Raw genomic sequence first — 57,671 nt, forward strand, 5'->3', positions numbered from 1 at the left:
ATAGCAAAACCGCTTCTAGCGGTTCAAGCGCAGCGTTTCAAACCTCCACCTCTGGTGGAGGTCATGACTTAGCGAACGCGGTAGGAAGTCCCGGCCCTCGCACGATAATCGGCAATATCTGAACGGCATGTTGCATGTTCTTCGGGTTGGCTGCCCCTAGCGCGACATGGATGAGCGATACGGAAAGTGGAATTCCGTTTGGCAGGCCACGCGCAGCAAATAGGCGGCGGAATGGATCGTGTCCCAGGACGTGGTGTAGCTTAGACGGCCACGGCTCATCCCAGAGGGCCGGATGAGTTTCAGCTTGCCGCTGGCAGGCTGATGAGCGGATCATCGCTCATCGTAGCGATTGTCTCAAGGGTCATATAGCGAGAGCGGTGGAAGACACCGTCTCGCCGGGTTCGAAACTCTGCTCAATGATTGTCAGCTTTTGCCCGGTTGTCCACCGCCTGCGACGAACATCACCCGTCAGCAATTCAACGTGTCGATACGCGTTGGACATAAGCCTGTCCTCAAGACTGTTCTTGAGCCTTTCTGCTTATGCCGACTGTCCGGTCGAAATGGCGGGCAGTTCAGAAACCGGCAGCAGGCCAGTCTGCACTTAGGAGCTATTGTTCGCTTCTACTCCTCACTATCTAAGAAGCTATCTGTCTGGACACGGCCCCTTGCGGAAAGTATTTCCGCTTTGCGTGCTCATTTGAGACGTTCAGCTTACAAAAAAATTGCTCAGAAGCAGCCGTTCGCCGCATGACTGTTCCAGTGCTAAACTTCTCAGATTTCCTGTTTAGGCTATTGCTGGTGAAACAATCTGTTACCTTCTCGACACAAACTGGTGCCAGCCGTCTGCTATATGACGGGGCTTCGCTAGCATCGGACATGCGGAGACAACAGCCTTGGATGCCTTACCCGAAATCCTGATCGTCGATGATGACGGTCAGATCCTGATCCTGGTTGCGAAGTTCCTGCGGACGAACGGGTTTCGGGTCCATACCGCACGAAATGGCGCCGAGATGGCTGAGACACTGAAACGGGCTGCGGTTGATCTGATTGTGCTGGATCTCATGCTTCCGGGAAAGAACGGTTTGGAGATCTGTCGCGACCTGCGACGCAGCTCGTCGGTCCCGATCATCATGCTGACTGCCAAGGGCGACGAGACGGATCGCATCATCGGTCTTGAGGTTGGTGCAGACGACTATCTGCCCAAACCGTTCAATCCGCGAGAACTGCTGGCGCGGATTGGTGCGGTGTTGCGGCGTAGCCGTGGTCTGGGCAGTCCGTCCACAGAGCGCACCGGGCGAAGCTTCCTCTTCGCTGGCTGGACGCTCGATACCCTGAAGCGCGAACTCACTGCGCCAAGCGGTGTCGTCGTGGACCTGTCGACGGGGGAATATGATTTGCTGCTGGCCTTCCTCGAGGCGCCGCAGCGGGTTCTGACCCGTGAATTCCTCCTGGACGCCGCCCGTAATCGTGCCATCGAAGGCTATGATCGATCGATCGACGTGCAGGTGAGCCGTTTGCGTCGGAAGCTTGATGGTCGTGAAGACCTGATCAAGACGGTAAGAGGTGCCGGATATCTGTTTGCGACGGATGTAACCCGTGCCTGAGATCCGTATCCGGCACTGGTGGCGATCAATCGATAGCCTGCGGTTGCGGACGGCACTCGTTGTGCTGTTCGGCATCTCGCTGGTGCATTTCGGCAGCCTGTTCACCTATCACAGGAGTCTGGAACAGGAACTGGACCTCGCAAACGAAGCCCGGCTAGCCGACCAGCTTCTGACCATCAAGCGATCAGTCATGCGTGCGCCGGTCGATGAACGCGAGGATGTGGCCCATGATTTCTCAGGCGGCTCCATCGATGCTCACTGGGGTGCAACGCCCTATGCCATTGCCGGCGGGACTGGCGGTGAGAGCTGGGAGCCGCTCAGGCGAAATCTTCGGACGCTCGCACCTGAGATTGCGGAGGACGGCCTGATCATCGGGCCCGACAACCACTCAAGTGACGATCCCCATCTGGCGGTTGTCTCGATCAAGCTTCCAGATGCGACCTGGATCAACGTCAATCTCGTCGCATGGGACCGCAAGGCCCCACCTCCAGGGAGTATGCTGGTTTCGACGACATTGATGGCCGTCGGGGCGATCATTGTATCCATGCTTCTGGTGCGCTGGTTCACCCGCCCGCTGACTGCGGTCGCTGCCGCCGCGAAGGATTTCTACCGGGGCAAGACGGTCACTGCCGTTCCGGAAACAGGGCCGCGAGAGGTGGTCGAGCTGGCGGTTGCCTTCAACGACATGCAGCGCCGCATCGAACGCCTGATCGAAGATCGGACCCAGGCACTTGCGGCCGTTTCCCATGACCTCAAGACACCGATCACTCGCTTGCGGTTCAGGGCCGAGGATTTGGCCGATGGAGCGGTGCGCAAGGCGATGGCGGAAGACTTGACGGAGATGGAGCGGATGCTCGATCAGACCCTGTCTTTCCTGCGCGGCGACCGCCGTGACGAGGAGCTGAAGTCGATCGACATCGTCGCGATTCTTGAGACCCTGATTGATGACGCCGTCGACCGGGGCGCCTTGGTCGAACTCACCGGCAGCGCCCATGCCATTGTCACGGGACGACGCCTTGCCTTGAAGCGCGCCTTTGCCAACCTCGTCGAGAATGCCGTCAAATATGGCGGGCATGCGCGTGTCGAGGTAACCGACCGCGATGCCGAGGTTGTCGTGAAGATCAGTGATACCGGCCCCGGCATTGCTGCAGAGGACATCGAGCGGGCTCTGTCACCCTTTGTTCGGCTTGAGCCATCGCGAAACCTGGAGACGGGGGGCTTCGGTCTGGGACTGCCGATCGCTCAGGCCATTATAAACGGCCATTCCGGGTCCCTGCGCCTTGAAAACGCCGACACGGGCGGGCTGATTGTCCGTGTCATCCTTCCCAAGGACAGCTCAAAACTGTCCTGAAACATTCTGTAACAATCTGGACATCGCTGGACACAGAGGCGGAGCTACACCGAAGCAAATCAACTCGTGCTCAGGTTTGCGATGGTCCATCGATTCGCCTCTGTTCTCACTGGCTTTACTCTCCTTATGATCGGGCTGGCCGTATCGCCTGCCTTCGCCCATGAGGGACATGATCATGGCGCGCCGCCTCCGCCGGTCTCAGCGACGATCGCGCCACGTGCCGATGCGTCGACAGTCGATATCGAACTGGTGGCCGTGGCGCGCGGCGAGCGGCTGGAGATCTTCCTCGACAGCTTCAAGGGCAATAAACCGGTCGAGGGTGCGATGCTCGAAATCGACGGCCCTTCGGGAACGCTGACGGCCGAAGCTTCGGGCGAGGGAACCTACGTGGCGACGGCACCATGGCTAACAAAGCCCGGTTCATACGATCTTGCCATCACGGTGATGGCCGGAGACCTGTTCGACGTCCTGACAGTCACAATGGTGATCCCCGAGATGGCTGCCAGCGCGGAGCCGGTGGCGGCGACGGATGGCTTTCTGGTCAGAACGGCGTGGGCGCAAGGTGTCGGGGCACGGCTGCAGCGACCTGACCTGACGCTGCTGGCCGTCGGTGGCGGCGGAGTGGTGCTCGGCCTTCTGATCGCCTTGCTGTTTCGTCGTCGCAAATCCACCGCTACGGTCGCAGCCATCGCGGCAATCCTGTTTTTCGCGGGAGGGCCCGAATCGCAGGCTGCCGGACCTGCACTATCCGGCATGCAGGCCGCTGAGCGGGACGTCGCCCAGCGGTTTGCGGATGGCTCGATCTTCGTGCCGAAGACCACGCAGCGCATCCTGGCGATCCGCACGATCTTCACGGAACAGGCCACACATGCGGGGACCGTGGAGTTGCCGGCGCGGATCATTCCCGATCCCACGACATCAGGCTATGTCCAGGCATCCGTGTCGGGAAGGCTTCTGCCGCCCTCCGGCGGTTTCCCCCAACTGGGCGCGCGGGTGTCTGCCGGAGACGTGCTGGCGCTCGTACAGCCCTCCGTCGGAGCCGCCGACCTGACAAGCCAACAGCAGCAGGCCCGCGAACTCGACCAGGACATCATGCTGGTCGAGCGCAAGCTGCAGCGTTTCGAGCGGCTGCAGTCGGTGGTGGCGCGTGCGGAGATCGAGGATGCGACGCTTGAACTTCAGGGTCTCAAGGCACGGCGCGCCAATCTGGAACAGGCACCGACGGCGGCAGAAAAACTGACCGCACCCGTATCCGGCGTTATCGCTGCGGCCCAGGCGGTCGCGGGTCAGATCGCCGAGCCCAATATAATCATCTTCCAGATCATCGACCCAAGCCGCTACTGGGTGGAGGCGCTGAGTTTCGATGCCCATTCCGTGACGGGGACGGCGCGAGGAAAATTCATGGATGGCAGGACCGCGACGCTCAGCTATCGCGGCAGCGGTCTGGCCGATCGCAATCAGGCGATCCCGATCCACTTCAGCGTCGATGAGAACCCCGAGGGTATCCGCGCCGGGCAATTGCTGACCGTGCTCTCCTCGACCATGGATAAACGAACAGGCATTGCTGTCCCGCGCACCAGTGTCCTGCGCGGCTCGAACGGCCAGTCCCTCGTCTACGAGCACACGAATGCGGAGCGTTTCGTCCCGAGGGAAGTCCGCACCGAGCCCCTGGACGGCGATCGCCTGCTGGTTGTCTCGGGTATCGAAGCCGGCAAGCGCATCGTCACACAGGGTGCCGAACTCCTGAACCAGATCCGCTGAGGCAGCTATGTTCAACTTTCTCGTCACCCAGTCGCTCAGGAACCGGCTTTTCGTCCTGGCGATCGCCGCCGTGCTGATGATCTATGGGGCGTTTACGGTCACCCGTTTGCCTGTCGACGTGTTCCCGGATCTCAACCGACCGACCGTCACCATCATGACGGAAGCCGAGGGGCTTGCGCCGGAGGAGGTCGAACAGCTCGTCACCTATCCGCTCGAGTCCCAGATGAACGGGCTTCCAGGGGTAAGCCGTGTGCGCTCCACGTCCGGCGTGGGTCTTTCGATCATCTATGTCGAATTCGACTGGGATACGGATATCTACCGCAATCGGCAACAGATTGCAGAGCGCCTGTCGCTGGTGCAGCCGCAACTGCCGGCCAGTGTCGTGCCACAGATGGGGCCGATCAATTCGATCATGGGGCAGGTGATGCTGATTGCCGTGACCGGGCCGGACAACGTCTCGGCTATGGAGTTGCGAGAACTGGCCGATTTCACCGTCCGTCCGCGTATCCTGAGTATTCCCGGTGTGGCCCAGGTCATTCCGATCGGCGGCGAGGTCAGGCAGTATCGCGTATCGCCGAATTCGGCTGCCATGCGGGCGCTCGGCGTGTCCTTCGAGCAGATCGAACAGGCGCTGGCACAGTTCGGTTCCAACACCGGTGGCGGCTTCACGGACCAATACAGCCGCGAATTCCTGATCCGCAATGTCGGCCGAACACAGAAGATCGAGGATCTGGCAAGCGTCGTGGTGGCCAGCGTGGACGGGCAGCCTGTCCTGCTGCGACAGGTAGCAGACGTGGCCTTTGCATCGCGCCAGAAGCGAGGGGATGCAGGCTATCAGGGGCAGTCTGCTGTCATCGTCTCGGTGGAAAAGCAGCCGGATATCGATACGGTGAAGTTGACGCGCGAGGTCGAGGCAGCACTCAGCGAGATCGGTGCCACGTTGCCGGCAGGTGTGAAAGCCGATCAGGTTCTCTTCCGGCAGGCCAATTTCATCGAGACCTCGATTGGCAACGTTCAGAAGGTTCTGGTTGAGGCCATCGTCGTCGTTGCCATCATTCTGTTCGTGTTCCTCCTGAATACCAGGACGACCGCGATCTCGCTGACGGCGATCCCCGTTTCCATCCTGGTGACCGCGATCGTTTTCCATGTGCTGGGGTTGTCGATCAACACCATGACGCTTGGGGGGCTGGCGATTGCCATCGGCGAACTGGTCGACGATGCGGTCGTGGATGTCGAGAACATTTTCCGACGGCTGCGTGAGAACCGGGAGAAGGGCAATCCAAGGTTGATCTTTGACGTCGTCGTTTCCGCGAGCCAGGAAGTCCGCTCCGGCATCGTCTATGCCACGATGATCATCGTGCTCGTTTTCGTGCCGCTGTTTGCCCTCTCAGGTATCGAGGGGCGGCTCTTCGCGCCGCTTGGCCAGGCCTATATCATCTCCATCCTCGCCTCGCTCGTGGTGTCGATCACGCTGACCCCGGTAATGGCCTATTACATGCTGCCCGGCCTCAAGCGTCTGGACGAGCATGAGGGCGTGGTCGTGCGGGTCCTGAAACGGGCAAACCGCCGTTTTCTCGATTGGTCCTTCGGCCATCCGAAGATCCTGATGACGACGGTCCTTGCTGGCGTCTTGGCGGCAGGCCTGTTTGCCATGCAACTGCCAAGGTCCTTCCTGCCGCCGTTCAACGAGGGCACATTGACGATCAACATGCTGTTCAACCCTGGCATCTCGCTTGCCGAGAGCCACCGGGTCGGCTTGATCGCCGAACGGTTGATCATGGAGGTTCCCGAGGTCGAGCAGGTCGGTCGCCGCACCGGACGCGCCGAGCTCGACGAACATGCAGAGGGTGTCCACTCTTCAGAAATAGAAGTGGCGCTTGCTACGGAAGGTCGGTCCAAGGACGACATCATTGCCGATATTCGTTCGCGACTGTCGGTTCTGCCTGTCGCCACCAATGTCGGCCAGCCGATTTCTCACCGGCTCGATCATATGCTGTCTGGCGTGCGCGCCCAGATCGCGCTGAAGATCTTCGGCGAGGATCTCGACAGCATTCGTGGCTTTGCCGAAGAGTTTCGCGGCAAGCTGGCTGAGATCCCGGGGATCGTCGACCTGCAGGTCGAAAAACAGGTCCGCATTCCGCATCTCGAGGTCATCGTCGATTACCGCCGGGCTGCCCTTTACGGCATCCAGCCGGCGGCCGTCACCGAGCAGCTCGAACGTCTGTCGAATGGGACGATCGTCTCCCGCATCGTCGACGGCAACAAGCGGTTCGACGTCGTGTTGCGTCTCGAGGACGAGACACGCAGCACCAAGGGGCTATCGGATCTCCTCATTGAAACGCCTGCAGGCTGGATCCCGGTTAGCCAGATCGCAGAGGTCCGTGAGACGGATGGGCCCAACCAGATCCTGCGTGAAAACGGCAAGCGTCGCGTCGTCGTTCTCGCCAATACCGACGGCGAAGCTGATATGGCCAGGGTCATTGCCGACATCCGGCAGGTGATTGCGACTTCTGCCCTGCCTCCCGGCTTCTTCGTCAGCCTGGAAGGCACCTTCCAGGCGCAGGAAGAGTCGATGAGAACCATTGGCATCTTGTCGATCATCTCGCTGGCGATGGTGTTTGCGATCCTCTATTCGCGTTATCGCTCCGTGCTCTTCGTCTCGATCATCATGGCGAGCGTGCCCCTGGCCTTGATCGGCTCGGTAACCGCCCTCTGGATTGCCGGTCAGCCGCTCTCGGTGGCCTCGATGATCGGCTTCATCACGCTGACCGGCATTTCGACCCGAAACGGCATCCTGAAGATAAGCCACTACATCAATCTGGCAATCCAGGAGGAGCAGCCGTTCGGCAGGGATCTCGTGGTGCGGGGCTCGCTCGAACGTTTGACACCCGTCTTGATGACGGCCCTGTCGGCGGGCGTCGCCCTCATTCCGCTGATGATCGACGCGACTGCACCGGGCAAGGAGATCCTCCATCCGGTTGCCATCACCATCTTCGGTGGCCTGGTCACGGCAACCCTGCTCGATACGCTTCTGACACCGACGCTGTTCCTGCGCTATGGTCGTAAGCCTCTGGAGCGCCTCGTCGGGCAGGCTCGCAGTCAGGCGAGCGGCGCGCAGCCAACAACCGGAGCACCCACCCGTACCATCGAAGCCTTTTAGCCCTGCCAGGAGATATCCATGCATCGCGCTCTACTTGCCCTGTCCATCGCCGTCATGGCCGCCTTTCCAGCCTACGCCCATGCACCCCGTCCCGGTCCGAATGGTGGACTGAAGGTTGACGCAGGCGCAAACCACCATGTCGAACTGGTGGTGTCAGGCACCACCGAGGTCACCGTTTATCTGTACGATGCTGCGGATCAGCCGGTTCCGGCGGCTGGATGTAAGGGTAACGCGATCCTGTTGGTGGATGGCGCGACGCAACGCTTCACTTTGTCTGCTGCCGATGGCAACCGCCTCACGGGGACTTCACCCGTTCCGGTTAATCCGGGCGTCAAGGGTGCGATACAGGTGATCACCCCGGACGGGACCACCGCGCAGGGCAAGTTCTAATCGTTGGGAACAACGATACGGTGCTTAAGGTGCCCAGCACCGACAAGTAAGGCACCCGACTAACCGGTGCCGCATTCGTTTCATCGCCGAAAACGCCTGTCGCTCCCTCAGGGAGCTGGTCTTTCCATTGTTTGATCTGGTTGGCATGCACATCGAACTGCTGGGACAATTCCACCAGCGCCTGCTCGCCTCTGATCGCAGCGAGCGCCACCTTTGCCTTGAAAGCCGGGCTGTGGCGCCTAGCGCGGTCGTCTCGTCATAATATCTCCTGTTCCCGGCATCTAAACCGAAGTCAGGCAGAAATTCCACTTATCCCCCCTGTCCAGATTTCCCGAGCCACCAGTGTTTTATGAAACTCGTTCGGCGCGCCGCCAAGCGGCGGGCGTTTGGCCTGTGATGCGACGGAATACGCGGCATAGATGCGACTGGTCGGCTAAGCCACAATCAAGCGCAATTTCGCAAAGTGGCGTGTCGGTGGTCAGCATCAACTGCTTGGCGTGATCGATGCGCCGCCGGCAGATATAGTCGTGCGGGGATGTCCCGAAGCTGGCGCGAAATGCGGCAGAAAAATAGCTTGTACTCAGGCGCGTGATCAGAGCCAGATCATCGATGTTGATGCGTCCGGCAAGCTCTTTCTCGATATGTCGCTTAATGCGGCTCACCTGCCAGGGAGCCAATCCCCCACGCGTCGAGGGCGAAGGGCTCTCGGATATCTCAGTGTTGCCGACAAGTTCAGACGCTTTCCGGATGAGCTCCATCGCGCCTTCCTCGTTTTGCTCGACAAGGGACATGGCATGGACAAGCAGGCGGGTGAGCTGGTGGTGTTGCAACGCGAGCGAAACCGCGCCAGCGGGAGCTCGGTGAAGCCTGCCGTCGATCCAAAAAAGAAGTGCTGACATGACGATCCCCGTTGGTTCTGATGTATGCGGAGATCTTCGTGCGAATGGCAATTCAAGGAAATTGTACGGGGATTGATCGGCATCAGACTGCAGTGCTAGCCTCGCATACCCACGTATAGTTGCCGAAGGGTCGATGCGGGTTCTAAACAAGCTGAACACTCATAAGCCTGGAAGTCGTAGGATGTCCCTGAGTCCCCTCGTTCTGGTCGTCGATGACGAGCAAATTGTTCGCAGTTCTGTCGACAGCCTGCTGCGCTCGGTGGGCTACCGGGTAAAAGGTTATGCCGCCCCGCTCGACCTATGCCGCGACGTGCAAAGCCTGGAGGAGGCCGATTGCCTTATCCTGGATGTGCGGCTTCCCTTCACCAGTGGTCTCGATTTCCAGCAGAAGCTTTCTGAAATGGGCGTCGAGATACCGATCGTTTTCGTGACGGGCCATGGCGACATACCGATGTCGGTGAGGGCCATGAAGGCGGGAGCCGCGGACTTTCTGCCAAAACCATTCCGAGATCAGGACATGCTCGACGCTGTCGCAGCCGCCTGCCAGACGCGGGCTGCAGCCAAGGGCGAGATCAGGCTTGGGGCAGAGTTGAAGGAGCGCTTCTCTTCGCTCACGCCGCGCGAGCGCCAGATCATGGAAATGGCGACAAGCGGCCTGATGAACAAGCAGATTGCCGGCGAACTGGATCTGAGCGAGATCACTGTCAAGATTCATCGCGGCAAGATCATGCGCAAGATGATGGCCAAAACCTTTGCCGATCTGGTGAAGATGTCGGAGGCCATCGCACGAAACCAGACTACCCCTGCCGGGCGATAAACTCAGGTATAGTCGATCAAATCATGAATTACGGCTATTAAGGCATGCGAGGTAAACCCGGCCCCGACCGGAGATTGGCAGATCAAGGTGCATGCTCCGAGGCTGATTTCAGTGATCGACGACGAGGTCGAAGTCCTTCGTGCCACGAGCAGCCTCTTGCGATCCTGCGGTTTCGACGTTGCGACCTTTTCTTCCGCTGAAGATTTCCTCCATTCGCCCAGCAATGGGCGTTCTGTCTGTCTTATTTCGGATGTCCAGATGCCGGGCATGAGCGGGATTGAACTCTTCGCAGTGCTAAGGCAACGCCAGGACTCTGTCCCGGTCATATTTATCACCGCCTTTGCCGAAGCCCCCGTGCGTCAGCAGATCGAGGCCCATGTCTGCGTGCTTCAAAAGCCCTATCAGGCAGAAGCCCTGATCGCCTGCATCGAGCGGGCGATCAGCGCCCAGCCGCAAACCTGACGAGGCGCCGGAGCGCCCTGCCTTGGGCATCCTAAGTTCTCGACGGAATAGCGATGAGGTGCCGCACAGTTGGTCGCTCCTCGCCTTGATGATAGCCGATGAGCTGGCCGTGGGTCTTAGCGTCTGCGTGCGTCGCGCGTTCATGTTGTCGCAAATGTTCAGCCCAGGATTCGATGAAGAACCATTCAACGATCTGCTCGGGCCTGGCCGCATCCTCGCTCACTCCCCAGATGTAAGCGCCATCTCTTCGTCGTGCTTCGGCATGGAGGTTGAGCGCCCTCAGGAATTCGGGGCGATCGGCTGCGGTTACAGTGTACTCGATCTGCACCATGACGGGCCCCTTATCATGGGCAATGCTATCCGGCACGATCGGCTCTGACCAGTGGTGGGAAGCGGAGAGATCGTCCTCGCCCAGCGGCAGCTTTATCAGGTGCATCAGGACCGCGGTTAAGCTCAGGCCGGACGCAGCAACCAAGAGGGTCGTGGTCAGTCCCAGCGCCTCGGCCGTTAGACCCCAGGCGACGCTTCCGGCGGTCATGGCCCCGTTGAAGACTGTCAGGTAGACCGCGAGCGCTCGCCCGCGCACCCAGTTTGGCAGCACCGCCTGGGCAACACCATTGAGGACAGTGAGCGCCGCGATCCAGGCGCTGCCTAGCAAGAAAAGGCAGATGAAGGCCGCCCATTGGGGTGGCGTGAAGGTGAGCACGGTCATGACGCCGGCGCTGAGGACGGCAGACGCCAGAAGGATGGCGTCAGAACTCACACGGGTGCGCAGTTTCGGCAAGAAGCTCGCCCCGCCGATGGCCCCGGCACCGACCGCGCCGAGCAGCAGACCGAAGAAGCTCGCCCCGCCCCCAAGCATATCCCTGGCAACGAGGGGGAGAAGCGCCCAGGTCGCGCTCGCAAATATGAAATAGACGCCAGCCCTCAAGAGCACGACGTGCAGCTTGCGGCTTGAGCGGGCATAGCGTAGCCCCGCCCGGAAGGCGCCGAAGAAGTGCTCGGGGATGTGGCTCACCTCGGCTCGTGGGCTTTGCCACCAGAGAAGTGCACCGATCACGAAGAGGTAGGTGGCGAGATCTGTTGCGTAGGCAAAAGCGGCACCGAAGGCGCCGAGCAGAATGCCGCCGACCGCCGGACCGATTGATCGCGACACATTGATCCCGACGGAGTTGAGCGCGATCGCGTTGCGTAACTGGGACTTCGGAACGAGATCCGGCACCATGGATTGCCATGCCGGGCCAGCAATGGCTGCGGCCGTTCCGCTGACAAGGGTGAGGCCGATCAGGATTTCGACAGTAATCAGCCCGCGCCAGGCAAGCAGCGTCAGGGCAAGGCTGACCGCAAGCAGCACGATCTGCATCGCCATCAGCAGTTTGCGTCGGTCAAGAATGTCGGCCAGCACGCCTGCCGGCAGCGCCAGCAGGAAGATCGGCAGTGTCCCTGCGGCTTGGATCAGGCCGACGGTACCCGGAGAGGCAGAGAGATCGGCGACGAGCCACGCACTCGCGACATCGCGCATATAGGCGCCGGTATTGCCGATGACGGTTGCGGTCCATAGGACCGCGAAGGCCGTATGGTGGAACGGAGCGAGCGCACTGCTGGTCTCCGCATTGTCAGGCTGCAATTGGGTCATGACGGTCACCTCTGAAGGTTCGGTGCGACGGAGAGCCCTGCTGCGAAACGGGCAGGGTGTAGACACACGAAGGCCGCCGCGGGTCAGGCGGCGGCCTGGGAGGCACAAACCGGCTCAGCTCTTCACGAAGGCCAGAAGGTCCGGATTGATGACGTCGGCGTTGACGGTCAGCATGCCGTGCGAAAAGCCCTTGTAGACCTTCAACGTGCCGTTCTTTAAGAGTTTGACCGAGATCTCGGCAGAAGCGGCGATCGGAACGATCTGGTCGTCGTCGCCATGCATCACGAGCGTCGGCACCGAGATGTTCTTCAGGTCCTCGGTCTGGTCGGTTTCCGAGAAGGCTTTGATGCCGTCGTAATGGGCCTTTGCGCCGCCCATCATGCCCTGGCGCCACCAATTCTGGATCACGCCTTCGTGCACGGTCGCGCCATCACGGTTGAAACCGTAGAAGGGGCCAGCCGGCACGTCGCGGAAGAACTGCGCACGGTTGGCAGCGAGAGCCGAACGGAAACCATCGAATACTTCGATCGGCAGGCCACCCGGATAGGCTTCCGTCTTCAGCATGATCGGCGGGATGGCGGCGACCAGGACAGCTTTCGCCACACGGCCCTGCGGTTCGCCGAAGTTCGCGACGTAACGCGCCACTTCACCGCCACCGGTAGAGTGGCCGATATGGACGGCATTGCGCAGGTCGAGCTTTTCAAAAACGGCCGATGCATCGGCGGCGTAGTGGTCGAGATCGTGACCTTCGCTTACCTGCTGCGAGCGGCCATGGCCACGGCGGTCATGAGCCACGACGCGGTAGCCGTTCAGGAGGAAGAACAGCATCTGCGCGTCCCAGTCGTCGGACGACAGCGGCCAGCCGTGATGGAAGACGATGGGCTGCGCATCCTTCGGACCCCAGTCCTTGTAGAAGATGTCGACGCCGTCTTTGGTGGTCACATAGTTCTCGGTCATTGGTATCGTTCCTTCCTGTTGAAGTGTGTTAAGGGTTTCCGAGGCAAAGACCGGGAGCGTCGTTGCCAGCGAAAGAGTGGCGCCCGCGAGCAGCGCCTGCCGCCGGGACAAGAGGAATTCGTGTTTGTGATCCATCACTTGGTTCCTACTGATTGGATGATCGGAGACTAGGGCCTGGGTGCCGTCTGCTCTTGTCGCCTAGGCCGGTTTTTTGGACGTTTGACTGCTCGCATCCGTCTGGGCGACCAGAAGGAAGGCTGCGACAAGGCCGAGATGCTCGAAGAAGGCATTGGTCGCGCCTGTGCGTGCCGGACCCTCCGGCATTGTCCAGAACTGCAGCGCGATGAAGGTCGCGGCGAGCGTGAAGGCAGCAAGCGCCAGGGCTCCGGCGCGGCGTTGAAAGCCCGTAATGACCGTGGCGGATGTCACGAGCTCGAAGGCAATCACGCCGGCTACGAAGAGGTGCGCGGGCAAGAGGCCGAAATGGGTCATTTCCTGAATGGCGCCCTCGATATCGAAGAGCTTCGTCAAGGCACCCTGGATATAGGCCGAGCATAGCGCGCTCAGCATCAGGATCTTTGCCGTCGACCCCTTGAACGCATTGCGGCGCGTCGGCGGAGTGGTGTGTTCAAAACGTGTGATTGTTGTCATCGCCTTGTTCCCTAAACAGCCCAGCAGGAGCAGCCGAGCGCACCGAAAAAGCCCTTGAGATCGCTGATCGGCAGGCTGGAAGTCCAGGCGCCCGCATGATCGTGACCATGCACGCCGCAGTCGTTGGCGCAGCCGCAGGATGAGATCGCATGGCGGCGCAATGAGTTTCGGCCCGCACCCTGTGGCTCACCCCATGCGCCGTAACCGCCGAAGGTTCTGACCGGTGACCATTCAGGCATGGCGGGCGGAAGCGCCGGGCCGTCGATGCCGATGAAATCCCCGGCACCGTAGACGACCTTGCCACCGACAATGGTGAGGTCGGAGGTGAGGAATGAGATCTCGTCCTCCGGGCAGGAAAAGTAGTCCTTGCTCGGGACAATCAGGTCGGCGAACTGGCCGGCTTCGATGCGGCCCTTGCGCCCCTCTTCATTGCTGAACCACTGGACCTTTTCGGTCCACATCCGAAGCGCGGTTTCCCGGTCGAGGCAGTTCTGGCGCGGGTATAGGTTCATGCCGCCCACGGTCTTGCCTGTTATCATCCAGGACAGCGAGACCCAGGGATTGTAGGAGGCGACGCGTGTCGCATCGGTGCCGGCTGAGATGTGCACACCACGTTCCAGCATCTTGGCGATTGGCGGCGTCGCTTCGGCCACCCCATGGCCATATCGCTCGACGAAATATTCGCCTTGATAGGCCATGCGGTGCTGCACGGCGATGCCGCCGCCAAGCGCCGCCACGCGATCAATCGAACGATCGGAGATCGTCTCCGCATGATCGAAGAACCAGTTGATGCCATCGAGCGGCGTATCGTGATTGACCTTTTCGAAGACGTCGAGCGCCCGCGAGATCGTCTCGTCATAGGTCGCATGCATGCGCCAGGGCCAGCGGTTCTGGGCAAGGACTCTGACCACCTCTTCGAGATCGCCTTCCATCTCCGGCGGCATGTCGGGGCGCGGTTGGCGGAAGTCCTCGAAGTCTGCAGCGGAGAAGACCAGCATTTCGCCAGCGCCGTTGTGGCGGAAGTAGTCGGTACCCTGCTTGTAGGTGACCGAGGAGGTCCATCGGAGAAAGTCTTCCTTCTCCTCCTTCGGCTTCTGGGTGAAGAGATTGTAGGCGAGCCGGACCGTCAGCAGGCCCTCGTCCGCCAGCTTCTGGATAACGGCATAGTCATCCGGATAGTTCTGGAACCCGCCGCCGGCATCAATGACGGCGGTCACCCCCAGTCGGTTGAGCTCACGCATGAAGTGACGCGTCGAGTTCACCTGATAGTCGAAGGGAAGCTTCGGTCCCTTGGCGAGCGTCGCATAGAGAATGCCGGCATTGGGTTTGGCGAGCAGCAGCCCGGTCGGATTGCCGGCGGCATCGCGCGTGATCTCGCCACCCGGCGGATCTTTCGTCTCCCTGGTGAAGCCGACAGCGCGAACGGCGGCGGCATTCAGCAGTGCGCGATCGTAGAGATGCAGCAGGAAGACGGGCGTATCCGGCGCGATCGCGTTGATCTCGTCGATTGTCGGCAGCCGCTTCTCGACGAACTGGTGTTCGGTGAAGCCGCCAATGACGCGCACCCATTGGGGGGCTGGTGTTACCGACACCTGACGCCGCAGCATGTCCATCGCATCGGCAAGCGAGCGGATGCCGTCCCAGCGCAGTTCCATGTTGAAGTTGAGTCCGCCGCGGACGACATGGGTGTGATTGTCGTTGAGACCCGGCAGCACGCGTTTGCCGCGCAGATCGACGGTCTTGGTGTGCGGGCCGGCATGTTTCATGATCTCGGCGTCGCTGCCGACGGCGAGAAATTTGCCGTCCTTGATCGCAATCGCCGTCGCCGAGGGATTGGAACGGTCGAGCGTCGTCACGAGTCCGTGGTAGAGGATGAGATCAGCATCCATCACAGTGTTCCTTCTGAAGAGGGGCATGGACGGACCTGAGCGGTCAGGCCCGGCTTGGCATCGGGTCTCAGCCCGATAGATCCTGAGGCCTGCGCGTTTCGCCAAGGTCGGTCGTGGGGCGCGTCTCGGTTTGTCTCGGCAGAGAGGTTGTAAGCGGCTGACGCGCGAGTGCGCCCTTGGCGAAGGGAACAATCTGCTCGCCGATGAGGATGCCGAGCAGGCCGACCAGCGCGATAACAGGCGGAGCAGGGGCGCGGACGTTCAGGACGCCGTAGATCACGCCGACGAGCAGTCCTGCTGCGAGCGAGATGAGATAGAGTTTCATCACCGTTTCCTTTCGGCGTGAGATCGAATGCAGGCGGTGGAACTGCGAACGTGTCGCCCACCTTCGCCTGGCGCGGGAGGGGAGCCGCGCCAGGCGTGGTTGGTCGTTCCGGTTAGGAGGCGGGACGCGGAACGACCGGCGGGACGGGATCAGTGGCCTTCGGCCGCGTTGAACATCGTCTTGGCGTAGGTGACGCCGAGGCCATAGGCGCCGCCGAGCTTCTTCGCGATGCCGGTGGTTGCCTCGTAGGTTTCGCCGCGGGCCCAGTCGCGCTGCAGTTCAAGCAGATATTGCAGCGAGGTCATCGGCTGCGCGCCGGCCTGCACCATGCGGTCCATGGCGCGATCATGTGCTTCGGTGCTGACGTCACCGCAGGCATCGGCAATGATATAGACCTCGAAGCCCTGGTCGAGCGCCGAAAGGGCCGGGCCGACGATGCACACGCTCGTCCAGAGTCCGCAAAGCACGATCCGCTTCTTGGCGATGCGATTGACCTCGGCAATCACAGCCGCATCTTCCCAAGTGTTCATTGAGGTGCGATCGAACATCACCTGACCGGAAAAGGTGCTGGTGATCTCATCGAACATCGGGCCGGAGAAGCTCTTCTCGGCAACGGTAGTCAGGATCGTCGAGACGTTGAAGGTCTTTGCGGCATTGGCAACGAGCGCCGCATTGGTGCGGAGGTTGACGGCATCGATGCTCTTGGTGGCAAAGGCCATCTGGGACTGAAAGTCGATCATGATCAGCGTGTGATCGGCGGCGTTCAGAAGTTTAGCGCCAGGGGCAGCTTTGGCTTGAATGGTCATTTTCGTTTCCTCGATCCTTGGTAGAAGCAGTGACGAGGAGAAAATGCTCTGATGCGCTGTTCGTATCTTGTCGGTTACTCAGCCATTTTGGACGTTTCGCTGATCTTCATGAGATTGAGGCAGGCCGTCACACCCCGCGCCTGCGGTAATCGCCGGGAGACATGCCGGTATGGCGGCGAAAAGCACGTCCGAAGGCGGCTTGTGAGGAAAACCGGCAACGGAAGGCGATCTCAGAAAGCGAGAGGGCCGGATCCTCCAGAAGCTTCTGCCCCAGCAACAACCGGCGATTGGCCACATAGTCTGAGGGGGATTGTCCGAGCGCTGCCTTGAAGGAGCGAGCAAAATGATAGCGGCTGAGGCAGGCGACTTCGGCGAGTTCTGCCACGGTCAGATCCGCCTCCAGGTTTTCCTCGACATAATCGATGACCCGATTTCGTCTCGCCGGGCTCAAGGCACCGTTTGCATCGCCGGGCGCAACCGCCAGCTTGTTGCCTGAGTAACGCGACAGAAGATGCAGAGTGAGCGTCATGGAGAGCTGTTCGACCAGCAAGTCTCCCGCTGCCGTTTCTTGGCGCATTTCCTGCAGAACGCGAACACAGATCTGCCGGACGAATTCATCGGCCACATCCGCCAGATAGGCGATGTCGCCTGAAGCCACAGGCTGCGAAGTCAATTCGCCAACAGTGGCAAACTGGTGCTCCGGGAGATACAGATGCAGGATCTCAGGCAGGGGCTCGGTAATCCGGATTGAATCTTCCTGGACCCCGATCGGGCAGAACCAGAGCGTACCGCTGCGAACCGCCGTCGACTGATATCGTCCGTCACCGCGGCGGTGAACGATCCCCGAGGGTGTTCCCTGGAGGGCGAGGGTAATCTCCATCTGGGTGCTGCAAATGTCGGGTATCTCACAGGCGGGATGTGCGCGCACTTCCGCGCCGATATTGCGCCAGCGACGGTCCGCAGAGGAGTTGATGACGCCCGCCTGAGGGAATTTGAATATGCCATGGTCGTGGAGTGCCGACATGCGCGCTTGCCCCTGTATAATAGCGTAACATAAAACTCCGATGTTCATGCTGCAATGCCAATGTCTCGCGTTCGCAGCAAACTCGGCCTGAATGACAGCACGTAGGGTAAATACAGATTTGGGCGGTGGGTGTTAGTCCTGCAGGATGGTGCTCCGAGTCGGGTAAAGACCATGCTGCAAATAGCCAGAGACAGCTGAATGTTTGATCAAGCTTGGCTTCGTGCCTCCAAGCAAATACTTGTCTGGCAGTCAGTGGGAGCCAGCCTATATCACCTGTCACAGAATGAGGCGGTGTGGGACGCGCTCATCCTTCCTCGCGCCAGTGAGGCATCGCGATCGCCCGATACTGATCCGCGCTTTAATCGGTCCCCGAACATTGATGCCTGGCTGGACAGGCCTGTTGCCCTCATCGAGGAGGCCGAACAACGCGTTCTGGTGTTCGACACCGCCAGCATCATCCTGAGATTGCTGTCGCCTTCGCCAACCCCTCTGGACGAGTTTCTGCCTCTGGCGCTTTCCATGGTTCGCACGCTCGCGGCCGTACATGCGGACGGTGCAGCGCTTGGATCACTGCATCCCATCGACTTTGTGACTGATCGCCATGGTGGCCTCCGGTTGAGGGCAATGCCGGCGACGGCATCCGCGCAGACGCTCGGCGTGATTAATGAGATCATCTATCGCGCACCCGAGCAATTGAGACCTGTCGCCCCCCAATATGACGGTCGAAGTGACCTTTATGCGCTTGGAATGATCCTCTTCCGGCATTTGACCGGCATCTTTCCGCTGGCGGCGAACTCGCCCGTCGAATGGCGCCACGCTCACCTCGCGCTTGCACCAATGGACGCAAGCAGCATGTTCTCAGATCTACCGCAGGTGATCGGGCAGATCCTGAAGCGTCTGCTCGCCAAGGAACCGGCCGCTCGATACCAGACGGCCCTCGCGCTGGAGGTCGATCTTGCGCGCTGCGAACAGGAGTGGCGGGAAAACCGCGCCATCAGCGATTTCGAACTCGGTCGCGTCGACGCACCCTTTGCGCAGCTCGGAACCTCAGCGCTATTTGGCCGTGGCGAGGAGGAACAGATCCTCGCCAACGTGCTCGACCGCTTTTTAGACCACCGCAAGCCGTCGATGATCTCGGTGCATGGCCAGCCCGGCGTTGGAAAGTCCAGCCTTATCCAAAGCCTCGGCAAGGAGGCAGCGGCAAAGGCACTGTTCATTCAGGGAAAGAGCGATCAGCATCAGTCTGAAGTCCCCTACGGCCCGGTCGTGCAGGCGATCAGCGCCTTCATCGACGAGGCGATGCGAGCCGACCATGCAACGCTTGCATCCCTTCGTAAGGCGCTGGCCCGCGAGCTACAGGGCAATGCATCGCTGCTGCTCGACCTCCTGCCTTCAATGGAAGTCCTGACCGGGCCTCAGGCTATCAGGATCGAAGTCCCCGGTTCCATGGTCCAGCTGCGGCTGCAGCGGGCATTGCGCGCTGTGCTTTCGGTCGGTGCGGCGACGCTCAGTCCTGTGATCCTGTTTCTCGACGACGTGCAATGGGCCGATGAAGCCACTCGCTCCTTCCTCTCGGTCTTGGTGAGCGAGCCAGTCACGGGACTTCTCCTGATTTTCGCCCGTCGTGACCAGTCCGGAGAGGCGCAGGCCCTTTCAGACAGGCTGATGGCGGATGCACATGTCTCCATGGCGGAACTGGCCGAGCTTTCTTTGCGTCCGCTGTCGCTGCAGTCCACACGCCAGATGCTCCAGGCAATTTTCTCGGATGCGCCGGAGGGCCTCGGGGATTTGGCCGAACGGTTGCACGACAAGACAGGCGGAAATCCCTTCTATCTGCGCAGACTTCTTCAGGCCCTGGTGCAGGATGGCGTCGTCCATTTCTCCCCCGATGCACAGGCATGGCTATGCAGGGTCGAAGACGTGGCCCGCTATCCGGCAAGCGAAAATGTCATCTCCTTCGTCGCCGCCAGGCTCGAAAAGGAGGGGGCGGAAGCACTCGCTCTGCTGCAGACGATGGCCTGCATTGGCCCCGAAGCAGAGCGGGCAGTTCTTGCCGGTGCCCTTAGCTTGTCTCCTGATCGCCTTGCTCAGCTTGCAGCACCTCTGGCGCGCTCCGGTTTCGTCATCCTGTCCGCATCAAAGCTAAGCTTCGCCCACGACCGCATCCAGGAGGCGGCCTATTCGCTGATGGATGAGGCGACACGGCGAGATCGCCATCTCCATCTGGTCGATGTGATGATGTCGATGTGGGACACCAGCACCAACGCAGCTTTCGCGATCGCCAACCAGATCGAGCAATGCCGGGCCGAAAGCCTGACGATCGAAAAGCGCGCGGTGTTCATCGAGGCCCTGCTGTCGGCCCTTGCCCATGCAAGACGCTCCGCAGCCTTCGGTCAGGCTGTTCGCTACGGTGAGACGGCGCTCAACCTCATCCAGGATGATCTATGGGTCGAGAACTACGCGTTAGCCTTCCACGCGCATATCCTCTACTGCGAGGCACTGCTTGGCGCCGCATCGCTCGAAGCGGCAGAGGTGAGGCTCAAACATCTCATGCACTATGCGCGATCGGCGCTCGACAGAAGTGCGGTCTTCCGCCTTCGCGCCAACCTGCTGACGCTGAAATCCGATTATGAAGGCGCGATCGACGAGGCGCTGCTGGGTCTCGAAGAGCTCGGTGTGAAGCTCGCGCGCGGCCCGAGTGAACCCGAGCAGGATGAGGCTTATCGAGCGATCCGGCGACGATTGGACGGGAAGCAGATTTCCGATCTCGAACATATGCCCGTCATGGAGGATCCGCGTATCCGGGCGGCCATGTCGCTGCTTGCACCGCTCATTTCATCGGTTTTCACGACAGACGGTCTGCGCTTCCTGCATCTGGCCAAGATGGTGGAACTGACGCTCGATCACGGGGCAAGCCCCGAATCCACCCATGGACTTGCCTGGTTCGGGGCGATCATCTCCGATAAATACGATGCCTATGCGGATGGTCTGGATTTCTGCCTCGCGGCTCGGGCGCTTGTCGACAAATACGGCTTCGAGGAGCACCGGACCTCAGTCCTGCTTGCCGTCGATCAGGTCTCGCCTTGGACCCGCTCTTTGCCCTACGCATTGGAGCGCGTGCGCGAAGCCATCGACGCCGCCCATGCCGCAGGCGACGTGGGCTGGATGTGCTATGCGCGCAACCACCTGGTTTCCGACCTCATTGCCATGGGTGAGGAGATCCCGACGATTCGGCGTGAGGCAGAAGAGGCGATCGCGGTCACCCGGCGCTTCGGATACACCGACATCGAACATATTCTGGCAGCCCAGCTCCGCCTGGTTGCCGACCTTGCGGACGGGCAGGGTGGCAATCCGTCGTCAACGGGCCTGACGCAGGATGCCCCAGTCGTTTCGCCCACCACAGCCTTCTGGGTGGCTTTCTATGAAGGCACCTCGCTCTACTACAATGGAGCCTATGTTGCAGCGGTTGAGAAGCTGGTTGCCGCCGATGCATTGAGCATCTTTCTATTGGCTCATATCGACACGGGTTTCTGCAAGTTCTATCTCGGCCTTGCTCTCGCCGCCGCTGACTGCGACGCGTCTGCCGGGAAGCCTCACGATCGCAGGCTTGAGGAAGTCCGCACACGCCTTGCGCTCTGGGCAGGCCTCAATCCGCTGAACTTTGCCGACAAGCTGTTGCTGCTCGATGCCGAGATCGCCCGCAGGAGCCGGAACTACGCTGAGGCTCTGGTTCTCTACGAAAAAGCGGCTGCCGCTGCCCGATCCTCCCACTTCGAGCATGAGCATGCGCTGGCGCTTGAACGGGCAGGACTCTGCTGCCTGGAAATGGGCAACCGGATCAGTGCCAATGCCTATCTGTCGCTGGCTTCGGAAGCCTATGAGCGCTGGGGTGCAGGGCACAAGGCAAGAAGCCTGAGGGCATCATCGAGGCTGGATACTGCCCTGCGTTCGCCGGTCTCTGCCGGCCTTGCCTCCGCTGCCGGCGATCTTGAGACAGTGCTCGGAACCTCTCTCGCGCTCTCGGAGGAAATCGTTCTCGACCGGGTCATCGAAACGCTGATGACCCGAATGCTCATTCATGCCGGCGCCAATCGGGGGCTACTGCTGAAGATCGGAGATGGCAAGCTGGAGGCAGAGGCCTCCGCCTGGACCGAAGGCGACAGCGTTCGTGTCAGTACCATCGATCCGGATCGCTATGGTCTGAGCCCTCCCTATTCGGTGATTGACCGCGCATTGCAGACCCGAACGCCCTTCGTCATTTCCGGCTCCGATTTTGGCGCCTGGACCGCCGATCAGGTCTCCGCGACAGGTCGGTCGATCCTCTGCGTACCACTTTTGCGGCGGGGTGAACTCACTGGCCTTCTCTGCCTCCAGAACGACTATCTGGAGGGCGTATTCGCCGCTGACACAGTGGCACTCCTCAAGCTCCTGGCCGCACAGGCAGCAATTTCGCTCGAGAACGCACGCCTCTATACCCGACTGCTACAGGAAAACGAGCTTCGCTCCCGGAGCGAACAGGCGCTTGCAGGTGCGAGAGCTGAGCTTGAAAAGAATGCCCGCCTGACCCTGCTGGGCGGTATCGCCGCCTCAGTCACGCATGAACTCGGCCAGCCCCTGTCTGCCATTGCATCAAACGCAGGCGCCGGACTTCGCTGGCTCAGCCGCGCCGAACCGGACATCGCGGAAACGCTGAGCGTGCTTGCCGAAATCGAGACCAGCGTCACGCGCGCCCACGACATCATTCGTGCACTACGTGCTCTTTCCAAACAGGCCCCTAAGGTAGAACAGCCCGTCGACATCGATGAAGTCATCCAGGAAGTCCTGCGCATTGCACGCTCCGAGATTTCAAACCAAGGCACCGAGGTTCGCCTTGACCTTGCAGCAGGCGGTGCGATGGTTTGGGGCGATGCGACTCAATTGAAGCAGGTCGTCTTGAATCTCCTCCATAATGGCATGGAGGCGATGAACGATCTTCCCGAACAAAGACGTACGATCGATCTTGTCTCGAGGCGTACCTCAACCGAGATCTTGGTCACTGTGCGAGACTTCGGCAAAGGAATCGCGCCGGAGATCGCAGCGCAGATTTTTGAGCCGATGTTCACGACGAAAACTACGGGCATGGGCATGGGACTTGCGATCTGCAAGTCAATTGTCGAGGCCCATCATGGTGTCCTGACCGCTGTTGCCGAGGCCGTCGGAACCAGTTTCAGCTTTGTTATTCCGTTGAGCTCGAGCGCGATCCTCCTTGACGATCAGATTTTTGCCAACGAGCACAGGCGATCGCCTGTATAACGTTGCGTTCAGGCAGGTAGGTCTTCGCTCGATATCACCCTCAGGCATGCCTCAACGCTGGCGGCACCCAGAAAGACCGACATCTCGAGCAGAACACGCTTTTGGCTGACAGTCAGCAGGTCGAAGCTCCAGCCGATCATCTTGCTCAACGTGCGGTGACGCTCCGGCCAGTTGGTCGGCATGAGATCCATCATCTCGAAATTTTCGCGCAAAAGCACGTCGAGATCGTGAACGCCAAAAATGGAAAGATGCGCGCAGGCAATCTCGATCGCCAACGGTATCCCATCGAGCCGCCGGCAGATCTCGGCGACGCTGGCCATTCACCTCTTGATTCAATGGTTTGCAGAGCTGGACCCGCTAGGACAGGTCATACATGGGTAAGCGCGTTTACTGCTTCCGATGCCGACGAGTTTTTGGCTGCTAGCTCTTCCAGGCTCATATTGTCGAGAATGGTTGCAATGGCGTCGCGGACGTCAGTCATGGCCGCTCTGATCTGACAGTCTTCGGGATGATCGCAGTCATCACACGGCTCGAAGGCCGTCTTGCTGGCACATCGAATGGGAGCCAGCGGCCCGTCGAGGATCCTGATGGCATGTCCTATGAAAATTTCGCGTGCCGGCTTTGACAAGGCATAACCGCCTCCGGGCCCCTTTTTCGACCGCAGCAATCCACCATTGCGAAGCTCTAGAAGGATCGTGTCGAGGAACTTTTTCGATATGTTGTTCTGTGCGGCAATGTCGGCCACAAAAGCGGTTTCACCACTTTGCAGGCGCGCAAGATGAATGAGGGCCTTGAGCCCGTATTTGCCCTTTTTCGTCAACATACCTGAATGCTTCTCGCTGCGCGACGTTGAGGGGATATAGGACGGAAACGAGGGGCATCGCAAGAAGCTTCGCTAGAAAAGCAATAAGCATCTTTGATGCAATCCCTCGGTTTTGCGTGAGGGGCTGGTCTCATAATTCGAACTGCTCACGCCTCAACGCAGTAATTGAGGTTATACCAAATGTCGATGATAGGGACCGATTTCGCCGGAGCGATTTTGGTTTGCGGCGAGAAGAAAACCAAAGTCGGACCTGAAGGTCCGGCGCGGATTTCGACGACGTCCGAAGACCAAAAGCGCCCGGTCCTCTGGATGGGCCGGATTTCCTTCACCGACATTGTCGCAATCCTCGACCGATGCAGGAGCATCGCTCTCCGGTATGTGTCCCACGTCGGATGAAGGCCTCCGGTCCCACGCAATCGGTTCCTATCATCGACATTTGGTGTTACTCGGTACTTCAGCAACTCGGACGGTTTCCGGGATGACAAATAGTGCGCATTCGCTGTTGACAGTGGCAGGCGACGGCATCCGTTCCGCCGGCCCGGTTGGCTCCGCAAGGACACTGAGGGCTGTCGAAGAGGAAGGCCCGGAGCCAAGATGGACGCCCATCTCGTCTGATCAGCTCGATGGGCTGCTGTGGCGTATTGAGAAGGAAGCGGGCGATGGGGAGATCTGGGTCTTCGCCTACGGATCACTGATGTGGAATCCCAGGTTTGAGATAGCGGCAACAGACGATGCTGTCGCCTTCGGCTGGCATCGCGCGTTTTCGCTGCGGATCGAGTGGCTGCGGGCCACCTCGGAGGCGCCGGGTCTGATGCTTGCCCTTCGGCAAGGGGGAAGCTGTTCCGGTCTCATTCTCAAACTCTCTCACGCTACGCAGAGGCAAGATCTCCGCACGCTTCTAGGGCGTGAAATCCGGTATGCCGACGTCTGCGACGTGGTCCGCTGGATCACGGTCAGAACCCAGACAGGAAATCGTCGCGCATTGGCGTTCTGGGCCTGCCCCAGGCAGTCTCACCTGGCGGAGAATGTGCCTCTCGAGGAGGCAGCCGGGTTGATCGCTCAGGCCTGTGGACCGGCCGGATCCTGTGCACAGTATCTGCAGCGCACGGTTCTCGATCTGGCGGAACGCCGGATTTTCGACCGTAACCTTTGGCAATTGCAAAGGATCGTGGCGGCAAAGCTTCAGGCTCTTCCGGCACCCATCAATCCGGCATGACCATGTGTGCAGCCACCTGTTCCTCGAAGAATTTGGAGAAAGAGGCGATACGAGGCGGCAATGCCTGATAGGGCGGATAGTAGAGCGTCAACCACAGATCCGGCGGCGTCCACCCCTTGAAGACATGGACGAGGCGACCGCTGTGGATATGCTCCGCGATATTGAAGCCAGGAAGCAAGGCGACACCGGCGCCATCTGCGGCCATGTCCGCCAATACCTCGCCACTATTGGCACTGAACGCCCTTCCGGCAGAAATCACAATGCTCGAGCCGCCATCAGACAGAACCCAGTTCTCCCGCCGGCTTTCCCCGCTATAGGCCAGGCAGTCGTCTGGCGTCAGTTCATTCGGATGCGACATGTCAACGAAGCGGCTGCCGGGGGCTGCAACCAGAATACGTGGCACGACGCGGATCTTCCTCCAGATCGTAAACTTGTCGGAAGGCTGCGATGAGATACGGATTGCGAGGTCATAGTCATCATCGACGATGTTTACCAGCCCGTCTGAAAGGGAGGTCTCGAAGCACATCTTCGGATGTTTCGCCTTGAAGCTGGACAGGATCGGCGGCAGCACGACATTTCCGAACCATGCGCAAACTCGCCGCTGAGGGCCTCGGAATTCTTTTCGTTACCTCGGATCTGCAAGAGATCCTCGCCCTCTCCGATCGCATTCTCGTCATGGCGAATAGCAGGCTGACCGGCGACTTTCCGGCCGGTGCCGCGGCAGCGGAGGCGATCTCCGCCGCGACGCCCAATCTGAACAAGGTCAAATCCTCATCAGCAGTCCTGTAATCACCCAAGGCAGCAAAGCCGTCGACCCATCGTCGCAAACCTCTGCGCTGCTGCGTCTCTTGAAGATGCGAACCTTTGTCGCCCCTATCCTTGTCTTAGCACTCTTTGCGTTCGCCGCGCCAAATTTCCTGACCGAGGCGAACATGCTGATCATATCGAAACATGTGGCGCTCAACGCGCTGCTTGCGGTCGGAATGACCTTCGTCATCGTTTCTGGCGTTATTGATCTTTCAGTTGGTTCGATCGTCGACCTCTGTGCCATGGTCGTTAGCTGGCGGGTGCTATACGGCATCGACCGGCGGATCGGCTGGAGCCTGCAGTCAACACGCTCGAGATCTGGCTGATTGTCGCCGCTGCAGGTGTTTTCATCGGGTTGATCAACGGACTGCTCATTACAAAGCTCAATGTTGCGCCTTTCATCGCCACGCTTTATGTCGCCCGCGGTGCGGCGTGGAAGTACTCGTGGCAACGTGACAAGCGTTCACTTCAGGCGAATAAGCCTTGTGGAGTTTTCTCCGATGTCTTCGCAAAATGACTGAGATCCGACGTCAGTCGATCGATCTTCCCCTGATGAACGGCTGTGAGGAAGTCACGAAGTGGACGATCATTGTATTCAGCCAGAACCGGTCGATAGGCCTTTAGGGCACGAGCCGTCATCAAGGAGCCATAACCCTGCGGTTGCGGCCGGACCCGATAATGGTTTTCAACGAGATCGGGCCAGGCGTCGGCAAGGAACGTGATCGCAAGAGCAATCTTGCGCTCATATGTCGAGCGTAAGGTTTCCGCATCGATATCGAAGCAGTCAACCAACCGCTTCTGGAAGATGATGTCACCCCTGTCGTATTCAGACGAGATTTCATGGATGCTCAATCCGTGCGGTTCACCATTCAGCCAGGCCGTCAAGTTGGGATTTAGGCCCCGACCATAAGGGAGAAGGCTAGTGTGCAGGTTGATTGCGCGGATGCCCGCCATCTGTGGATGGTCCACTGGCAAATGGCGGTTATATCCGAAGCTTATAAGCAGATCGAACGGCTGCGATTTATGATCCTCAATCGGATCATAACCTGAAAACTGGCTCACATAGCGAACCGTTGCGTTGGTGGCAGGCAAAGCATACGCAATGGCTTCCGAGAACTGGCTCAGTACTAGGATGTTCATCGAAGGTCAGTTCCCTGCTGGCTTCAAGGCTCTATCAGGTCGCGGTGCAAGCATGCCCTTAGGTTTGCTTGGACTGTAGGTTGCGCTTGATTTCAGCGACGCTTAGGCCGCCCACGGCAATATGCGTATCAGGGAGTTCATGGATCGAAACGAAGTAAAGATGCTTCGGAATACCGGTGACTTCGACTGCCACGTCAGTGAGGCGGGTTAAGAGTTCTGCCTTGACGTCTTCGCTCATGGCGCCTGCTTCGAACGTGATAACGGGCATTTACAAATTCCTTTTGGTTCATCTGGCGGAGGTGGAACCGGCGGACGCCTGATTGCGCCGCCGATCGTGTTTCTTGTCGCGCTTGTTGATCAGTGCGTTCTGATGAGGTTCTGCAATTCTGCCACCTTCCAGACGCCAAGTGGATCATCCACCAGGACCGCATGCTCTCCAGGTATCTCTGTCAGCTTGAAGCCTGACGAGGTCAGGTTAGCCCAGTCCAGCATCGCACGCTTGGAGACGCCTGCGTCCTGCTGAGGCCAGACGGCGGTGATCGGGCACTCAGAAAGAACATCGAGGCGAGGAGTCCACGTAGTCGCTATGGCGGCCATGCCACGCAGAGCCTTGAATACGGGAACCAGAATTTCTTCATTCTCCAGAAAGCTCTGTGGCATGGACTTCAGGCGGACCAACTCTGCCTTCAGTTCGACATCCGTCATTTCGTGGTAGAGAGGAGCACGCGCATCCTGCGCCGGAGCGCCAGATCCGATGAAGACCATCGCGCGCGGACCGACTTCCAGACGGCATGCAACTTCGTAGGCAAGGATTGCACCGAAGCAACCTCCAACGAAGATCATTGGTTCGTTGCCGAGCAACCTGACCGCTTCCGTGAGGGAAGCCATAAACCGCTCGAACCCGAAACTTGCAGGATTGCCGTCGAACTCCGGCCAACGAAGAGCATGGACGCTGACATCGTCGCCGACGAGGTCGCACCAGGGGTCGAAGATGGATCCGGCGACACCGACAGGTTGGAAACCGACGATGCGCAGGCGTGGAGGATAGTGCCTGGGTGCCGTCAATTCGATAAAGCTCAAGTTAATCGTCGAATTTCCAGCCTTTTGCTCGACGAATCGCTCCAGTTCGCCAAGCGTCTGCAAAGGCAGGAACTCGCACAACGGGAAGGCAATACCCAACCGATCGATCAACTTCCGCGCCAGTTGAACCTTTTCAAGGGATCCCAAAGCATGATCGGACAGGCGAGCGGACGGCGAGGGCAGTTCGCCAATTGCATCGCGCAGCACTGTGTGCAGGTGCAACGTCGGGCCGCTTCTGTTAGCGCCGACATTCGATACGGCCGACCCCAACCATTCGGCAACGACTGACCTGAATGAGGATGTCAGTCGCTCCACCGTTGCAGCGTCCAGGCGTTTGGCATCGTATTGGAAGCCGAGTACGAGGCTGTCGCCGGAGAGATCCCAATCGACAGAGAGCGGAACCATAGCGTCTACCGCAAAGAACCGTTGCTCGGTTTCGTGCACATCCCCGCGTTTGCTGTCCGGTTCGGCAAACTGGATGAAGTTGAAGACCGTGTCAAAATGTGCTGCTGAACCAAACCACTCGGCGAGGCGTTCGAATGAAGCTGCCTTATGCTGGAAGGCGGAACGGTCAAACCGATCGAATTGTCTTGCTTCCTCCCGCAGGTCCATACGTGGGCCGGTCGGCACCGGCAGTACATTCAGGAAGTTGCCAATCGCAAGCAGGGATCCCTCGACCTCCGGGCGCAAGGAAAATACGACACCAATACGGCTCGGGCGCTCACCAAGGGCGCGAGTCAGAGCCTCAATGTTCATCGCAAAGAAAAGGCCCTTGGTGGACACATCGCCCATATGGTCGATCTGGTTCAGACGCCGGAAGACTTCCTGCGATTGAAGGACATCAACCTGTCGCATATCAGCGCTGTCTGCGAGTGCACGCGGTGGCGCCAATGGGCGGAAGGGAAGGCCTTCGAGCCTCTCTCCGAAGAAGGATCTGCTCGCCTGCGATTGATCGGTGGCACTTTGCTCAGCCTCCACGGCGGCGAACACTGCGAGATCATCCGTGGTTTCAACCTTTAACCCGCGGAACCGTTCGACCAGTTCGCGGATGATGGCATTGAGGCTGTAGCCATCAAGAGCAGCATGATGCTCTGCCACAAGAAGATCGAAACGCTCCTTGTTGCGCTTGACCACCTTGAAACGGACCAGATTTCCGTCAGCCAGAGGAAACGGCTTTTCGCGCTCATCAAAGACTTCCGCCTTTATGATCCGTTCCTGCTCGGCTATCGCTGCAGCGGAAACATCAAGATAGGAATAATTTCCATTTGCGCGCTCCGGATTGAAAACGAAATCGACGCGATCGCCCGATAGCTCGACATGCGCCGTCAAGATAGGATGCACCTTTCGAATGGCTGTCAGGGCGTCGGAAAACGCCGCGGCGCTAAATGGCAGATGTACAGGTGTGATCGTGGCGTTATGGTAGACTTTGGCATCCTGTCTTGCTGCCGTGGCCGAAAGTTTCAACCTTTGCATGCCTGTCGCAGGCCACCGTCGTTCAACCGCAAGCGCAGCGGTCGGCGGCGCGACTGGGGCGGTGGCCGGAGAGGGCACAGCCGGAACCATCGCTGTGGACGGATGGGGGACTGGCTGCGAACCGCCCAGGAGGGCCACGACCGTAGGACGGGCATGAAGGTCGCGAAGAGTGATGTTGATGCCAACAGCCCGTGCCTTCGACTGCATGAGGATCGCGCGGATGGAATCTCCTCCGTTGACGAAGAAATCGTCCTCTTCCGTCAACTGGGGCCTACGGAGAACGTCTCGCCATATTGCCAACAATGCATGCGTTGCTTCAGGAGCGGCAGGAGACCCGGATGCAGGACTTGGTTCGGCAATCCTGACCGGGATTGGAGGTTGTGCGTCAGGCACACTGATCGTAGCCAGCAGCCCCATGACGGTCGGACGGGCATGGAGGTCGCGGAGAGTGATGTTGATACCAGCAGCCCGTGCCTTTGACTGCATGAGGATAGCGCGGATGGAGTCACCGCCGTTTACGAAAAAATCGTCTCGCTCGGTCAGTTGAGGTCTGCGGAGCACCTCCCGCCAGATAGAGAGCAGGGCTTCGGGCTTTGGTTGTTCCTGAGTGACGATTTCCGGCCGGATCGCCAGTGGGTTCGAAGAACTGTCACCGACTGGTGCCAGGATATTTGCGGAAACTGTATCCATCTCGGTCTCTTCTTCCAACGAGGAAAGGATCGCCGCCTTGTCAAGCTTGCCTTGAGGCGTGCGTGGTATATGCGACACGACGCGCAGGGCGCGCGGAACCATGTAGGGCGGGAGTTCGGCTTGCAGTGCTGTCCGGAGACTGCTGCTGGTAACGCCACCGAAAAGGCGATGAACAGTCGACGGGATCGTGATGTGTTGCCGAGGCTCTGCCAAATCGGTCCGCCAGGCCACGAGGTTCCAACGGTCGGTGCTTTGGAGTAACGGGTCTTGACGTAGATCGACCTGAAACCCGGCCTGTTCCAGCATAGCGGAAATGACGGCGCCCCGACCGGCAGTTACGCCGGAGGGATCGTCATGCAGTTCCATCGAAATGGCGCGAATCCTGCGAAGATGACGCTCATCGATACCGCGCAGGACATCCAGCTCTGCTCGTTGCACATCAATCTTCAGGACATCGATCCTGTCTAGCCCGTTTTCATCGAAGACGTCCGACAGGCGTCGCAACCGGCAGTCGTGGATCTGAGCCTCAAAACGGCCTTCCAGAACCTCTTCGATATGGTCGGCAAGCAAGCGTGCTTCGCCATCACCTTCGTTGGCAGCGTTACCAAGATAGGTTGTGATGACGGATTTTTCGGCCCCGGCATCGGCATAGTCGCGCTGGCCGGACATCATCGCGTAGCCAGGATAGTAGGTAAAGCCGACCTCACGCTCACTGTCCGATAGGCCATAGGGCAAGATCGTGACGTTGCGCGCATATCTTGCGATATTGTTGGCCAGCTTTTCACGGATTGGCGCAAGCGGTTCAAAGGAAAATATTCTTGCCCGTGGAATGTGGGATGCGACGAACAGCGAAAACAGGCCGAGGTTCGCTCCAACGTCAAAGACGACTGCGTCTTCCGGATAAATGATACGAGGATCGGTGTAGATCTGGTCTTCAAAGATCTCGCGAAACTGATAGCGCGTTTCCGATGCGTTGATACTCGCTATCCTGTGGCCTGTTGGCAGATCGACGTAAACCGCATCCGGAAGATCCGGCAGCTTGCTCTCTTCGCGCGGCACGACAGCCGCCACGATCCGTGGATTGCCTTCCTGACTTTTGTCGATGAGGACAACAGCCTCCGCAATACCCGGCTGGCGCGACAGACAGGCCTGGATCTCGCCCAATTCCAGTCTTTGTCCACCTACCTTGACCTGATCGTCGCGGCGTCCAATGAAGGCAATCGTGCCGTCGGCTAGCTGACGACCATAATCGCCCGTGCGATACGTCCTTACGCCATTCGGCAACGATCTGAAGCGCAGATTGTCCTTTTCAAAAGCGCCGATATAGCCAAGCGCCACACCTCTGCCGGCGATCATGAGTTCACCCGCAGCTCCTTGCGGCAACTCATTGCCGGATGCATCGACCACCGCAACAGAGATCCCTGCGAGGGGGTAGCCAAGTGTCGGGGCTTCATGGTCCTTGACACGAGCGACGAGCGTGTTGACCGTCGCCTCGGTCGGGCCATAAACGTTCCAGGTATCGGTATTGCTCCAATTGCGTGCTTCCTGCCAAAGAGCCGCGTCGAACGCTTCGCCACCCACCAGCAGGCGCTTTGGCATCTTCCCTGGATCGGATCCGAACCCTGCTGAAATCATCGCCCGAAGGATGGTCGGTGTCACGTCGAGCGCATCGAGTTGCATATCAGCAGCAAACTGGATCATGGCCTCCGGGTCGGCGCGGATTTCGGTCGGCACCGGCACGAGGGTATGGCCCAGCATGATCTGGAAGACCTGCTTCATTGAGGAATCGAACGCAAGCGGTGCGTTGATGGAAAGCCTCAGTCCAGTTGCGGTTCTGCCATAAATCCTGTCCTTGAGAGCATCGACGAGGTTGAGGACGCTCGACTGTCGGACAGCCACACCTTTCGGTTCGCCGGTTGAGCCGGACGTAAAGAGGATGTAGGCTTCGTCTTCACCCGATCCGGCAAAATTGGCCATTGGCTGCGGCCCGTGTCCGATCGTAGGCAAGACCTTGTCCGGCATGATCCGGCTTGCGCGCTCGAACTCTCCCGCTTCCGCAACGGCACCAAGGGCATCTGACTTGATCGCGATGTGCCGAATACGCTCGTCGGGATATTCCCGTAGAACCGGAACTGGAGTTAATCCAGCTCTCAACGTTCCAAGCAGCGAGACCACGGCGCCGAAGGATCGATCTGCAAAAAGGAGTATGCGTCCTTTCGGACCGAACTTCTTCTGGAGGGTGCTTGCCAGACGTTCGGCAGCATCGCGCACTTCGCCGAAACTATAGCTACGATCCGCTATGAGCGCCGTTCTGGTTGGATCGTCGAGCGCAAGATCTTCGAAACGTTTCCAGATCGTGCCCTCTATGGGTGAAATCGGCGCGAAAGCTGGAGGTGCCAAACCGGCCAGCTGCGACCCGCTGCATTCCCTGTTGCTGACGGTGCGTGTGATCGCGTCTGCCGTCCGTTTTGCCAGGTCCGCAAGTACGGCCGGAGATAGGCTGGAGACGCGGGTCGACAGTTCGACATCGGTCCGCCCGTCCGACAGCCGCAGCGACAGAACGATTGGCGCTGCTGGAGATTCCCGGAAAGAGAGCGTGGCCGCGGAAAACAGTGGGTGAAGATCCGGAATCGTCACAATCGATATGATGACAGACGGATCGACAGGTGCAGATGCGGCACCGGTCGCAATGGTAAGCGCAATTTGATCCAGCTGATTTTCGATTGCCTCAGACGATTCCTGAGGTTGCGGAATGACGCGAGAAACAGTCAGCGGGGCAACGAGCCGAAACGGCCCGGCCATGCCTGAAAACTCACTGAAGAGACGACCATCGGTACTCAGTGCAACCGTTATGCTATCACTCGGATCTTCGGCGAAGTAGGGTGCAAGCACCGCAAGACCGGCAAGACACGCTTCCGCTGATCCGAGGCGGCCGGGATGGCTCACCGTGGAGCTCGACTGCTGCAAGATACCCTTTTCCAGAGGCACTCCAAGGTCCAGATCCGTGATGGGAGCAGCGGTCTTCGGCGGGTTGTCGTTCTTCGCCTGGAGAGCCCATTCCGAAAAATGCTGGTAGGTCAGTGTCGAGATTGCATCGTCCCGCGAAAGAAGGAGAAGAAGCCCATCCGGGTCTGTCACATCCGTCGGGGCGAGCAGGGCGAGGCGGTTGATTTTTTCGCTATCTCCCTCCATCAGGATTCGAAGTGTTTCGGTCGCCTCGCGGTCAAACGGCTGGATCAACTGTCGCTCAAACGCATCTGCCGAGGTCTCGCAGATCCATGCCACACGGCCATCGCCCGGAACCTGCAGAGAAACAGGCGGTTGACCAAAGGTGACGATACGGGTGGTCAGCATTGCCTGGGAGGCAATCCTTTTCGTCAGAAACGCAACGACTTCATCTCTGTCAACGGGCTCCGGCCAGCGGAGCTGGACTGATGACACTTGCCGGAGACCGCTGCGGCCTGTGCCGGCGATGGCTTCCTGCAAGGGTGAAAGTGGATAGCCTTCTATCAGCACGGATGTCTCGGCAGTATCGATCTGGGAATTCATTGCACACTCCTCGAGACCAGTGTCGTCATGGACACAAGGGTCGTACGCTTGCCGGTGAATGGAGCGCGGCCGTGGAGGCAGATCAGATTGTCCAGTGCCAACACATCATGTCGCTGCCAGTCGAAGGTTCTCGTTTCCTCAGCGTAGACTGCCCGGATGTCGTGGATCATTGCATCGGGTATGGGCGACCCGTCACCGAAGAAAACGCGACGAGGAAGGTTCTCTGTGCCGAACTCTTCAATCAGTGATGCGAGAACTCCAGGCGGGAGGGTCGCGGTATGAAAAAGATGCGCGTGGTTGCAGAACAGTTTATCGCCGGTCGCAGGCACCTTTACGAATGCTTTCTGGCGTTGGCGCGTACGAAGATGTTCGGGCCCAAGCCATTCGAATTGCGTGCCGTTGGCTTCACAATAGGCTGCAACATCTGCTCTGTCTTCCGTCTGGAAAGCAGACCGCCAGTCCATGTCGATTTCCGGACGGAAATTGCGTTCGTAGAGAACGCCTCGTTCTTCAAAGACTTTCAGGATCGCGGGATCGAATTTGGCGGTCGCCGCCCGCTCGTCGGCAAGCGGTGTGGCGCCGCCGGTTTCTGCAAGTGTTTCGGCAAAAAAGAAGATACGTTCCGGCAGGTCTCGGGCAAACGACATTTCATGATGCAGATCAATGAAATGATCGGAGGAAAATTCCGTAGAGGTGAATACTCCAGGAGATACTTCGGAGCGGACTGCGGCGCGCTCGAGATAGGGCAATCGGTCGCGGCCAAAGGCTCTTACCCCTTCGCCAAAGGCATCGGGAGTATTCACTGAAAAGCCTCGAAGCAGTACTCCGCCTGCTTTCGCCATCAGCGTTTCGAGAGCGCTTCGGTGCTGCGAAACCCATGAGCCGAGTTCGACAAGGCCGGAGGGAGCATTGAGAATTGCCACGAATTCGCGGTCAGGGTCGACGTATCCTTCCGGTTTCAGGCCGATGCTCATGCCCCTTTCATAGAGGCGCGGCTTCAGGACGGGGGCTGAAAAATGTGCAGCCATTTCAGTTCTCCTGACTAAAAAATTGGAGTGGAGATTTCAGTGGTTCACGCAGCGAAGTGTAAGGACGAGCCATCAAAGTGAGGATCTTGCGTTCACCCGTGAACGGCTCGCGGCCGTGCTGCATCAGCATGTTGTCCAGCAGCAGCACGTCATCGACCTCCCAAGGGAACCGACGTTTCGCTGCCGCGACTGCGCTGCGCATGGCCTCAATTTCTTGGCTTGAAAAGGCCTCGCCGTCGCCGAACGCGGTGTCTGTGGGAACATTGTCCAACCCGACGGCGTCGATCAGCGCCTTCGCAATCTCTGCATCGAGACTAGTGTGATGAAAGAACAGGGCATGGTTGAACCAGACCAGTTCCTGCGTCACGGGATGTATCTGAAACGCGGAGCGGTACTGCCTCGTCTTCAGTCTATCCTCGGCGTCCCATTCGAACTCGATGTCGCGCTCCCGGCAAAACTGTTCGACGTCACGGCGATCATCGGTTTGAAATGCGGTTTGCCAGGATACGCCAAGACCCGGCGTGTAGGTGCGCCGGTAGAGGACGCCCTTGTGACGGAATTTTTCCACGAGTTCCGGGGGCAGACCTTTGAGGATAGCCCGATTGCTTGCAATAGGGGTGGCGCCCATGGTTGCGGCAGGCACTTTGCACCAGAAGCAGATGAAACGTGGAAAGTTGAGCGTGTATGATTGTTCCGAGTGCATTACGATCTCCTGATCGGCAGGATGATCTGTTGAGGTGTAGACCCGGTCTGCCACGGCATGCCGCGGGGACGACCGCTCCGAATAGTTCAGTATTTCGGGGTCCAGGGCTTCCACTGTCTGGAAAAATCGTTGCGCATCACCAACCTGGAAGCCACGGAGCAAGACCGCGCCAACTGTGGTCAAGGCGGCGGCTATCGTATCGCGAGTGGCGGAGACGAATTGGACCGAATCACTTTTGCCGGGCGAGGCTCTCAACGTGACATAGGGTTCAATTTTCTCGGTCGGAGCACTCTTTGATAGATTTTGCTCTCCAAGAATCAATTTTTGAGGGTATTGAGCGGCGAAGGATGGCTTGTTCGATGGCGTCACTGCGACGTCTCCTCCTGAAATTGGCTTGCGAAGATTGTTTACCGGTCTTAGCCGAGGGCAGCTTGCTGGTGCAGTAGTGCACGTCGGTCGAGCTTGTCGTGCCGCCCAAGGGGCAACGTATCGACCAACCGGAATTTCGAGGGACGCATCCATTCCGGCAGCCTATTCGTCACGGCTTTGCGGATTTCCGCATCAAGAGCCGAATGGTCCTCCTCGGTTGATGCCATGACCCAGGCGACGAGTTCGGCCCGGTCGATCTGCCCTGCCGTACAAGGGCAGAGCCGAACTTCTGCACGAAGAACACCGGGCACTTGGCAGATGGCATGGGTAATCTCCTGCGGCTCGATCCTGAAACCGCGCCACTTGATCTGATCATCCAGCCGTCCCGCGAAGTGCAAACTGCCGCCATCATCTTTCCAGGCTCTGTCGCCTGTGCGGTAGAGCCTCTCCCCATGACGGACCTCGAACCTATCGACTCGATGGGCCTCGGGCCGAGCGCCCGGCACCGGGTGCGGCGGGCTCGCAAGTCCGACACCCATGAGACACAGTTCCCCAACGACATGGGGTGCCATTTCATGGCCGTCCTGATCGAGGACCAGCGCGACATGTCCCGGTAGGGCCACGCCAATCGGCACGTCGCCATACCGGCTCACATCTGCAAGTGTGTCAGACGTGAGCGGTTGAGCGGTCGAGTAGACTGTATCTTCTGTCGGCCCGTAGAGATTCCAGACGCGTTTGGCACCAGCTGCAAATAGTTTCTGGACAAGGCCCGGCGGCGTCGCTTCTCCAGCCAGCAAGATCTCCTCGATCCCGGTCATGTCGACGTCAAACCGCATGAGCGCTGCCATGGCGGAAGGAACGCCTGCGATGAGCGTTAGCTGGTTTCTGTCAGGGAGGTCCGCAAGCGAGAGAATGGACGGAACAAGTTCGAGACATCCACCTGCTGAAAGAGTAGCAAAGATTTCGAAGATCGAGACATCGAAGGAGAAAGGAGTCGAACAGAGTGTTCGTTTCAGACCTGTCTGTCCAAACGTATCGAGAGCCCAATCCATCAGATTGGCAGCCGCTTCATGGTTGATCGCCACCCTCTTGGGCATACCAGAAGAACCCGACGTAAAAATCGAGTAAGCCAGCGCTTCGGGTTCGGGTATCGCCCATTGGTCGATCGCACGCGATGTCTTCAGCTTGGATAGGAGATGTGTTTCGATTTCCGCGTCGTAGCCGGGTTGCGAGACCTCGTCGACCAGAAGCATACGACAGCCGACATCATTGAGGCATCTGATGTTGCGCTCAATCGGGTTGCGCGGGTCCAGTGGCAACCAGTGAGCACCGCAGGCGAGGATCCCTAGCATCGCAGCGATTGCATCCGCAGTTCTGGAGGTGAGCAGTCCGACCCCTTCACCGTCAGTTATCCCCAGGCGCTGAAGGCCGCCAGCAATTTTCATTGCCTTATCCGCAAGGTCACCATAGCTGACGATCAGTCCGGGTGCTTTGATGGCGCTTATTGATCGCATCTCTGCGCTCAGGAAATGAGCGAAAATCCGCTGATGAAGGAAATATAATTTATCAGAGGCGCGATCTATATTACAATTCATTTCAATATCTATAACCTAAATAATAATTTTATATATTTTTATATATAAAATATTTCCATATAAAGAATCTATAAAGTTATTTATATCAGAAGGGTGCAATTTCTACTTAGTTAAAATTTATAGTTGATTTCGCGTAGCTGTAGTCCCAAGGAGGCGTCTTGAAAAGCAGATTCATGTTGCGTGACACTTAGGGAGGATACCATTCGCCTCGAATCTCCATGGATTCCTCGTCTGTCGGCGGGCGGTGGAAAGATACATGACCGTATCGCAACTGCTTTGGCGGAGGATATTGTCGAAGGCCTGGTGCCGGCAGGCGCTCGATTGCCTGCACACAGAGATTTGGCGTACCGACTCGGTGTCGGCGTCGGCTCGGTCTCTCGCGCCTATCTGGATTTGGAACGCAGAGGTTTGGTGCGGAGCGAGCATGGACGAGGAATGTTCGTATGCGTCCAGGCGGTTCGTGAACGCGGATATACGGATCTGTCTGTCAATATCCCGCCACCGGTGCTCGGTCATCAGATTCTTGTTGCAAGTTTCCAGGCGCTTGCTGGGGATATCACGGCAGAAGATTTCGGTCACTATCGGCCGGCGTCGGGTAATTCGGATGATCGGCGAATGATTGCCGGTTGGCTCCATCAGGTGGGCATCGATGCACCGATCGAGCGGATCTGCATCACAAACGGAGCACAACATGCATTATCAGTCGCATTTTATGCGGCGTGCGGCCCCGGTGGAACGTTGTTTACCGAGGAGGTGAGTTATCCAGGAGCCATCCAGGCGGCAAGATATCTCGGATGCAAGCTGGTCGGTTTGCCGATCGATGAACAGGGTCTTGTTCCGGCCTATCTCGATTCAGCACTTGCTGCGAGTGACCGGACCTCCAATCGGGTGATCTATGTAACTCCGACCCTGCACAATCCGACCACTGCGACGATGGAGATGGCACGACGCCAGGAGATTGTCGATGTGTGCCGGGCACATGATGTGTTGATCGTTGAAGACGATGTCTATTCGCTTTTCACGCCACCTGACTGCAAGCCGCTGGTGACGTTGGCGCCGGAACGGGTTTTCTACATCAATGGCTTTTCAAAGATGGTTTCTCCAGGCCTGCGTGTCGGCATCATCGTTGCGCCGCTGGCCTTGGCGGACCGCACCCGTTCAGGTCTTCAAGCAACAACGTCGATGGCGTCACCAATCTTTTGCATGCTCTTAAATTTCTGGTTACGGGAAGGGGTGATCGCCTCGGTACGTGCCACTGTTCGGGAGGAGGCTGAACAACGCGTTCGTCTTGCCCGTCACCATTTGCCGGATGCCTGTCTTCCACTCGAGGGCGGCAGTTTGCATGCATGGTTGCCAATGGCGCCTCTCGCCGCGGAACAAGTGGCAGAGCGCGCTGCGGCGTCAGGTGTTCTTGTCAGTCCGCCATCTGTTTTCATGGTGGATCGTCAACCAGCAAAGACGGGATTGAGGTTGTGCCTTGGTGCTCCTAAACGGTCGGAGCTGGACGCAGCGTTGGCGCTCTTGGCAAAGATCTCCGGCAAGCCTTTGGTCGTGACTTCGGAAAATTTTATCGGCGTCTAACATGAAACGTATATCGATCGCTAACGCGGGTAGGCACACATCCTGAAGTGTATCGATACATGATTGTGATTTACGGCAAGTGTCTCGATCGGTAACCAGAAGAAGTTACACGAAGCTTTCTTCAAGAGCGAGACATCGCGATGCCAGATCAGTTTATCGCATTTGCGATCTATGCTTTTGTTACGTCAATAACTCCTGGGCCGAACAACACGATGCTGCTCGCTTCCGGTGTGAACTACGGCCTCGTACGATCCATTCCGCACATCATGGGCGTTTCCCTTGGTTTTGCACTGATGGTGTTGGTAATCGGGGCAGGTCTTGGAGAAATCTTTCTTGCCGTGCCGCAGGCGCAAACCGCCCTGCGCTGGATTGGTTGCCTTTATCTGCTATGGCTGGCTTGGAAACTTGCCACCTCCGGCCCGATGGACAATGAAACGCAGGAGGCCCGCCCACCTCTGACGTTTGCAGAAGCTGCGTTGTTTCAATGGGTGAATCCGAAATGTTGGGTCATGGCGATGGGTGCGCTGACGACCTATTTGCCGGAAAGCGCCTCTTTGTGGAGCGTCGCCGTCCTCGCGCTTGCATTTGCACTCGTCAATGCCCCCAGTGTCGGCAGTTGGGCGGCATTTGGAACGATCCTGAGAGGTTGGCTATCTTCTCCTAAGCGTATGCGCGCCTTTAACATCGTCATGGCGCTACTGCTGGTTGCCTCTCTTCATTCGATTATAAGCTGATCAGATTGTGTTGAGTCCTGTTACACTGCGCCGCAGGTGAGCTTGATGATCACGCGTTCGTTATCATCTCGCTTGTAACGAATGACCTCCCGTTCCCGAATTGCCTGTGTGTCGCCCAATGCGGCATCACCAGCAACGGAGAACATATGATGTCGAAAGCCCCAATTAGCACTGTGCTGCTCGCCGGTGCAATCACCTCTGCACTATCGACGCTTGCAATCGCCGGTCCCCTTACCAAAGCGGAAGCCGACGCTGCCGTGGCGGCCAAGAAAGAAAAGTGCTTTGGCGTTTCGCTCAAAGGTCAGAATGATTGCGCAGCGGGTCCAGGCACCACCTGCCAAGGCAGTTCGACCAAGGACTTCCAGGGCAATGCATGGAAGTTTGTCCAGGGAGGCACCTGCACGTCGCTTCAGTTGCCCGGTGATCGCAAGGGCTCGCTGACGCCCTTGACACGCGACACCTGAGTTCAAGCTGGTGGGAGCGGAGGGCCGAATGGCCAGAACGCATTTGATACGGCAGCAGCCGGCCGGCAAGGCTGAAACTCTCCGCTTTACCCCTCTTCGTGTAGTCGGTCAGGCCGGTACGAGTTTCAAGCCGGAGCATTTTGCAGCCATCCTCGAGGATCCGCCGCAACAGGGGTTCTTCGAGGTCCATGCCGAAAACTACATGGGTGCTGGCGGTCCTGCGCATGCGTCGCTGGAATCTATCCGGCGAGACTATCCTGTATCCATTCACGGAGTCTGCATGTCGCTGGGCGGGCCATCACCCTTGGACCCGCAGCATCTTGAGCGTTTCAGACTACTTGTTGAGCGTTACGAACCTGCGATGGTTTCTGAGCACCTCGCCTGGTCGACCCATGAGAATGTCTTCTTCAACGACCTGCTTCCACTGCCTTACAATCTGACAACGCTTCTGCATGTCTGTGAGCATGTCGACCGGATGCAGGCCACGATAAAGCGACGGATTTTCCTGGAAAACCCATCAACCTATGTCGCGTTCGAGCATTCGACGATGAGTGAAACCGATTTCCTCGCTGAAGTCGTCAAAAGAACCGGCTGCGGCCTCCTGCTCGACATCAACAATGTCTTTGTATCTGCGGCCAATCATCGTTTTTCACCCATGACCTATCTGGAATCCTTTCCGCTCGCTGCGGTCGAGCAGGTGCATCTGGCCGGTCACACGGAGCAGTTGGACAGTGAGGGCCAACCGGTGCTGATCGACAGTCACGACGGTCCCGTCTCCGATGCGGTCTGGCAACTCTACGAGACAATCATCAATCGTTGCGGTCCTGTTCCCACATTGATCGAATGGGATAGTGAAATCCCCGACTGGCCTGTGTTGCGCGCCGAAGCGCTTGCCGCTCAGCAAATTCTGGACCGTCATGGTGCGACAGGGCAGGTGCGTGATGCCGCAGAATAACACTGTTCAGCTCTCGCAGTCGGGTCGGAAGCAGGCATTCCTGTTTTCGTCAGGCCTTCTCGCGCCAGATTCCCCAATCCCCGCAGACCTGCGCTCCCCACATGGTACAGCGCTTGCGGACCGCTACAATATCTATCGCAACAATGTCACGGTCAGTCTGATCAACGCGGTAGCCTCCATTTTCCCCGCCGTACAGCGGATCACCGGTCCTGATTTCTTTCGCGCCATGGCACGCTTCTACATTCGCGCCAGACCGCCATCATCGCCGCTCCTCTTCGAATATGGCCGAGATTTTGCCGAGTTCATTGAAGCCTACGAATATGCTCAGACCATGCCATGGCTGCCGGATGTCGCACGTATCGAGCGGGCCTGGCTGGATGCCTATCACGCGGCCGATGCAGATGGGCTCGATCCTGCGGGATTGGCTGCTATCCCGCAAGAAAGGGTTGGCCTGATCCGCTTCACCATGCATCCTGCCACAAGGATCGTGCGCTCTCTCTATCCTGCCGTTTCGATTTTCTCTCAAAACCGGGCTGACGGCGAAGTCTTGCCGGTGGACGACAGGCCTGAAGACGCCCTGATTACGCGCAGCGGCAATCAGGTCCAAGTCAGGCTACTTGATACTGGTGCCGCCGAATTCCTGCTTGCCTTGTCTGACGGTGCGCAACTGCAGGATGCGGCACAGGTGGGGCTTGGCTTGAACCCCGGCCTCGATCTGGCGCAGCTTATAGCCGTCATGCTTGAGGCAAACGTATTTTCCTCCCTCGAAATGGACCAAATCGATGACTGATATGACACGGACTGGAAACCGCTCAGCTGTCACCAGCCTGGGAAAAGCAACTGCGATTGCACTTTCACGCATTCAACGGCTGGCTCAACCGGATGTGGTCTCACTGATTGTTCGACTTGGTCTCGCAATTCCTTTCTGGAGGTCCGGGGTTCTGAAGTGGGATGGCTTCCTGCAACTCAGTGATACGGCGATAGACCTCTTCAGCCAGGAATTCATGCTCCATCTACCCGGAGGACCCTATCCCTATCCAATGCCTATGTTGATGGCGTTCCTGTCTGGATGCGGTGAGGTCGTCTTCTCGGCGCTCCTCGTGGTCGGTCTGGCGACACGTTTTGCATCACTTGCTCTGCTGGCCATGACGCTTGTCATACAGATCACCGTTCCTGACGGCTGGCCAATCCACTTGACCTGGGCGGCCATGGCGCTTTGCCTTATGCGATTGGGAGCGGGTCGCGTCTCCCTTGATCACATCGTCTGCCGGACCGTGAAGCCGTAGAGATAAAGCTGGCTCACCGTGGACCATGCCCGAGCATACGATATGTTTCGAAGTCTATCTTGAACTCTTCCCTGCTTCACAGTTGAATGGGGAGCCATCAGGCCGTTCCGCAGAATCTCGAACTGCGCATCGTCTGGTGCGACGGGGCGGTGGATACCGGGTTTGAGGGGCGAATGAATCAATCGGCCCGTGAGGTGGAATGGGGAAACTGGCTGCGTCTGGCCGTGGATGGCGATGCCGTGGCCTATGATCGCTTTCTGCGAGCTGTGACGCCTTATCTGCGTTCCATGGCCCGTAAGCGTTGCAATATGCTGGGCGTGTCAGCGGGTGAGGCGGAGGACGTTGTTCAAGAGGTTTTGCTGGCAGTTCATCTCAAGCGCGCTACATGGGACACATCGCGTCCTATCGGGCCATGGCTATCGACCATTGTCCGGAACAAAATGATCGACAGCTTTCGCAAGCGCGGCAGGCATATCAGTGTTCCGATCGATGACGTGATGGAAACGCTACAGGCTGAAGATCGTCGATCGGGGCTGGAACCGGTCGACCTGGAGAAGATGCTCGCTGGATTGCGTGATCCACAACGCGAAATCGTTCGTTCCATCTCCGTGAGCGGCGATGGCATTCGGGAAACTGCGGAACGCCTCAAAATGTCAGAGGGCGCCGTGCGGGTCGTGCTGCATCGAGCACTTAAAGGGCTGGCGATGCTCTACAGGAGTGAATAGCGTGCAGACAGATGACCTCATCAAGCTTATGACACAGGATGCGCGCGTCAGGCATCGCTTCAATCCCGTATTCGCAGTCGCAGTCATCGGCGGACTTCTGATGTCTGTGTTGCTGCTGATCGGTACCATCGGCTTGCGTCCCGATCTCGCGCAAGCGATCCAGACCCCTCGCGTTGCATTCAAGATCGGTCTTATGTTCATTCTGGCTGCGACCTGCACGCGGATCGCCCTATGTATCGGAAAGCCGGGAGTATCGCTCAAGCCAGCTCTCGCAATTCTTGCCGTGCCAGTCCTCCTGCTTGTCTCGGGGATTGTTCTGGAGTTGAGAAGCGTTGCCTCTGGAGAATGGGCAGCAAGGCTCATAGGTCAAAATCCCGGCTTCTGCCTGCTGTTCCTTCCACTTCTTTCGCTCGCTCCACTGGCCCTCATGTTCGCTGCGCTGAAGCAGGCAGCACCTGGGAGCCCGTCAATGGCCGGTGCCGCCGCGGGGTTTGCGTCCGGTGCAATTGCCGGGAGTGTTTATGCATTGCATTGTCCTGACGACAGTCCGCTGTTTGTGGCGACGTGGTATTTCATCGGAATAACCTTGGTGGCCTTTGGTGGCTGGCTGCTCGGTGGACGAATGCTTAGGTGGTAGTTGCAGGCGTTCTGTCTTATGCGTTTAAAATGCCTCAGTTCGCCAAGAGCGGATGACGGTAAGATCAGGTGAGGTAATAGCCGCAGCGACTGCCTTGCTTTTGGCAAGTCGACCGTGCCAACACTACAGTCTGTGCCAGGACATTGGGTGCCGGGCGAGTCGTCACATTCCTGCATCAAGGCCGCAGAGGGCAGAATATGAGCCGCATTTCCGCCGACAGCAAAGGCGTTTTCATCATCGCCGTGACCCCCTTTGAGGACGATGGAACGATCGATACCGCGAGCGTCGATCGCATGGTCGATTTCTATTTCGACAAAGGAGCGGATGGCCTCACCATTCTTGGCATTATGGGGGAGGCACCGAAGCTTACACAGCAGGAGTCGATTGCGATCACAAAACAGGTGCTTTCCCGTTCTGCTGGCCGACCCGTCATCGTCGGTGTCTCGGCGCCGGGACTTGCGGCCATCGGTGAGTTGACGAAAGCCGTCATGGACCTTGGGGCGGCAGGTGTCATGGTCGCGCCACCCGGTTCCCTGCGCACCGACGACCAGATCATAGGATATTTTCGCAACGTCGTTGCCACAATTGGTGAGGATGTGCCTTTCGTCTTGCAGGACTTTCCTCTCGTGACGGGCGTTCAGATTTCGCCTCGAACGATCGGTGCGATCATCGAGGCGCTTCCAAGCATGGTGATGCTGAAGCACGAAGATTGGCCCGGACTCGACAAGATCAGTGAACTTCGTGCTGCGGAAGCAGCGGGTCGCCGTCGTATCTCCATTCTCTGCGGCAATGGCGGTGTGTTCCTACCAGAAGAAATGGCGCGTGGTGCCGATGGCGCAATGACGGGCTTTGCTTTTCCGGAGATGATGGTGAATGTCTGCCGACTGGCCAGCGCGGGAAATCTTGATCGGGCACAGGACATTTTTGATGCCTATCTTCCTCTGGCTCGCTTCGAACAGCAACCGGGCCTCGGTCTTGCGGTGCGGAAGTACGTTCTTGAGAAACGTGGTGTTATTTCTAGTCAGGCTCAACGCCGTCCGGGCGCGGCGCTCGGCGCCAAGGCTGTAGCAGAGGTGGACAGATTGCTTTTGCGTCTGGAGAAACGCCTTGCCGAGCTGGCATGATGCTGCTTCAACCGTTATCCCAAAGCCTCACGCGCAAAGCCAGAAACTGGAAACCATGACTTCATTTGATTTCGACACTGTTGTTACCCGCCTCGGTACGGACGCCAAGAAATGGGTTACGTATCCGTCGGACATATTGCCGATGTGGGTAGCGGATATGGACTTCGCCGCACCGCCATCGGTGATTGAGGCGCTTCGCCAACGCGTCGAGCACGGCATCTTTGGCTATTGTCTGCCACAGGACAGTCTGCGGGCACAGATCGTCGATGATATGCAGAAGAAGCATGGTTGGACAATCAGTCCGGAGGATATCGTTTTCCTCCCTGGCGTCGAGCCAGGCTTCAACATGGCGCTCAAGTCAGAGACAAAACCAGGTGATGGGCTCTTGATCCAGACACCTGTCTACAATCCCATTCTGACCGCTCATCGACATTGGGGGTTGGAAAGCATCGATGTGCCGCTGAGAGAAAGCAACGGCGGCTATTCCATGTATCCTGACGCCCTGGACGAGGGGATGGCGCGTTCAAGGGCATTTCTTTTCTGCAATCCGCATAATCCAACCGGCAAGGTTTTTACCAGCGAAGAACTCGACCAAATCGCCCAATCCGCGATTCGCCATGATGTTCTCGTGATCTCCGACGAGATCCATTGTGAGCTTCTATTCGATGGACGCCGTCATGTTCCGATTGCGTCGCTGTCTGCAGAGATTGCGGATCGTACCATCACGCTCATGTCGGCAAGCAAGACCTACAACATTGCGGGACTGAAGGCGGCGTTCGCAATCGTGACAAACCCGCATTTGCGCCAGCGCTTCAACGCGTCCCGTCTTGGTCTGGTCGACAGTGTCAATCTCTTCGGTCTCGAAGCAGCCCACGCCGCCTATACGTCGGCAAGCCAGTGGCGCGATGCTCTTCTGAGCTATCTGGAAGGTAATCGGGATTATTTGCAGTCGGAGATTGCGCGGCGGTTTCCGAAGATCCGTATCATTCCTGCGCAAAGCACCTATCTTGCCTGGCTGGATTGCAGCGCGCTGGATCTACCGGAGGCGCCGCAGGCCTTTTTCCTCAAGCGCGGCAAGGTCGCATTCAGTGCCGGATCCGACTTCGGTGCCGCCTATGGTAATTTCATCCGTCTCAATTTCGGCTGCCCTCGCTCGCTACTGGTAGAGGGGATTGACCGGATGACGGCGGCCCTTGAATCGCTGGCATGAAAGCAAATTCAGCTTTGCTTGAGGGTTGCTCACTCGAAGGGGCGAGCAATCCTTAGTCTTTGCAGGTTCGACTGAACTAGGCCTCGAGACGATCAGCCTTGAAAATGACGGGAAAAACCGAACAGACCTATCGGCAGGTCGGTGGTGCTCTTCTGTGCCAGGTCCGCAAGAATTTCTCCAATGACGCTGGCGAATTTGAAACCGTGACCTGAGCAAGCAGAACAGATGATGATGTCATCCGTGTCGGGCAGGAAGTCGATCAGGAAATTCTCGTTCGGCATCATCGTATAGCGACAGGTAATGGCTTTGTGCCTGAAGCTTGCGACCGTTGGTAACCGATGGTTTGCGAATTCATCCAGAAGAGCAAAATCCTCATCGTCGACGGGTGCATTTGGCTCATCCGGATCAAGAGGCTGACTGAAATGAAGATGCCGGCCAATCTTCACGCCGTCAGATCCGATGGCTGGAAATCCGAAGAACGCGCCATCGGGACCTTCGTCGCGGATAAAGCCGGGCATTCTTCCCGGTTGTGCGTTGAGCGCCTGCCCTGGGTAATACCAGGCAACCACCTGGCGGATCGGTTTTGCCTCCCCTTTCAACTGGGGAACGAGTTGGTTGATCCAAGCGCCGGTTGCGACGATGACCTTCTTCGCGAAATATCTGCCGTGGTTCGATACCACCGTGACCCCGCCCTGGCCTGGATCGATGTGCGAGATCATCTCCCCAAAATGCATTACTGCGCCTGCCGCCGCCGCCCGCTTCACCTGAAGCGAGATGGCTATCTCAGGCCTTACGAAGCCTCCCTCGGGGTCCAGGATTGCCATCTCATCAGGGTCGAGAGAAAAGGCTGGGAAACGGGCCATCGTACTGGCCGCATCCAGCACTTCATGGCTCAATCCGTGCAGCGCGCAAGAGGCAAGCACACCCCGAAGCAGGTGACTATCGGGCAGTCCGATCTGGACAACGCCGGTTACGGAAAGCACTTCCTGCCCGGATCGTTGCTCCAGTTCGCGCCACTTGGCATAGGCCCTCTGAAGAATTGGGACATAAGACGGATCTTCGAAATAGGCGAGGCGGATCATTCGGCTGTCACCATGTGACGATCCCAGAGGATGCGCCGGGTATTGCCGTTCCAAGCCGATGACCTTCAGGCCGCGTTCTGCCAGCTCCGCCAGAGCTGCGCTCCCCATGGCGCCCAGTCCAATCACTGCGACATCGAAGCTCTCGCTCATGAGTTTCTCCTTGCTCGCTTTTGGCCGGTGTACCCGCAATTCGGGATGTATGGATGACAAGAGGTCAGGTGATCATACAAGTGCCTTGCACCACCCGATGCTGCTTATTATCACAATGCTCAAGGTATCAAGGTCTGATCGATTCCGCTCGGACTGCCAATCGATAAATATTTGGAGGGTTCAATGCGTATGCGGGAGCGATTCAATTCGGGCTGGACATTCAAGCACGGTTTCGACGCGGGCTGGATTGCCGGGGACGTGAATGGCGAAAGCATTTCGCTTCCCCATACTGCGGTAGAGCTTCCCTACAATTACTTTGATGAGAAATGCTATCAGAAAGCATTTACTTATCAGACGAGCCTTGCGTGGCGTGATGAATTCGAGGGGATGGAAATCGGTCTGGTTTTTGATGGCGCCATGGCCGATGCCGTCGTGTTCGTGAATGGCATCGAGGTGATTTCACACAAGGATGGATATACGCCGTTCGAGGCAAGGCTGACGCCCCATCTCAACAAGGGTTCAAACCTGATCACGGTCAGGGTGGACGGGTCCGAAAACCCCGAGATCCCGCCATTCGGGGGTGTCATCGATTATCTGACCTATGCAGGCATCTACCGCGATGTCTGGTTGAAGGCCACGGCTCCGGTCTCTATCGGGCTCGTCAAGATTGAAACGCCGGACGCCTTGTCCGCGGAGAAGACGGTCAAGGCACGGGTTGCCCTCTCGAACCCACAAGGCTTGAGCTTGAATGGAGAAATGGGCGTCACGCTTAAGGGGAGCGATGGTGAAACGATTGCCCAACATCGTGCGCCCATTGTTGCGGAGACTGTTGAAATCGAGCTCGCAGGGCTTCAAAACATTCAATTGTGGGATATTGACGATCCTCGCCTCTATACGCTCGAATTCGAGCTGGATACCCAATCCGGGCGAGATTCGACTGCTCACCGTTTCGGTTTCCGGACAGCGGAATTCACCACTGATGGCTTTAAACTCAACGGGCGAGTTGTCAAACTGCGTGGCCTGAACCGCCACCAGTCCTGGGCACATCTCGGCTATGCCATGGGTAGACGCGGGCAGGAAAAGGATGCCGACATTCTGAAATACGATCTGCGCTGCAATATAGTGCGCACATCACACTATCCGCAGTCGCCGTATTTTCTCAATCGTTGCGATGAAATCGGCTTGCTGGTGTTTGAGGAAATTCCCGGTTGGCAGCACATCGGCGGTGAAAGCTGGAAGGCTGAGTCCGTTCGCAACGTGCGCCGCATGATCGAGCGCGACTGGAACCATCCGTCCATCGTCATTTGGGGCGTCCGGATCAATGAGAGCAAGGACGACCATGACTTCTACGCCGAGACAAATCGCGTGGCGAGGGAATTGGATCCAACCCGCCAGACCGGCGGCGTACGTTACATCCCTGAAAGCGAAATGCTGGAAGACGTCTTCACGATGAATGATTTCATTCTCGGCATGGAAGAATTGCCTGGGCACAATCGCGAGCGGATCATCCTCAGAGATCAACAGGAAGTCACGGGCCTCGGCCGCAAGGTGCCATATCTCGTGACCGAATATGGTGGGCATATGTATCCCACCAAGCGTTTCGATCAAGAACAGCGCCAACTGGAACATGTCAGCCGGCATCTTGCCATTCTCAACGCTTCAGCCGGAACGCCGTCAACGTCTGGCTGCATTGGATGGTGCATGGCCGACTACAATACGCACAAGGATTTCGGATCCGGTGACCGCATCTGCTACCATGGCGTACTCGATATCTATCGTGAGCCGAAGTTCGCTGCCGCGGTCTACGCATCCCAGGGATCGCCGAGCGGCGGAGTAGTGCTTCAACCGGTCACGTTCTGGGCGCGTGGAGAGCGTAATATCGGTGGGGTTCTTCCGCTGATCGTTCTCACCAACTGCGACTATGTCGAAGTGAAGATAGGCAATGTTACCAAGCGCGTCGAGCCGGACAGAGTGACCTACCCTCATCTCGATCACCCTCCCTGCATTCTGGAGCGCCATATGGTGACCCCGGAAGAATTCGGTGAGTGGGGCATGACTTGGCGAGATGGTACGATCATTGGATATCTGGATGGCGTGGCGGTGAAATCGATCTTCATGCCAGCAGATCCGGTGCCGACGAACCTCGAAATCGTTGCCGATGCTGCCCTTTTGGAGAGAGGCTGCAAGGATACGACGCGCGTTATCCTGCGTGCTCTTGATCAAGCCGGAAATGTGATGCCTTTCTTCAATGAGCCTGTCACGCTTGCTCTTGAAGGTCCAGGTCGCCTGATTGGTGGAAGCCTCGTCAGCTTCAAGGGTGGCGTTGTCGGCGTCTATGTTGAAGCGGGTGAGGGTTCAGGCATCATCACTTTGACCGCGCATGGCAGCGGGTTCCAGGCGAAGAGGATCGAGATAACCGTTTCCTGAACCTGCTTGTCAGTATTGTACCAAATGACCGCCTCATTCCTGTGGCGGTCACTCCATAGATGAGCACGTGCCTCTCTCTCAGAAATTGAGAATATATCGGCTATTCTTGAGACAGTTTTATTGGAACACTAGCAATTTTATTGATCTCATCAGTAATGAATTAGATATTTACAACTAGGTTTGTTTCGATACAGGCTCATCTCTTGTCTGCGTAGGAACGCCATGCTGGTTCGCATTTCGAAGCATTCGCTCTGCCAAGGCATGTATGTGGAGGCCGTGGAATGTCCCGACGCTGAATTCAATAAAAAGCGCTTTCTTCTTCGGGAGAAAGAAGATCTTGATGCCATCCGCCTGACATCTGCCGCTTCTGTCCTGATCAATACGACACTTGGTTGTGCTAGAGGTGAGAGCAAATCGAAGGATTCACTTAGCGAAGCGAAGGAAAAGCTGGTCGAGAGCCAGATTGTTGCGACCGCCCTGATGCAGGGCATCAACGACGTGTATTCCGTTTTTGATCAACTGGTCGCAGGCAAGGAGTTCGATCTCGAGAAGACCCGCGGCGTTGTCAGGACGCTGGAGGAGGTGGCAACCCGCTCGACGTCGGCGCTGATCCAAATGACACGGTTGCGCAAGAAGGATACAGCCACCTATCTCCATTGCCTTAGCGTCAGCACGCTCATGATGCGGATCGGTCAATTGCTGCGTTTGAAGGAGCAGACAATCCTCGAACTCGGCATGGCAGGCCTGCTGCACGACATAGGCAAGCTTTTCACGCCAAGCCAGATCCTTGGCAAAACTGGTTCCCTCACGCCGGAAGAGCGGAGGATCATCCAGTCTCACCCGGACGTGGGTTACGATATTCTGCGTAACAACGGGATAGATTGCGAACTCATCCTGGAGGTTTGCCGAAACCATCACGAAACTCTGGACGGTAAGGGCTATCCACGTGCATTGAAGGCCCCAGAAATCAGCCTTGCCGTTCGTATTGGCACAGTGTGTGATGTCTATGATGCGCTGACATCCACCAGGCCGTATAAGAAGCCCTGGACGTCCAAGGAGGCGTTGGACTGGATGTATGAGCGAAACGAGCAATTCGACCGCAAGATCATTCATCGGTTGATGGAAGCTGTGGTGGATTGAATGGTACGAAAAGAACTGGCTCCCGCCGGTTCCAGGGAGTAGAAGGCGGCAAGGAGACCATGCCGTGACCATTACTTCCGCCTTGCTCAAGCACCTCAAAGACCCCGCCCTGTTCGAGACACTCGCCGAATTGCCATCTGGGAAGCTTTCGACTCTCAATCGCTTCAAGGTCTTCAATCCCTCGACTGGCGAATTGCTGGCCGAATTGCCAGACATGGGGGTGGACGACGTGCGTGTTGCGATCGACCGGGCGGAAGCCGCGCAGGAAAAATGGGCCGGGCTGACGGCCCGCGAGCGATCCAACATTCTCTGGAACTGGCATCGCCTTATCCTGCAACATAGCGACGATCTTGCCGCGATCCTGACAGCGGAGATGGGAAAGCCTCTGGCAGAAGCCAAGTCGGAAGTGGCCCATGCGGCTGCTTATCTGCAGTGGTATGCGGAAGAGGCAAACCGTATCTACGGAGAGACTATTTCTGCGCCGTCCAACGATCGACGAATGCTGGTGATCAAGCAACCGGTTGGTATTGTCGGTGCCATCACACCCTGGAATTTTCCGGCGTCCATGGTTGCGCGCAAGATCTCTCCAGCGCTGGCAGCGGGATGTACAGTCATAATCAAACCCGCCGAACAAACCCCGCTTGTTGCGGGTGCCATGTTCGCACTCACTCGTCTAGCTGGTTTCCCAGAGGGCGTCGTCAATCTTGTTTATGCCGCAGAAGGCGAAGCGGTTGGAACTGAGCTCTGTACCAATGCGAAGGTTCGCAAGATCAGCTTTACCGGCTCGACAGAGGTGGGCCGCATTTTGATGCGGCAGTGCTCGGATCAGATCAAGCGGATCAGCTTCGAACTGGGAGGAAACGCTCCATTCATCGTTTTCGATGATGCGGATATCGATGAGGCCGTTGATGGCGCGGTACAGGCAAAGTTTCGAAATGCGGGCCAGACCTGCGTTTCCGCCAATCGTCTCTACGTTCAGGCAGCCGTCTACGAAGAGTTTGCCGAAAAGTTTGCGCATCGCGTCCAGTCGCTTGTCGTGGGAGACGGCTTCGATCCCCGGACGACCGTTGGCCCTCTTATTGATGAGCGTGCGTTGTTGAAGATGAATCAGCACATCGATGACGCATTGGCGCAAGGTGCGCAGGTTCGTTGTGGCGGCAGGCGGTGCGACCAAGAAGGTACTTTCTTCCAGCCCACCGTCATCACCAATGTCAGCAAGACGATGAAACTTGCTCAGGAAGAGACCTTTGGTCCTCTGGCCCCCATCATTCGCTTTGACGATGCCGACGAGGTTATTCGTGAGGCGAATGACACGATTTACGGCCTGGCAGCCTACTTCTATGCTTCGAACATGAAGCGTGTTTGGCGCGTTGCCGAAGCCCTCGAATACGGAATGGTGGGCGTCAATACGGGCCGGATGTCCTCCGAAGCGGCACCTTTTGGTGGCATGAAGCAATCCGGCATCGGCCGAGAGGGCTCACGGCACGGTTTGGAAGATTATCTTGAAATGAAATACATTTGCCTGGGTGGTTTGTGACGCCAAAGCCGCGCTTTGGCGGAGCGGAGACCGCTTGCGAGTCTCACCTTCTTTGCGCATAGAGGTGAAAGAGACAATCATCGGAGCGACGGAAAAGAATGGCGGACCTACAGGCTTTGGTCGAGGAGATCCATCATACGTTGAAGGCGCGGACTGGCGAAGGCAAGGTGGCCGACTACATTCCATCGCTTGCGCGTGTCGACCCGAACAAGTTCGGCATGGCCGTCATTGACCTCAACGGCAACGTCTATAAGACTGGCGATTGCGACGAAGCCTTTTCCATTCAGAGCGTGTCCAAAGTCTTCACTCTGACTTTGGCGCTCGGCAAACATGGCGAAACAACGTGGAACAGGGTGGGCCGCGAACCTTCAGGCTCCGCCTTCAACTCCATCGTTCAACTGGAACATGAGCACGGCAAGCCGCGCAATCCCTTCATCAATGCCGGTGCGATTGTCATTTCGGATTCCGTACTTGCTGGCCACACGCCGCGCGAGGCAATTGGCGAGATCGTTCGCTTTGTTCAATATCTCGCTGACGATCCTACGATCGCGATCGATCCAGAGGTTGCCCGGTCTGAGGCCGCGACAGGTTTTCGCAACATGGCGCTCGCAAATTTCATGAAGTCCTACGGAAAGCTTCAGCATCCGGTGGATCACGTGCTGGGCGTCTACTTTCACCAGTGTGCGCTCGCGATGAGCTGCACCCAGCTTGCGCGCGCAGGCCTCTTTCTGGCAGCCAACGGCAAAAACCCGATCACGGGCCACACGGTGGTCTCCAGTCAGCGGGCTCGCCGAATCAACGCGTTGATGCTGACATGCGGACATTACGATGGCTCCGGCGATTTTGCCTATCACGTCGGCTTGCCCGGCAAGAGCGGCGTTGGCGGGGGCATCATGGCAGTGGCCCCCGGCAAGGCTTCGGTCGCCGTCTGGTCTCCCGGTCTCAATCAGAATGGAAACTCGCTGGTTGGCTCGTTAGCTCTGGAAATGCTGGCCAACAAGACAGGCTGGTCGGTATTCGGTGGGTGATCCGCACCTCACTCAGATAAATATTCAAAAAGCGAAATGGATTGCCCTTGTCTTATTCGGTGTCTGCACCATTTGCGCCTTTAACAGGATGTGGCCATCGGGGGGCACAACCTAAATCCATTTCCGCTCGTGCTGGTCTGAGGGACGCACGTCGTGCGTCAGGCGTGCTAGGTTTTTAACCATTCTTCCCATTCCTGGGAGATGCGGCGAAGAGAGGAGCACTGAGGCGCTCCTCTCTTTTTTGTTTCAGGAACGAATATCAGCTTTCGACAGTGCTGCCCTCGCTACCCTGCAGCAAGCGTACGACAGAGGCACAGTTTTCATTGTTCCGGTCGATGTATTCCAGCGGAGAGGACCAGCCGATCATGAGGCCTGTCCCTGCGGCAATTGCCCAGGCAGGCTCATTAGTGGCGCGTTCGATCAGGCGCGGACCCTCACTCGCAATACATTGGCGAAACTGCTGCACCGTCTGTGCAGATGCGTTTGCCCTCTGCAGTTGTTCCTGGGCTTCGGCTTGAAGCGGGTTGATGAGAAAAAGCGTAATGAACCAGGCTGCAATATCTGCAAGCATACTTACATCCTCCAATCCGGCATCGAACTCAAAAAGGGTCCGACATCGTGAAGGCGCCGTAACCTTCACCAGAGGGGCCCGGACCAGCGGGTTGATAAGGATATGGGATTGGCCAGGGCGGCGTTCAAGATGCCGACCGTCAACCGCGGTCTATCTCCATAGTGACGCCATTCAACGCCCAACACTGTCTTTTTGCCGTTCGACCTGTCTTGCGAGAATGCAAAGCAACTCGAACATGACGGTTGCCCCGACAATCGATGTCATTCCGTTCAGGTCAAAGGGCGGGGCGACTTCCACCACATCTGCGCCCACCAGATTGAGGTCATCCAGCATACGCAGGAGTTGCTGCGCTTCACGGGTCGTAAACCCGCCAATCTCGGGAGTTCCGGTGCCGGGAGCCATGGATGGATCGATAGAGTCGATATCGAATGTCACGTAGGTCGCGTGGCTGCCAACGATAGCGCGCGCCTCTTCCATGACCTCAAGAGCACCGCGGGCAGCAAACTCTTCCATATAAATGATACGAACATCCTGCTTCAGTGCCCAGTCATGCTCATCAGAACCGTAAACCGAACCCCGAATACCGATCTGCACCATGCGGGCTGGATCCAGCAGCCCTCTTCGATCGCCCGTCGGAATGGAGTTCCATGCGTATAGCGATTATCGCCGAAATAGGTGTCGTTCGTGTCAGAATGGGCATCGAAATGAAGGAAACCTACGGGGCTATTCTTTGCAGCCGCACGTAGTACAGGCAGGGTGGTTAGATGGTCCCCGCCGACTGCGAGCGGCAGGGCGCCTTTTTCCACGATAGCGGAGATCAAGTTTTCGATCAGTCTAAGTCTATCCATCAAATCGACAGGATTGACAGTGACGTCGCCGACATCGGCGATATTGGCAATCTTTTAGCGCTCGGTCCCGAACATATGATGCGCGCTGCGCATGAGGCTCGAGTAATTTCGGACTTCGCGCGGTCCATGGCGTGCGCCAGCACAGTTCGTTGTTCCGCCGTCCCACGGGATGCCGACAAGTGCGATATCGAGACCTTCGGCGTCTGCAACGGCTGGCAGCCGCATGAACGTCGCGTGGCCTGCAAATCGCGGCACCTGCGCCGTATCGACAGGCTGATGAAACTTGCCCGTCATGATGTGGAGACCCTTCGCTGGTGGGGCGGACGATTTCCTGGCCGATACGACCAGAGGCGAAGAGACTGCAGAGACCTTTCTGCCGAATGGGAAACGGCTCGTCGAACAATGCATTTCAAATCAAGGCCTGAAATAACGGTGTCAGACTGAGACGCGCCCAAGGCCGTAGGCCCAACGTGCCGTTCGGCATTCCTCGTCATTGGGCTGACATTCGCGGCAGACCTGGGGTCTTACTTCATAGATTGTGCAGCTTGTCGCGACGCCGACCTGACCGTCCAGCGCCAGACAGCGCTGACCTTCGCAGCGCATGCCACTGAGATCCTCGGCCACGAGATGTGGAGGAATTTTCCCGAGCGCATCTTCGCTTTCCATTGTGAAGCGTGGCCAGTCTGATGAATAGGCGCAACATGCACCGCAGGTTTGGCAATCTGCGCCGGTAAGGCTGGTCATTGTAATCCACCGATCGAATTCACTGCAGATGAGAGGAGCCCAAGGGACAACGGGGCTCGCTGCAGCACGTCATTCCAGTCTTTTGCTGACCCCAGATTTACCAAATGCTGCCGCTTCCTGCTCTCGCTCAAGACGCGCCTGCCGCAGACGCTCAGTCTTTTGCTGACGCTGCCTGTCAAGGAGGTCAATCTCCTCGGTCACGCTGTTTGGTAAGGCTGTTCTTGTTTGAATATTCGTAAAGGCGATCTCTGCCTCTTGGCGAGATTTGCTGAAGTTTTGAGACATATCAATCCTCGAAGACTGTCGCATAATAGCGACTGAATGAAACTTGAGGGAAAATTCTTCCGTTCAAAATACGATCTCACTGATCGATTGAACAATCATGTACCCATGAATGATTGATTCAACCTAACAGAAACGGGTACGCATACAAGGTTGAATACTGATACGAGTACCTTTTCAGGAAGACTATTCCTTTGGAAACTTTGTCATCGGTAGACGCAGAGCGTTGTTATCAATGGCAAAGCTTCAGCATATGTAACCGGCGGCAATCCTTGAGAGGCGAGTTGAGATGCGAGAGAGGTATCTGCGGCAAATGTCAGCGAGCCAGGTTTGGCGGCAACCAATCTGACTTCATTGAAATCAATGAAGCGGCGAACGAGGGGCCAGGTGGCTTTGAAGATCGCCTCTTTCGCACAGAAAATCAGAGTGAAGGTCAATGCGAGATCATCACCTGTTAGATCCTTCAGGATATCTGCCTCTGCCGGGTCTGCGATGACACTGAAAAGATCTTCCGCCTTCTGTAAATCGACGATGTGTTCGATATCGACTCCAAGACTACGGCAGGCGATGGAGGGGGCAATCACTGCCATTGCCTCTCCTTGGCTATGCGTGATGCTGCCGATAACGCCCGTGGGCCAGATTGGTTCTCGATGCGGCCCAGTTGCCGCGGGCGTGGGATCCAGACCCAATCGACGGCAGGCTTCAACCGCGCATGCGCGACCCGCAAGATATTCGAGTTGCCGGCTTGGTACAGCTTTGGCAAGAGCTGGTGGCAACTGGATGCCGCCTGCCTCTCGCACAGGTTCGCCCATGGGTTCGTAACGAGTTCGAATTCCCAGCATGCCATGTCCTAGTCCTGGTAGATTGACCTCGGTGAACTCGAATGCAGGCGCCATTACTCTTCCTAGCTCGCGCTACACGATGGAAGCATGCGGCGCTGAATCTCCATCAGTGCCTGTCGTTCGGACGTTCACCGCTCGCGTGAGGTTGCTCGTCAGGTGATTTATTGTTTGCAACGTCGCATCAGCCTGCTGCATATCCATTTGAAGCGCTTGTCCAATACAGCGTAGAACCTCTCCGGACTTCGCTTCAAGTTCGCGCCCCGCCTGCGTCAGATGTATATCGACACGACGCTCGTCGTCGGCGCGTCGCTCCTTGCGAACCAGCCCCATATTGGTAAGGCGTTTGATGAGTGGGGTGATCGTACCGGAGTCGAGGCCCAACTGCTCGGAGATCTCTCCAACCGATGATGACCCGGACCTCCACAGAAGACGCATCGTCAAAAACTGCGGATAGGTAAGACCAAGAGGTTCCAAAGCCGCCCTGTATACGCGGTTGAACGCCTGCTCCGCCTTGTAGACCGCAAAGCAGAGCATCTGATCCAAAGGGACGTCGCGAGTTGGTTCAGCCTTTTTCATGATCTGTATATATATTGTGCGCAATCTGATTGCAAGCTATTGACGAACGGGTTCGGTCGCTACATATTGTGCGCAATTGAATTGTGGATCACTGAAGCGGTGGCCACACAACCTAAGGAGAAGACCTATGTCTGTCGACGCAAAGTACAAGACTTCTGCTACGGCTTCCGGTGGCGGTCGCGATGGAAAGGCCGTGTTGGACGATGGTTCCATGGAACTGCAATTGGTTGT

47 protein-coding genes and 6 pseudogenes (1 of these 53 running past the window's edge) are annotated in these 57,671 nt (G+C 57.8%); 26 read left to right on the plus strand and 27 right to left on the minus strand.

The window, feature by feature from the left end; genetic code table 11:
* Nucleotides 1-382: 382 nt before the first annotated feature.
* Nucleotides 383-502, minus strand: a pseudogene (locus E8M78_RS01070) (transposase); the annotation flags it as partial.
* A gap of 391 nt (nucleotides 503-893) precedes the next feature.
* On the opposite strand from E8M78_RS01070, the gene E8M78_RS01075 reads away from it, so the two are divergent.
* The 5 genes from E8M78_RS01075 to E8M78_RS01095 all read left to right on the plus strand — a co-directional run bounded on the left by E8M78_RS01075 (nucleotide 894) and on the right by E8M78_RS01095 (nucleotide 8,266).
* A complete protein-coding gene (locus E8M78_RS01075; protein WP_137133303.1) occupies nucleotides 894-1,604 on the plus strand; it encodes a response regulator in 711 nt (236 codons plus the stop codon).
* Nucleotides 1,597-2,955, plus strand: a complete 1,359-nt coding sequence (locus tag E8M78_RS01080; RefSeq protein WP_137133304.1) for an ATP-binding protein — start codon at nucleotides 1,597-1,599, stop codon at nucleotides 2,953-2,955. The genes E8M78_RS01075 and E8M78_RS01080 overlap by 8 nt, the downstream gene beginning before the upstream one ends.
* Before the next feature lie 81 nt (nucleotides 2,956-3,036).
* Nucleotides 3,037-4,716 (plus strand): HlyD family efflux transporter periplasmic adaptor subunit, encoded by a 1,680-nt coding sequence (locus tag E8M78_RS01085; RefSeq protein WP_137133305.1) that lies wholly within the window; start codon nucleotides 3,037-3,039, stop codon nucleotides 4,714-4,716.
* A 7-nt stretch (nucleotides 4,717-4,723) separates the two neighbouring features.
* Nucleotides 4,724-7,876 carry an efflux RND transporter permease subunit gene (locus tag E8M78_RS01090; RefSeq protein WP_137133306.1) on the plus strand — a complete coding sequence of 1,051 codons (3,153 nt, stop codon included), beginning with the start codon at nucleotides 4,724-4,726 and terminating at the stop codon, nucleotides 7,874-7,876.
* Between the two features lie 18 nt (nucleotides 7,877-7,894).
* On the plus strand, nucleotides 7,895-8,266 hold the full coding sequence (locus E8M78_RS01095; protein WP_137133307.1) for a hypothetical protein: 372 nt from the start codon (nucleotides 7,895-7,897) through the stop codon (nucleotides 8,264-8,266).
* A 64-nt stretch (nucleotides 8,267-8,330) separates the two neighbouring features.
* On the opposite strand, the pseudogene E8M78_RS01100 reads toward E8M78_RS01095, so the two are convergent.
* Nucleotides 8,331-8,477: pseudogene (locus E8M78_RS01100) on the minus strand (IS3 family transposase); the annotation flags it as partial.
* 136 nt (nucleotides 8,478-8,613) lie between these two features.
* Nucleotides 8,614-9,165, minus strand: coding sequence for an AraC family transcriptional regulator (locus E8M78_RS01105; protein ID WP_137133308.1), 552 nt, complete (start codon nucleotides 9,163-9,165; stop codon nucleotides 8,614-8,616).
* Nucleotides 9,166-9,346: 181 nt separating this feature from the next.
* Between E8M78_RS01105 and E8M78_RS01110 the strand changes: the two genes are divergently transcribed.
* Nucleotides 9,347-9,982 (plus strand): response regulator, encoded by a 636-nt coding sequence (locus E8M78_RS01110; protein ID WP_137133309.1) that lies wholly within the window; start codon nucleotides 9,347-9,349, stop codon nucleotides 9,980-9,982.
* Between the two features lie 111 nt (nucleotides 9,983-10,093).
* On the plus strand, nucleotides 10,094-10,444 hold the full coding sequence (locus E8M78_RS01115) for a response regulator (protein ID WP_246658179.1): 351 nt from the start codon (nucleotides 10,094-10,096) through the stop codon (nucleotides 10,442-10,444).
* A gap of 31 nt (nucleotides 10,445-10,475) precedes the next feature.
* Here the strand turns inward: E8M78_RS01115 and E8M78_RS01120 are convergent, their stop codons facing one another.
* From E8M78_RS01120 to E8M78_RS01150, 7 genes are all read right to left on the minus strand, one after another.
* Nucleotides 10,476-12,080 (minus strand): MFS transporter, encoded by a 1,605-nt coding sequence (locus E8M78_RS01120; protein WP_137133311.1) that lies wholly within the window; start codon nucleotides 12,078-12,080, stop codon nucleotides 10,476-10,478.
* A gap of 114 nt (nucleotides 12,081-12,194) precedes the next feature.
* Nucleotides 12,195-13,172 (minus strand): alpha/beta hydrolase, encoded by a 978-nt coding sequence (locus tag E8M78_RS01125; RefSeq protein WP_137133312.1) that lies wholly within the window; start codon nucleotides 13,170-13,172, stop codon nucleotides 12,195-12,197.
* Nucleotides 13,173-13,235: 63 nt separating this feature from the next.
* Complete coding sequence (locus E8M78_RS01130; protein ID WP_137133313.1) at nucleotides 13,236-13,688, minus strand: DoxX family protein; 453 nt, start codon at nucleotides 13,686-13,688, stop codon at nucleotides 13,236-13,238.
* An 11-nt stretch (nucleotides 13,689-13,699) separates the two neighbouring features.
* The gene (locus E8M78_RS01135; RefSeq protein WP_137133314.1) at nucleotides 13,700-15,577 is read right to left on the minus strand and encodes an amidohydrolase; all 1,878 of its coding nucleotides are present in this window, start codon (nucleotides 15,575-15,577) and stop codon (nucleotides 13,700-13,702) included.
* A gap of 67 nt (nucleotides 15,578-15,644) precedes the next feature.
* Nucleotides 15,645-15,902, minus strand: coding sequence for a XapX domain-containing protein (locus tag E8M78_RS01140; RefSeq protein ID WP_137133315.1), 258 nt, complete (start codon nucleotides 15,900-15,902; stop codon nucleotides 15,645-15,647).
* 149 nt (nucleotides 15,903-16,051) lie between these two features.
* Nucleotides 16,052-16,708 (minus strand): hydrolase, encoded by a 657-nt coding sequence (locus E8M78_RS01145; protein WP_137133316.1) that lies wholly within the window; start codon nucleotides 16,706-16,708, stop codon nucleotides 16,052-16,054.
* 127 nt (nucleotides 16,709-16,835) lie between these two features.
* A complete protein-coding gene (locus tag E8M78_RS01150; RefSeq protein WP_137133317.1) occupies nucleotides 16,836-17,732 on the minus strand; it encodes an AraC family transcriptional regulator in 897 nt (298 codons plus the stop codon).
* Nucleotides 17,733-17,930: 198 nt separating this feature from the next.
* Here E8M78_RS01150 and E8M78_RS01155 point away from each other — a divergent pair, with 198 nt between their 5' ends.
* Nucleotides 17,931-23,024: an AAA family ATPase gene (locus E8M78_RS01155; protein ID WP_137133318.1), complete on the plus strand. Its 5,094-nt coding sequence runs from the start codon at nucleotides 17,931-17,933 to the stop codon at nucleotides 23,022-23,024.
* Between the two features lie 8 nt (nucleotides 23,025-23,032).
* Here E8M78_RS01155 and E8M78_RS01160 read toward each other — a convergent pair whose 3' ends face one another.
* From E8M78_RS01160 to E8M78_RS01170, 3 genes are all read right to left on the minus strand, one after another.
* A complete protein-coding gene (locus E8M78_RS01160; protein ID WP_137133319.1) occupies nucleotides 23,033-23,344 on the minus strand; it encodes a hypothetical protein in 312 nt (103 codons plus the stop codon).
* A gap of 47 nt (nucleotides 23,345-23,391) precedes the next feature.
* Nucleotides 23,392-23,847 carry an Rrf2 family transcriptional regulator gene (locus E8M78_RS01165; RefSeq protein ID WP_137133320.1) on the minus strand — a complete coding sequence of 152 codons (456 nt, stop codon included), beginning with the start codon at nucleotides 23,845-23,847 and terminating at the stop codon, nucleotides 23,392-23,394.
* 146 nt (nucleotides 23,848-23,993) lie between these two features.
* Nucleotides 23,994-24,182 (minus strand): hypothetical protein, encoded by a 189-nt coding sequence (locus tag E8M78_RS01170; protein WP_137133321.1) that lies wholly within the window; start codon nucleotides 24,180-24,182, stop codon nucleotides 23,994-23,996.
* Nucleotides 24,183-24,325: 143 nt separating this feature from the next.
* On the opposite strand from E8M78_RS01170, the gene E8M78_RS01175 reads away from it, so the two are divergent.
* Nucleotides 24,326-25,063: a gamma-glutamylcyclotransferase gene (locus tag E8M78_RS01175; protein WP_137133322.1), complete on the plus strand. Its 738-nt coding sequence runs from the start codon at nucleotides 24,326-24,328 to the stop codon at nucleotides 25,061-25,063.
* Here E8M78_RS01175 and E8M78_RS01180 read toward each other — a convergent pair.
* Nucleotides 25,050-25,661: pseudogene (locus tag E8M78_RS01180) on the minus strand (substrate binding domain-containing protein); the annotation flags it as partial. The gene E8M78_RS01175 and the pseudogene E8M78_RS01180 overlap by 14 nt on opposite strands.
* Here E8M78_RS01180 and E8M78_RS01185 point away from each other — a divergent pair.
* Both E8M78_RS01185 and E8M78_RS23730 read left to right on the plus strand, forming a co-directional pair.
* Nucleotides 25,640-25,852, plus strand: a pseudogene (locus E8M78_RS01185) (sugar ABC transporter ATP-binding protein); the annotation flags it as partial. The pseudogenes E8M78_RS01180 and E8M78_RS01185 overlap by 22 nt on opposite strands.
* Before the next feature lie 65 nt (nucleotides 25,853-25,917).
* Nucleotides 25,918-26,303, plus strand: a pseudogene (locus E8M78_RS23730) (ABC transporter permease); the annotation flags it as partial.
* A gap of 35 nt (nucleotides 26,304-26,338) precedes the next feature.
* On the opposite strand, the gene E8M78_RS01195 reads toward E8M78_RS23730, so the two are convergent.
* The 6 genes from E8M78_RS01195 to E8M78_RS01220 form a co-directional block, all read right to left on the minus strand.
* Entirely contained in the window at nucleotides 26,339-27,010 is a 672-nt protein-coding gene (locus E8M78_RS01195; protein WP_137133323.1) for a formyltransferase family protein, read from the minus strand.
* Between the two features lie 58 nt (nucleotides 27,011-27,068).
* Nucleotides 27,069-27,278: a tautomerase family protein gene (locus tag E8M78_RS01200; protein WP_137133324.1), complete on the minus strand. Its 210-nt coding sequence runs from the start codon at nucleotides 27,276-27,278 to the stop codon at nucleotides 27,069-27,071.
* Between the two features lie 89 nt (nucleotides 27,279-27,367).
* Nucleotides 27,368-33,802 (minus strand): FkbM family methyltransferase, encoded by a 6,435-nt coding sequence (locus E8M78_RS01205; RefSeq protein WP_137133325.1) that lies wholly within the window; start codon nucleotides 33,800-33,802, stop codon nucleotides 27,368-27,370.
* Entirely contained in the window at nucleotides 33,799-34,830 is a 1,032-nt protein-coding gene (locus E8M78_RS01210; protein WP_137133326.1) for a TauD/TfdA family dioxygenase, read from the minus strand. The genes E8M78_RS01205 and E8M78_RS01210 overlap by 4 nt, the downstream gene beginning before the upstream one ends.
* A gap of 1 nt (nucleotide 34,831) precedes the next feature.
* On the minus strand, nucleotides 34,832-35,902 hold the full coding sequence (locus E8M78_RS01215; RefSeq protein WP_170973283.1) for a TauD/TfdA family dioxygenase: 1,071 nt from the start codon (nucleotides 35,900-35,902) through the stop codon (nucleotides 34,832-34,834).
* Between the two features lie 47 nt (nucleotides 35,903-35,949).
* Entirely contained in the window at nucleotides 35,950-37,497 is a 1,548-nt protein-coding gene (locus E8M78_RS01220) for an AMP-binding protein (protein WP_137133328.1), read from the minus strand.
* Between the two features lie 435 nt (nucleotides 37,498-37,932).
* Here E8M78_RS01220 and E8M78_RS01225 point away from each other — a divergent pair, with 435 nt between their 5' ends.
* The 10 genes from E8M78_RS01225 (at nucleotide 37,933) to E8M78_RS01270 (ending at nucleotide 46,213) form a co-directional block, all read left to right on the plus strand.
* Nucleotides 37,933-39,078, plus strand: a complete 1,146-nt coding sequence (locus tag E8M78_RS01225; protein WP_246658180.1) for a PLP-dependent aminotransferase family protein — start codon at nucleotides 37,933-37,935, stop codon at nucleotides 39,076-39,078.
* A gap of 140 nt (nucleotides 39,079-39,218) precedes the next feature.
* On the plus strand, nucleotides 39,219-39,812 hold the full coding sequence (locus E8M78_RS01230; protein ID WP_137133330.1) for a LysE family translocator: 594 nt from the start codon (nucleotides 39,219-39,221) through the stop codon (nucleotides 39,810-39,812).
* Nucleotides 39,813-39,958: 146 nt separating this feature from the next.
* Entirely contained in the window at nucleotides 39,959-40,276 is a 318-nt protein-coding gene (locus E8M78_RS01235; protein WP_137133331.1) for a DUF2282 domain-containing protein, read from the plus strand.
* Between the two features lie 28 nt (nucleotides 40,277-40,304).
* Nucleotides 40,305-41,231 carry a DUF692 domain-containing protein gene (locus E8M78_RS01240; RefSeq protein WP_137133332.1) on the plus strand — a complete coding sequence of 309 codons (927 nt, stop codon included), beginning with the start codon at nucleotides 40,305-40,307 and terminating at the stop codon, nucleotides 41,229-41,231.
* Nucleotides 41,218-42,021 (plus strand): DNA-binding domain-containing protein, encoded by an 804-nt coding sequence (locus E8M78_RS01245; RefSeq protein WP_137133333.1) that lies wholly within the window; start codon nucleotides 41,218-41,220, stop codon nucleotides 42,019-42,021. The genes E8M78_RS01240 and E8M78_RS01245 overlap by 14 nt, the downstream gene beginning before the upstream one ends.
* A complete protein-coding gene (locus tag E8M78_RS01250; protein WP_137133334.1) occupies nucleotides 42,014-42,517 on the plus strand; it encodes a DoxX family protein in 504 nt (167 codons plus the stop codon). Before E8M78_RS01245 ends, E8M78_RS01250 begins: the two co-directional genes overlap by 8 nt.
* A 173-nt stretch (nucleotides 42,518-42,690) precedes the next feature.
* A complete protein-coding gene (locus E8M78_RS01255; protein WP_137133335.1) occupies nucleotides 42,691-43,242 on the plus strand; it encodes a sigma-70 family RNA polymerase sigma factor in 552 nt (183 codons plus the stop codon).
* A gap of 1 nt (nucleotide 43,243) precedes the next feature.
* Nucleotides 43,244-43,879: a DUF1109 domain-containing protein gene (locus E8M78_RS01260; protein ID WP_137133336.1), complete on the plus strand. Its 636-nt coding sequence runs from the start codon at nucleotides 43,244-43,246 to the stop codon at nucleotides 43,877-43,879.
* Between the two features lie 197 nt (nucleotides 43,880-44,076).
* Nucleotides 44,077-45,003, plus strand: a complete 927-nt coding sequence (locus E8M78_RS01265) for a dihydrodipicolinate synthase family protein (protein WP_137133337.1) — start codon at nucleotides 44,077-44,079, stop codon at nucleotides 45,001-45,003.
* A gap of 55 nt (nucleotides 45,004-45,058) precedes the next feature.
* On the plus strand, nucleotides 45,059-46,213 hold the full coding sequence (locus tag E8M78_RS01270) for a MalY/PatB family protein (RefSeq protein WP_137133338.1): 1,155 nt from the start codon (nucleotides 45,059-45,061) through the stop codon (nucleotides 46,211-46,213).
* Nucleotides 46,214-46,305: 92 nt separating this feature from the next.
* On the opposite strand, the gene solA is transcribed toward E8M78_RS01270, so the two are convergent.
* Nucleotides 46,306-47,445, minus strand: a complete 1,140-nt coding sequence (gene solA, locus E8M78_RS01275; RefSeq protein ID WP_137133339.1) for an N-methyl-L-tryptophan oxidase — start codon at nucleotides 47,443-47,445, stop codon at nucleotides 46,306-46,308.
* Between the two features lie 183 nt (nucleotides 47,446-47,628).
* On the opposite strand from solA, the gene E8M78_RS01280 reads away from it, so the two are divergent.
* From E8M78_RS01280 to E8M78_RS01295, 4 genes are all read left to right on the plus strand, one after another.
* Nucleotides 47,629-49,872: a glycoside hydrolase family 2 TIM barrel-domain containing protein gene (locus E8M78_RS01280; protein ID WP_137133340.1), complete on the plus strand. Its 2,244-nt coding sequence runs from the start codon at nucleotides 47,629-47,631 to the stop codon at nucleotides 49,870-49,872.
* Nucleotides 49,873-50,094: 222 nt separating this feature from the next.
* Complete coding sequence (locus E8M78_RS01285) at nucleotides 50,095-51,012, plus strand: HD domain-containing phosphohydrolase (protein WP_137133341.1); 918 nt, start codon at nucleotides 50,095-50,097, stop codon at nucleotides 51,010-51,012.
* A gap of 64 nt (nucleotides 51,013-51,076) precedes the next feature.
* Nucleotides 51,077-52,549 carry an NAD-dependent succinate-semialdehyde dehydrogenase gene (locus E8M78_RS01290; RefSeq protein ID WP_137133342.1) on the plus strand — a complete coding sequence of 491 codons (1,473 nt, stop codon included), beginning with the start codon at nucleotides 51,077-51,079 and terminating at the stop codon, nucleotides 52,547-52,549.
* 98 nt (nucleotides 52,550-52,647) lie between these two features.
* The gene (locus E8M78_RS01295) at nucleotides 52,648-53,577 is read left to right on the plus strand and encodes a glutaminase (RefSeq protein ID WP_137133343.1); all 930 of its coding nucleotides are present in this window, start codon (nucleotides 52,648-52,650) and stop codon (nucleotides 53,575-53,577) included.
* 259 nt (nucleotides 53,578-53,836) lie between these two features.
* Here E8M78_RS01295 and E8M78_RS01300 read toward each other — a convergent pair whose 3' ends face one another.
* From E8M78_RS01300 to E8M78_RS01325, 6 genes and pseudogenes are all read right to left on the minus strand, one after another.
* Nucleotides 53,837-54,148 carry a hypothetical protein gene (locus E8M78_RS01300; protein ID WP_137133344.1) on the minus strand — a complete coding sequence of 104 codons (312 nt, stop codon included), beginning with the start codon at nucleotides 54,146-54,148 and terminating at the stop codon, nucleotides 53,837-53,839.
* A 171-nt stretch (nucleotides 54,149-54,319) separates the two neighbouring features.
* A pseudogene (speB, locus tag E8M78_RS01305) lies at nucleotides 54,320-55,290 on the minus strand (agmatinase).
* 141 nt (nucleotides 55,291-55,431) lie between these two features.
* Nucleotides 55,432-55,740 carry a YkgJ family cysteine cluster protein gene (locus tag E8M78_RS01310; protein WP_137133345.1) on the minus strand — a complete coding sequence of 103 codons (309 nt, stop codon included), beginning with the start codon at nucleotides 55,738-55,740 and terminating at the stop codon, nucleotides 55,432-55,434.
* A 69-nt stretch (nucleotides 55,741-55,809) separates the two neighbouring features.
* Nucleotides 55,810-56,025: a hypothetical protein gene (locus tag E8M78_RS01315; RefSeq protein ID WP_137133346.1), complete on the minus strand. Its 216-nt coding sequence runs from the start codon at nucleotides 56,023-56,025 to the stop codon at nucleotides 55,810-55,812.
* A gap of 203 nt (nucleotides 56,026-56,228) precedes the next feature.
* The gene (locus E8M78_RS01320) at nucleotides 56,229-56,918 is read right to left on the minus strand and encodes a 4'-phosphopantetheinyl transferase superfamily protein (protein WP_137133347.1); all 690 of its coding nucleotides are present in this window, start codon (nucleotides 56,916-56,918) and stop codon (nucleotides 56,229-56,231) included.
* A gap of 18 nt (nucleotides 56,919-56,936) precedes the next feature.
* Entirely contained in the window at nucleotides 56,937-57,398 is a 462-nt protein-coding gene (locus E8M78_RS01325) for a MarR family transcriptional regulator (RefSeq protein ID WP_205910210.1), read from the minus strand.
* A 169-nt stretch (nucleotides 57,399-57,567) separates the two neighbouring features.
* Here E8M78_RS01325 and E8M78_RS01330 point away from each other — a divergent pair, with 169 nt between their 5' ends.
* A protein-coding gene (locus E8M78_RS01330) for an organic hydroperoxide resistance protein (RefSeq protein ID WP_137133349.1) crosses the window boundary here: on the plus strand, nucleotides 57,568-57,671 show its 5' end (the start). 328 nt of this gene lie beyond the right edge of the window; only the first 104 of its 432 coding nucleotides appear in the window; the start codon lies at nucleotides 57,568-57,570; its stop codon lies beyond the right edge, outside the window.

This window comes from Rhizobium sp. FKY42, from assembly GCF_005222835.1.
Taxonomy (GTDB): Bacteria; Pseudomonadota; Alphaproteobacteria; order Rhizobiales; family Rhizobiaceae; genus Neorhizobium.

Bases quoted from the DNA above. Each gene is read 5' to 3' on its own strand.
- E8M78_RS01105 (WP_137133308.1), bottom strand. From the start codon at position 9,165: ATGTCAGCACTTCTTTTTTGGATCGACGGCAGGCTTCACCGAGCTCCC.
- E8M78_RS01230 (WP_137133330.1), top strand. From the start codon at position 39,219: ATGCCAGATCAGTTTATCGCATTTGCGATCTATGCTTTTGTTACGTCA.
- E8M78_RS01285 (WP_137133341.1), top strand. From the start codon at position 50,095: ATGCTGGTTCGCATTTCGAAGCATTCGCTCTGCCAAGGCATGTATGTG.
- E8M78_RS01120 (WP_137133311.1), bottom strand. From the start codon at position 12,080: ATGACCCAATTGCAGCCTGACAATGCGGAGACCAGCAGTGCGCTCGCT.
- E8M78_RS01135 (WP_137133314.1), bottom strand. From the start codon at position 15,577: ATGGATGCTGATCTCATCCTCTACCACGGACTCGTGACGACGCTCGAC.
- E8M78_RS01250 (WP_137133334.1), top strand. From the start codon at position 42,014: ATGACTGATATGACACGGACTGGAAACCGCTCAGCTGTCACCAGCCTG.
- E8M78_RS01310 (WP_137133345.1), bottom strand. From the start codon at position 55,740: ATGACCAGCCTTACCGGCGCAGATTGCCAAACCTGCGGTGCATGTTGC.
- E8M78_RS01085 (WP_137133305.1), top strand. From the start codon at position 3,037: ATGGTCCATCGATTCGCCTCTGTTCTCACTGGCTTTACTCTCCTTATG.
- E8M78_RS01090 (WP_137133306.1), top strand. From the start codon at position 4,724: ATGTTCAACTTTCTCGTCACCCAGTCGCTCAGGAACCGGCTTTTCGTC.
- E8M78_RS01140 (WP_137133315.1), bottom strand. From the start codon at position 15,902: ATGAAACTCTATCTCATCTCGCTCGCAGCAGGACTGCTCGTCGGCGTG.
- E8M78_RS01240 (WP_137133332.1), top strand. From the start codon at position 40,305: ATGGCCAGAACGCATTTGATACGGCAGCAGCCGGCCGGCAAGGCTGAA.
- E8M78_RS01130 (WP_137133313.1), bottom strand. From the start codon at position 13,688: ATGACAACAATCACACGTTTTGAACACACCACTCCGCCGACGCGCCGC.
- E8M78_RS01125 (WP_137133312.1), bottom strand. From the start codon at position 13,172: ATGGATCACAAACACGAATTCCTCTTGTCCCGGCGGCAGGCGCTGCTC.
- E8M78_RS01315 (WP_137133346.1), bottom strand. From the start codon at position 56,025: ATGTCTCAAAACTTCAGCAAATCTCGCCAAGAGGCAGAGATCGCCTTT.
- E8M78_RS01270 (WP_137133338.1), top strand. From the start codon at position 45,059: ATGACTTCATTTGATTTCGACACTGTTGTTACCCGCCTCGGTACGGAC.
- E8M78_RS01295 (WP_137133343.1), top strand. From the start codon at position 52,648: ATGGCGGACCTACAGGCTTTGGTCGAGGAGATCCATCATACGTTGAAG.
- E8M78_RS01325 (WP_205910210.1), bottom strand. From the start codon at position 57,398: ATGCTCTGCTTTGCGGTCTACAAGGCGGAGCAGGCGTTCAACCGCGTA.
- E8M78_RS01095 (WP_137133307.1), top strand. From the start codon at position 7,895: ATGCATCGCGCTCTACTTGCCCTGTCCATCGCCGTCATGGCCGCCTTT.
- E8M78_RS01110 (WP_137133309.1), top strand. From the start codon at position 9,347: ATGTCCCTGAGTCCCCTCGTTCTGGTCGTCGATGACGAGCAAATTGTT.
- E8M78_RS01160 (WP_137133319.1), bottom strand. From the start codon at position 23,344: ATGGCCAGCGTCGCCGAGATCTGCCGGCGGCTCGATGGGATACCGTTG.
- E8M78_RS01165 (WP_137133320.1), bottom strand. From the start codon at position 23,847: ATGTTGACGAAAAAGGGCAAATACGGGCTCAAGGCCCTCATTCATCTT.
- E8M78_RS01145 (WP_137133316.1), bottom strand. From the start codon at position 16,708: ATGACCATTCAAGCCAAAGCTGCCCCTGGCGCTAAACTTCTGAACGCC.
- E8M78_RS01155 (WP_137133318.1), top strand. From the start codon at position 17,931: ATGTTTGATCAAGCTTGGCTTCGTGCCTCCAAGCAAATACTTGTCTGG.
- E8M78_RS01195 (WP_137133323.1), bottom strand. From the start codon at position 27,010: ATGAACATCCTAGTACTGAGCCAGTTCTCGGAAGCCATTGCGTATGCT.
- E8M78_RS01300 (WP_137133344.1), bottom strand. From the start codon at position 54,148: ATGCTTGCAGATATTGCAGCCTGGTTCATTACGCTTTTTCTCATCAAC.
- E8M78_RS01255 (WP_137133335.1), top strand. From the start codon at position 42,691: ATGAATCAATCGGCCCGTGAGGTGGAATGGGGAAACTGGCTGCGTCTG.
- solA (WP_137133339.1), bottom strand. From the start codon at position 47,445: ATGAGCGAGAGCTTCGATGTCGCAGTGATTGGACTGGGCGCCATGGGG.
- E8M78_RS01220 (WP_137133328.1), bottom strand. From the start codon at position 37,497: ATGAATTGTAATATAGATCGCGCCTCTGATAAATTATATTTCCTTCAT.
- E8M78_RS01200 (WP_137133324.1), bottom strand. From the start codon at position 27,278: ATGCCCGTTATCACGTTCGAAGCAGGCGCCATGAGCGAAGACGTCAAG.
- E8M78_RS01225 (WP_246658180.1), top strand. From the start codon at position 37,933: ATGTTCGTATGCGTCCAGGCGGTTCGTGAACGCGGATATACGGATCTG.
- E8M78_RS01320 (WP_137133347.1), bottom strand. From the start codon at position 56,918: ATGGCGCCTGCATTCGAGTTCACCGAGGTCAATCTACCAGGACTAGGA.
- E8M78_RS01280 (WP_137133340.1), top strand. From the start codon at position 47,629: ATGCGTATGCGGGAGCGATTCAATTCGGGCTGGACATTCAAGCACGGT.
- E8M78_RS01170 (WP_137133321.1), bottom strand. From the start codon at position 24,182: ATGTCGGTGAAGGAAATCCGGCCCATCCAGAGGACCGGGCGCTTTTGG.
- E8M78_RS01265 (WP_137133337.1), top strand. From the start codon at position 44,077: ATGAGCCGCATTTCCGCCGACAGCAAAGGCGTTTTCATCATCGCCGTG.
- E8M78_RS01235 (WP_137133331.1), top strand. From the start codon at position 39,959: ATGATGTCGAAAGCCCCAATTAGCACTGTGCTGCTCGCCGGTGCAATC.
- E8M78_RS01150 (WP_137133317.1), bottom strand. From the start codon at position 17,732: ATGTCGGCACTCCACGACCATGGCATATTCAAATTCCCTCAGGCGGGC.
- E8M78_RS01175 (WP_137133322.1), top strand. From the start codon at position 24,326: ATGACAAATAGTGCGCATTCGCTGTTGACAGTGGCAGGCGACGGCATC.
- E8M78_RS01210 (WP_137133326.1), bottom strand. From the start codon at position 34,830: ATGGCTGCACATTTTTCAGCCCCCGTCCTGAAGCCGCGCCTCTATGAA.
- E8M78_RS01245 (WP_137133333.1), top strand. From the start codon at position 41,218: ATGCCGCAGAATAACACTGTTCAGCTCTCGCAGTCGGGTCGGAAGCAG.
- E8M78_RS01205 (WP_137133325.1), bottom strand. From the start codon at position 33,802: ATGAATTCCCAGATCGATACTGCCGAGACATCCGTGCTGATAGAAGGC.